This is a genomic window from Streptomyces sp. NPDC059248 (assembly GCF_042753905.1).
In the GTDB taxonomy this organism is placed as follows: Bacteria; Actinomycetota; Actinomycetes; order Streptomycetales; family Streptomycetaceae; genus Streptomyces.
In genome coordinates this window covers 1-57,671 of record NZ_JBHYZV010000005.1, presented here as the reverse complement: position 1 = coordinate 57,671, position 57,671 = coordinate 1, and the positions used below count along the sequence as shown (strand labels likewise).

Here is a 57,671-nt window from a genome sequence, read left to right as displayed (position 1 = left end):
CGGATGGGCCACGACCTGCCCTGGCTCGACCCCGCCGGGTCCGCCTGCGGCAACCAGTGACACCCCATCCGTAACCCCCATCCGTAACCCCGATCCGTAACCCGGCAACACCCATCCCATCCAGTCCCGTCCCGAGGAGAAGCGTGAGCGGCAAGGGCGCACCCGAACTGTCCGTACGGAACTGCGGAGACCTGCGGGTCGCCGTCATCGCGGCCCAGTGGCACGACAAGGTCATGGACGGCCTCGTCGACGGAGCCCTGCGCGCCCTGCGCGAGCTGGGCATCGACGAACCCACCCTGCTGAGGGTCCCCGGCAGCTTCGAGCTGCCCGTGGTCGCCAAGGTCCTCGCGGGCCGCGGCTACGACGCCGTCGTCGCCCTCGGTGTCGTCATCCGCGGCGGCACCCCCCACTTCGACTACGTCTGCCAGGGCGTCACCCAGGGGCTGACCCAGGTCTCCGTCGACACCGGCGTCCCCATCGGCTTCGGCGTGCTGACCTGTGACACCGAGGAGCAGGCACTCGACCGGGCCGGGCTCCCGGGATCGCGCGAGGACAAGGGCCACGAGGCGGTGACCGCCGCCGTCGCCACCGCGGCGACGCTCCGTTCGGTGAGTGAACCCTGGCGCTGAGCGGCGCCCCGGACCCCGTACCCTGGGACCATCATGGCGAACACGACCCGCAAAAGCTTCGAAGAACTCTTCGCCGAGCTCCAGCAGAAGGCGGCGACCGGCGACCCCACGACCTCCCGCACCGCCGAACTGGTCGACAAGGGCGTCCATGCCATCGGCAAGAAGGTCGTCGAGGAGGCCGCCGAGGTGTGGATGGCCGCCGAGTACGAGAGCAAGGAAGCCGCCGCCGAGGAGATCTCCCAGCTGCTCTACCACGTCCAGGTGATGATGGTGGCCCGGGGGATCTCGCTCGACGACGTCTACTCCCATCTCTGAGCCGGGCACCGCCCGGCACCGGGCCGGGGGCCCGCCCCCGGCCCCGCTCCCACCCCCGTAGTCCCCCTCGCAGTCCCCCTCCGTCCAGTTCCCCCGTTCCCGTACGTCGTCACGTAAGGAAGCCGATCCCATGCTGCGCATCGCCGTCCCCAACAAGGGCTCACTGTCCGCACCCGCGGCGGCGATGCTCCATGAGGCGGGCTACCAGCAGCGCAAGGAGTCCAAGGAGCTGGTGCTCGTGGACCCCGTGAACGAGGTGGAGTTCTTCTACCTCCGGCCGCGCGATATCGCGATCTACGTCAGCTCCGGGCGGCTCGACATCGGCATCACCGGCCGGGACCTGCTGCTGGACTCCGGCGCCGACGCCGAGGAGATCCTCGAACTCGGCTTCGCCCGCTCCACCTTCCGCTACGCCACCCGGCCCGGCACCGCGAGCGGCCCGGAGGAGTTCGGCGGGATGACGGTCGCCACCTCCTACGAGGGCATCGTCGCCCGGCACCTCGCCGACAACGGGATCGACGCCTCCGTCGTCCACCTCGACGGCGCCGTGGAGACCGCGGTCGAACTGGGCGTCGCCCAGATCATCGCCGATGTGGTGGAGACCGGTACATCCCTGCGCAACGCCGGTCTGGAGGTCGTCGGCGAGCCGATCATGACCTCCGAGGCCGTCGTCATCCGCCGCCGGGGAGCGGACCCCGAGGACCCCAAGGTCCAGCAGTTCCTCCGCCGCCTCCAGGGCGTCCTGGTGGCGCGGGCGTACGTGATGATGGACTACGACTGCCGGGTCGAGCACCTCGAACAGGCCATCGCCCTCACCCCCGGCCTCGAATCCCCGACGATCTCCCCGCTGCACCACGAGGGCTGGGTCGCCGTCCGCTCGATGGTCGCCGCCAAGGAGGCGCAGCGGATCATGGACGATCTGTACGACCTGGGCGCGCGCGCCATTCTCACCACCGCCATCCACGCCTGCCGGCTCTGAGGGACTCCGTGACCATGTCCGCATCCGCGTCGTCCGCCTCCGCCGCCCCGGACCCCGCCGGACCGGCCGAGCCCCCCGCGCTGCCGGCCACCTTCCGGCCCCACCGCACCCGGATCGTCCTGCTCTCCGTCGGCGCGGTGATGTTCGCCGTGATCGCCGGGACGGGACTCGTCCTGGAACGGCTCAGCCTCGGGGAGCGGATCAGCTTCGTCGTCACCGCCGCTGGCTTCCTCTTCGTCCTGTGGCTGCTGGCCCGGCCGAAGGTGGTCGCCGACGAGGAGGGCGTCACCGTCGTCAACTTCACCCGCAGCCGCAGGCTGGCCTGGGCGGAGATCCTCCGGGTGAATCTGCGCCGGGGCGACCCCTGGGTCTTCCTCGACCTCAGCGACGGCACCAGTCTCCCGGCGCTCGGCATCCAGCCGGGTATCGCCCGTCAGCAGGCCATCACCGACGCCCGCGCCCTGCGGGCCCTCGTCGAAGCGCGGAGCGCCGACCCGGCCTAGGTTCCTTTACGGCGCGGGCGGCTCCCCGGGGCCGCGGTCCAGCGGGCCGCGGCCCGACAGCACCTCGCCGTACGCCTGCATCAGATCCGGCAGCCGCAGCGTCGACAGATCCTCCCGGGTCGGGGTCCCCGGATAGCCGGAGAGCCGCAGATCCCGGTAGGCGCAGCTCTTCTCGTACAGCGTCCGCAGGAACCGGCCGTTGCCCAGCTCGTCGATCCACCGCTGGTCGACCACATGGCCGCAGATGGACCGCAGCTCCTCCACCGCCTCCTCGTCCCAGCCGTCGCCGTTCTCGGCCGCCAGCACCTCACCGATCCTGGTCAGTTCCAGCGGGCGGTACGAGGGGAAGTCGACGCGGGTGGTGAACCGCGACGTCAGCCCCGGGTTGGCGGCCAGCAGCCGGTCCATGCCCTCGGGATAGCCCGCGAGGATGACCACGAGATGGTCCCGGCTGTCCTCGGCCCGCTTCAGCAGCACCTGGAGCGCCTCGTCGCCGTAGGCGTCGCCCTTGGCGTAGCCGGAGTTCGACAGGCTGTACGCCTCGTCCACGAACAGCACTCCGCCGACCGCCGAGTCGATCAGCTCATTGGCCTTCACCGCCGTCTGGCCGAGGAACTCGCCCACCAGGTCGGAGCGCTGGGCCTCCACGAGATGGTCGCCGCCGAGCAGCCCCAGCGCGTAGAAGACCCGGCCCAGTATGCGGGCGACCGTGGTCTTGCCGGTGCCGGAGGGGCCCGAGAAGACGAAGTGCCGCTTCGGCGGCTGGACGGGCAGCCCCTGGCCCGCCCGCAGCCGGGCCATCTCCAGCTGGGCCGAGAGCGCCTTCACCTGCCGTTTCACCGGCTCCATCCCCACCATGCGCTCCAGCTCGGCCAGAGCGTCGGCGAGCAGCGCGGGATCGGTGGGACCCGAGGGGTACGGTCCCCCCGGTGACGCCGACGACGCGGGCGCGGCGGACCCGGTGGGGCGGGTGCCGCCCGCCGCGTCCCGGCCGCGATCCGGCGCCGGGGCGGGGGCCGTGGGCGACACCGTGCCGGACGGCTGGGCGGCCGGGTCGGCGCCCGGGCGGGGACCTTCGGGGCCGGGTCCGTCGGCCTCCGTGTCCTGGCCGGGGCCGTAGCCGGCGAGGGAGACCGCGAGGCCGGCCCCCGACGGGGCGTCGTACCCGGCGGCGACGGCGGCGGCGGTGCCGTCGCCGCCCAGGGTGTCCAGCGGGTCCACGCCGTCGTACTCGGCGATGGCCGCCAGCCGGGCGGAGGTGTCCATGAACCCCGGATCGGCCCGGTGCACGGCCCGGTAGAGCGGCAGGGCCGCCGCGGTCCGCCCGGTGCCCTCATGGGCCCGTGCCAGCCAGTACCGCAACTCCTTGCGCTGCGGTTGCTCGCTGCGACAGCGCATCAGCGCCGCCGACAGCATCGGCTCGGCCTGCCCGTACATCTCCAGACGCACCCGGGCCATCCCGGCGAACAGCCCCGCCTCTATCCCCAGCAGCGCGTCGTTCACCAGCGGTTCGGTGTGCCGGACGAGCTGTTCCCAGTCCTTGACCAGATAGGCCCGGCAGGCGTGCAGGAAGCGCACCTGGGGATCGGTGTCGACCGGCGGCAGTCCGGCGAGGGCGCGGTCCAGTTCGGGTACGTGGCGGCCGTCCAGCCAGTGGGAGGCGTGCGCCAGCAGCAGATCGCGCGGGCTCTCCAGGACCGGCTGCACCCACCAGCCCAGCCAGTACCAGGAGTTGAGCGTACGGCGGTGCCGGGCGCGCTGCTCGCCGAAGCGGTCCCTGGCGCGGTACATCCGCAGCAGGGCGTCGGTGGTCTCGACCCGCAGGGCATGGAGGCCGAGCCAGCCGTCGGCCATGCCGGGGTCGAGCCGGACCGCCGTCCGGAACTCCTCCTCGGCCTGGGGATAGGCGCCCATCGTGTACGCGTCCACTCCGCGTACCCAGGCGAGATCGGCCGGGGCCGGAGCGCCCTGCGTGCCGAGGTCCATCAGGTCCCCCATAAGTACACCGACTGAACCGCCTCGGCGCCGGACGACGCCGACCTACGGGGACGGGAAGCGGTCCCACGCGAGGGAATCGTACCCGCGCGCGGTCGCCGGACTTAAGGGCACGGGAGACGATCCGGCGGCGGTGACCGAGGGTTAGGGCGGGCGGTCGGCGGGGTCCGGGGGACGGCGGCCGAGGGCAGAACGAAGCCCCCGATCACGGGGGAACAACCGGGGGCTTCGCGTCTGCGGCGGCTCTGAAAGCCGCACATTGAGAACGTAAGACCTGTACACCCCCTGGGTCAAGCGGAGTTCAGGCACTCGTGAGGCGGATTCCCGACACCTGTGTGCGACCGGAGGTAATGGTCACTCCATGTGATGAAGTGATGCTTTCACGCGGTCGCAGAGGGTCCTGGAATCACCTTGTATCCCTCCCGGCACTCCCGTATCAGAGTGTCGGCGTGGGGGCGGGAGGGATCGGCCAGGAAATGACGGGTCTCGGCCACGGTCCAGGAGTCCCAGAAGGCCGAAAGGCCGATGCCGTCACGGCTGCGGCCCCGCGGCCAGGACTCGTCGGGCGCCCGTTCCATCCACAGCAGCCGGGCCAGATACGGCCGGAGCGCCGCCCGGCCCGCGCCGACGCCCTCGATCAGGATCACGGGCGTCGGGGGCAGGGCGCGTGGCGCGGTGAAGCGGCGCGCGTTCCAGTCGTACGGCTTGTAGTGCGCGCTCACGCCCCGGGAGAGGGGTTCGATCACCTGGTCGAGCATGCGCCCGGTCCAGCCGAAGTACGCCTCGTGACTGGCGAGGTCGTCGAGGTGGAGGACGCCGACCGGGGAGTCCCCGCCGCCGGGTGCCCGCGCGGCGAGCGCCGTCGCGAACAGCCCGGTGAAGGTGCTCTTGCCGGAACCCGCGTGGCCGTCGACCGCGACCAGCCGTACGGGGCCGCAGGAGGGCGGCGCCGCGTACACCTCAACGGCCAGCCGGTCCAGCTCGTGTTCCATGATCCCAGCGTAAGCGTGCGACGGTCCCGACTCCGGCCGGCCGGGGGCGGGACCGCCAGTGGTCCGACCAATATTGGTGGCGGCGCGGCCTCCGGAACGCTGGCCCCGGGGGCGCCGGCCGGGTGATAGTGGCCCCGTCGCGGTCCGGCGGACCCGCGGCGGCGCCCGCCGCCGTCCCGTGGGAACCGCCGCTCCACCGATGATTTCCGTCCCGCCGTGCTTCTTCGGCGTTCGCCGGCGCCGTGCCGCAGCGGCGCCTCCGACTTGGGGGTCACCATGGCCAGAGCCACCACGCGCAGGACCGTGCTGGGCGCCGCGATCGCGGCGGCCGCGGGAGCGGGGGCGTTCACCGCCGCCACCCGTGCCGCGGCCCTCCCCGGGGCGTCCACCGCCCCCGTAACCCCCTCCGCCCCCGTGAGGACGGCCCGGCTCGTGGACAACCGCTTCTGGGCCTCCTACACCGACTGGCGCTGCGGTGAGACGGACGGGACCCGGGCAGTCGCGGGCCGCCGCCCCGGTGTCGCGATCGGGCGCCCCGCCGGGGTCACGGAGTACACCGATCCGCACACCGGGCGCACCGAACCCTGGGAGTACGCGGTCTGGGTGTCGCCCGAGCACCGCCCCGACGTCCCGGCGACCGAGGTCATCGCCTCCTGGAACGCCCGCACCCCGGAGGGCACCTGGCTCGCGGTCGAACTCCGCGGCACCTACTCCGACGGCGTCGAGACCCCCTGGTTCGTCCTGGGCCGCTGGGCCGCGGGCGACGGCGACATCCGGCGTACCTCCGTCGACGGCCAGACCGACGGCCGGGCGACCGTCTGGACCGACACCCTCTCCCTCGACGACGCGGCGAGCGGGCCGCGTCTGGTGGCGTACCGGCTGCGGCTGACGCTGTACCGCAGGCCGGGCAGCCGGGCCACCCCGACGGTCTGGCGGCTCGGCGCGATGGCCTCGGCCGTGCCGGATCGCTTCACCGTGCCCGCCACGACACCTGGACCGGCGCGTGAGCTGGCCGTGCCGCGCTACTCCCAGAACATCCACATCGGCCGCTATCCCGAGTACGACAACGGCGGCCAGGCGTGGTGCAGCCCCACCTCCGCCCAGATGATCATCGAGTACTGGGGGCGCAAGCCCACGGCCGCCGAACTGTCCTGGGTGAATCCGGCCTACGACGACCCCCAGGTCTGCCACGCGGCCCGGTTCACCTACGACTACCAGTACCGGGGCTGCGGGAACTGGCCTTTCAACACCGCCTACGCCGCCACCTACCCCGGGCTGAACGCCGTGGTCACCCGGCTCGGGTCACTGACCGAACTGGAGCGCCTCGTCCGGGCCGGGATCCCCGCGATCACCTCCCAGTCCTTCCTGAAAGAGGAGCTGACCGGCGCGGGCTACGGCACGGCCGGCCATCTGATGACCGTCATCGGCTTCACCCCGGACGGCGATGTGATCGCCAACGATCCGGCGTCCGACGACAACGCCGCCGTCCGCCGGGTCTACCGGCGGAGGGAGTGGGAGAACATCTGGCTCCGTACGAAGAGGTACGACGCAAATGGCAGGGTCAGAAGCGGTTCGGGAGGCGTCTGCTACCTCATCTGGCCGGTCGACCCGGTGCCGAGCCAGCACCGCGTACTGCGGTCGCTCGGCCTGCTGTGAGCGGGTACGGCCCCGCCCGCCGGTCCGTCACCGTCCCCGCCCGGGTTTCGTCGGGCCGGTAGCCCCGCCTCCGGACGCGTACGTCCGCGTCGGAACCGGCGCCGCGATCGGACCGGAGGCCATGGCGAGCGCGCGGCGATTCCGCAGACCGGGGTGCGGTTCAGGCGGGAGAGGGTTTTGCCGGCGGGGAGACGCGGGTCACTGACGTCCCGGGGTCCGGGTGGCACTGTGGTCGGGACGTTCCGGGGCAGACCGTACCGCCGGCGGGACGCCCGACCGTGCCGACCGACCGAGTGAGACCGCCATGACCGCTGCCGCCGCCGTGCCGTCCCCCGCCCCGTCCGCCGCCCCGGGCTCCCGCGCCCGTACCGGCGGCCCCGAGGACCGGGCCGACCTCCTGGAGCAGATCCTCGGCTGGACCCTGGTGGTGCTCGTCGCCGTCCTGGTCACCCGGCTGGGCCTGCTGTAGCCCGAGCCACAGTCCGAGTGCGCCCCGCCGCGGGCTACGACTTCACCCTCCCCGTCTCCGCCCACACCTGACACCCACCCCGGCTCCCGCACCCGCCCGGTGCGGGAATTCCCCTGGTGACGGCGGTGCGCTGATCGGGCATACTCGACGCGCCGACAGCCGCCATGGAGCCTTTCCGCGATCCGGGGAGGCAGCATCGGCACGGCAGAAACCGGTGGCACGCGCACACCCGTCGACGCGTGGCACCGCAGCGCCCGACAGGGAGGAGAGCGCGCAATGTCCGACCGTGCCCCGCAGCCGGTGGAACGTCAGCTGCCGACCGAGGAGGCCGGGGAGTTGTTCGCCCTGGTCCGTGAGATCGCCCAGCGGGAGATCGTCCCCCGCGCCGCCGAAGAGGAGGACGCCGGGCACTTCCCGCGCGACACCTTCACCCTGCTGTCGGAGTCCGGACTGCTCGGCCTCCCGTACGACACCGGGTACGGCGGTGGGGAGCAGCCGTACGAGGTCTATCTCCAGGTCCTGGAGGAGCTCGCGGCCGCCCGGCTCACCGTCGGCCTCGGGGTCAGCGTCCACTCCCTCGCCTGCCACGCGCTCGCCGGATACGGCACCGAGGAGCAGCGGGCCGAGTGGCTGCCCGGGATGCTGGGAGGCGGCCTGCTGGGCGCGTACTGCCTCTCCGAGCCGTCGTCGGGGTCGGACGCCGCGTCCCTGCGCACCCGGGCCGAGCGCGACGGCGACAGCTGGGTGATCACCGGCACCAAGGCATGGATCACCCACGGCGGGATCGCCGACTTCCACACCGTCTTCGCCAGGACCGGCGGCCCCGGTGCCCGCGGGATCACCGCCTTCCTGGTGCCCGGCGGGGCCGAGGGGCTCGTACCGGCCGCGCCGGAACGAAAGATGGGGATGAAGGGGTCGCCCACCGCCCAGCTCAACTTCGACGGCGTCCGGGTCCCCGACAGCCGCCGGATCGGCGACGAGGGGCAGGGGTTCGGCATCGCGCTGGCCGCGCTGGACGCCGGCCGTCTGGGGATCTCCGCCTGTGCGATCGGGATCGCGCAGGCCGCGCTCGACGAGGCGGTGTCCTACGCCGCCGGGCGCCGCCAGTTCGGCCGTCCCGTCGCGGACTTCCAGGGCATGCGGTTCCTGCTGGCCGACATGGCGACCAAGGTGGAGGCGGGCCGCGCGCTGTATCTGGCCGCCGCCCGGCTGCGGGACGCGGGACGGCCCTACTCCCGGCAGGCGGCGATGGCCAAACTCTTCTGTACGGACGCGGCGATGAGCGTCACGACCGACGCCGTACAGGTACTCGGCGGATACGGCTATACGGCGGACTTCCCCGTCGAGCGGTACATGCGCGAGGCGAAGGCGCTGCAGATCGTGGAGGGCACCAATCAGATCCAGCGGATGGTGATCGCCCGTCATCTCACCGGTCCCGAGACCGGCTGAGGCGGCGGGGGCGGGGGAGGGGCGGGCCGACGGCCTGCCCCTGCCGGGCGGCAGTCCCTTCCGGCCGGGGTCCCGGGTCCGGTGGCCGGAGGTCGAATAAGCGGTGGGGTGTCAGGCGGCTCGGTCGCGCATCGCGGGCAGCTGTCGCAGAGGCCGCGACCCGGGGCCGCCGACGTGCGAGAAGGGCTGCATCCGCCAGTCGAGCCCCTGCGGAAGGGTCAGCAGCAGACCCATCTCCTGCTCCTGGGGCTCCGGGCTCTCGTCGGCCGAGCGCGCCTCGGCCGCCGGCCGGCCGGTGCCCGCGCACACGGTCAGCCCGAAGGGGTTCCAGGGGGTGGGGCAGAGGGCGTGCTCGGGAAGCGCGTCCTCACCGGCGAGCAGCGCGATCGGCTGCGCGCAGTCCGGGCAGACGACCCGGAACATCTCGAAGGTGTCGTACATGTTCAGCTCGTCCGACTCGGCAGACGTCGCGGACTCCGCCGGATCAACGGGCTCCGGTTCGGTACGGGCACTGTTCTTGACACTCTGCATGGAGAATCTCCCCCTCGGGTGGGCCAACCAGGCTCGTGTGGCCTCGACCACAGCAAGCACTTCCCATCCGGAGTGGTGGATAACCATCCGGTCACAGTCAAGACCATTCCCAACCTGTGGCGTTCATCACACCCGGCCGGTAGTGGGGCGGTCGGACCGCCGAGCGGTGTGCCGGAACCCCCGCGGGCAATTAAGTTGATGCGCATGGAGGACCTGGATCGTCAGATCGTCGAGCTGCTCGTCAAAGACGGGCGGATGAGCTACACCGACCTGGGCAAGGCCACCGGCCTGTCGACGTCGGCGGTGCACCAGCGGGTCCGCCGTCTGGAGCAGCGGGGTGTCATCCGCGGGTACGCGGCGGTGGTCGACCCCGAGGCGGTCGGGCTGCCGATGACGGCGTTCATCTCCGTCAAGCCCTTCGACCCCAGCGCCCCCGACGACATCTCCGAACGTCTCGCGGGCGTACCGGAGATCGAGGCGTGCCACAGCGTGGCCGGCGACGAGAACTACATCCTCAAGGTCAGGGTCGCCACCCCGCTCGAGCTGGAGAACCTGCTCACCCGGATCCGGACGCTCGCCGGGGTCTCCACCCGGACGACCGTCGTCCTCTCCACCCCCTACGAGGCCCGCCCGCCGAGTCTCTGAGCCTCCGGAGGGCGCCCGGGGGATGTCCGGACGGCACGGCCTAGGCTGGGCCCATGAGCGTCTCCACCACCCCCGTTCCCGCCGCCGACCGGACCGTTCTGCTGCGCGGCGGCGAGGTCCACAGCCCCGCCGACCCCTTCGCCACCGCGATGGTCGTCGAGCGGGGGCATATCGCCTGGGTGGGCTCCGAGGGGGCGGCCGACGCGTTCGCCGACGGGGTGGACGAGACCGTCGACCTCGACGGGGCGCTCGTCACACCCGCGTTCACCGACGCACATGTGCACACGACGGCCACCGGGCTCGCGCTCACCGGACTCGACCTGTCGGGCGCCTCGTCCCTCGCGGACGCGCTGGCGCTCGTACGACGGCACTCCGCCGCCCACCCGGGGGACGCGGTCCTCCTCGGCGGCGGCTGGGACGCGGCCCGCTGGCCGGAGCGCCGGCCGCCGTCCCGGGCCGAACTGGACGATGCGACCGGCGGACGCCCGCTCTATCTGCCGCGCGTGGACGTCCACTCGGCCGTCGCCACCACCGCCCTGCTCGACCTGGTGCCCGGTGTCACCGGGCTGACCGGCTACCACCCCGAAGCGCCCCTCACCGACGCCGCCCACCACGCCGTACGGGCCGCGGCCCACGGCGCCGTCACCCCCGCCCAGCGGACGGCGGCCCAGAGCGCCGCCCTCGAACGGGCCGCGTCCCTCGGCATCGGCACCCTCCACGAGTGCGCCGGGCCCGAGATCTCCGACGAGGCGGACCTCACCGGACTGCTCGCGCTCGCCGCCGGGCGGCCCGCCCCCCGGGTCGTCGGCTACTGGGCCGAACGGATCGCGGACGCGAAGGGCGCCGAGCGGATCCGGGAGCTGGGCGCCCTGGGCGCCGCGGGCGATCTCTTCGCCGACGGCTCCCTCGGCTCCCACACCGCCTGTCTGCACGCCCCGTACGCCGACGCCGACCACACCGGCACGGCACACCTCGACGCCGACGACATCGCCGCCCATGTCACCGCCTGCACGGAGGCCGGGCTCCAGGCCGGTTTCCACGCCATCGGCGACGCCGCGCTCACCGCCGTCGTGACGGGGGTGCGGACCGCGGCGGAGCGGCTGGGCACCAACCGGATCCGGGCCGCCCGCCACCGTGTGGAGCACGCCGAGATGCTCACCCCCGGACATGTCGCGGCCTTCGCCGAGTTCGGGCTCACCGCCTCCGTCCAGCCCGCCTTCGACGCCGCGTGGGGCGGCGACGAGGGCATGTACGCCGAGCGGCTCGGCGCCGAGCGGGCCCGGACCCTCAACCCGTACGCCGCCCTGCTGCGCGCCGGGGTGCCGCTCGCCCTGGGCTCCGACAGCCCGGTGACCCCGCTGGACCCCTGGGGCACGGTCCGGGCCGCCGCCTTCCACCGCACGCCCGAACACCGGATCTCGGTCCGGGCCGCCTTCGCCGCCCACACCCGGGGCGGCTGGCGGGCCGTCGGCCGGGACGACGCGGGGATCCTGGTCCCCGGCGCACCCGCCGACTACGCCGTCTGGCGGACCGGCGCCCTGGTGGTCCAGGCGCCGGACGACCGGGTGGCCCGCTGGTCCACCGATCCCCGGTCCGGCACCCCGGGACTGCCGGATCTGACCCCCGGCGGTGAACTGCCGCTCTGCCTGCGTACGGTGGTCTCCGGACAAATCATCTTCGATCGTCTGAACGGGTGACGTCCGGACATTTCGCTCCGCGGTCCGGCTTTCCGGGCTCTCCGCCGCTACCTGCGAGTCTGCGGCGCCGGTCGGGCGAATTGGGCAAACCGCGCAGATCGCACGACTGTTGACACGGAGCGCCCAGGGGCGGGTAGGTTCGGCCGGGTCCACCACAGGACGTCCGACCGGACGAGCATCCACACACGTCTCGAACGCCGCTGGGTCATGGGGCAGCGCACCGCACCGGGGCACTGCCACTGGGAGCCAGGCCCAGCACCCGCGCCTCGGGGGCGAGGGAAGGTTTCAGCCGGTCGGCAGGTGCGACCCGGATAGGGGTCCGGCGTTCAGTAGACAACGGCTCTCGGTCGATCCGCAGCCAGCGGGTCCCAGGTCGGCCCGAAGGACGCCGGCCCCCGATCCGTCCGGCGGTCGGCCTCCGGAGCGCCCCGGGGCCCTTTTCCGGCGCCTTCCCGACACCCCATATCCCGAGCCGTCGCTGCCCGCCGCCCCGCGATCGCTAAGGTGGGTCCCTGTGCACGACATGAAGGGGCAGCAGTGAACGAGGGCGCTACGGACCGCGGGGTCCAGAGGCGGTACGGGCCACTCGGCCGAGCCTTGGTGATCATCCCGACCTACAACGAGGCGGCGAACATCAAGAAGATCGTGTCCCGGGTCCGGGCCGCGGTCCCGGACGCGGACGTGCTGGTCGCCGACGACAACAGCCCCGACGGCACCGGAAAGCTGGCCGACGAGGTGGCGGCGGAGGACGAGCAGGTCCATGTGCTGCACCGCAAGGGCAAGGAGGGCCTGGGCGCGGCCTATCTCGCGGGCTTCTCCTGGGGCCTGGAACACGACTACGGCGTACTGATCGAGATGGACGCCGACGGCTCCCACCAGCCGGAGGAGCTGCCCAGACTGCTGACCGCGCTCAAGGGCGCGGATCTCGTCCTCGGCTCGCGCTGGGTCCCCGGCGGCCGGGTGGTGAACTGGCCTAAGTACCGCGAGTTCCTGTCCCGGGGCGGCAGCACGTACTCCCGGCTGCTCCTCGGCATCTCCATCAGGGACGTCACCGGCGGCTACCGCGCCTTCCGGGCCGACACCCTGCGGGGACTCGGGCTCTCCGAGGTCGCGTCCCAGGGCTACTGCTTCCAGGTCGACCTGGCCCGCCGGGCGGTCGCCGCGGGCTATCACGTGGTGGAGGTGCCGATCACCTTCGTCGAGCGGGAGCTGGGCGACTCCAAGATGAACCGCAATATCGCCGTCGAGGCGCTGTGGCGGGTCGCGGGCTGGGGTGTGTCGGACCGGGCGAACCGTTTCCGGGGCCGCTCGACGCCGTGATCCGGCCTCGGCGAAGAGGTCCCGTACCGCCCCGGAACGGCCCGCGGGGCGGTCGATGATCACCCGGCCGTGCCGTCGCGCCCCCGGTCCGGGCACACTGGGGGCATGACGACCGGCCCCGTGCCCCCGACGGCACCACCCCAGCGCTCACGTGCCCGCAGACTCCTCCCGCTCGCCGTGCTCGCCTGGCTGGCGCTGGAGCTCTGGCTGCTGATCCTGGTCGGCGGCGCCATCGGGGTGCTCCCGGTGCTCGCGCTGCTGATCGCCCAGGCCGTCGCGGGCGGGGCGATCGTGAAGCAGGCGGGCCGCAACGCCTTCCGGAACCTCACCGAGACGCTCCAGCGCGCCCAGCAGCCCGGAGCGGGGGCGGAGACGGCGCCGCCGGACTCCTCGGGCAACGGCTTCCTGATGCTGGCCGGAGTGCTGGTCATGGTCCCCGGCTTCGCCTCGGACGTCCTCGGCCTGATCCTGCTGGTACCGCCGGTCCGCAAGGCGCTGAGCCGGTACGCCGAGCGGTCCCTGGAGCGCCGGATGCGGGCCGCCGCGCCGGGCAGTATCGGCGACGCCTTCAACCAGGCCAGGATCCACCGCCCCGACGGCAAGGTCGTCCCGGGCGAGGTCGTCGACCCCAACCCGGCGCCGCCGTCCTCCCGGCCGGGGGACGCCGACCAGCCGCCGAAGATCATCGAGGGACGGGTCATCCGCCCCGACGACCGGCCGTAGCGGGCGCGGGCCCCTTCCCGGCCCGGGGAGGGGCCCGGAAGCCCCGTTCGGGCGTGGGCGGGGCCGTCCCGGGCCCGAACGCGGGCCCGAGCCGCTCGCGGGGGAGCGGGAGGGGAGCCGTACCGTACGCCCCCGGTCGTCATACCGGCGGAAAAGCGGACCGGAACAGACGGGGAGCAGGCGGGAAGCCGGACGGGAACCAGGCGGGAAGCAGACAAAAGCCCGCGGGCCGGATCACATGGTGTGATCCGGCCCGCGGGCGTTTCGCTCGTTGCGGGGGTCGGCCGTGCGCTCCGCCCGTGCCGTCAGACGGCCCGGACGGGGGGACTCACGCGGACTTCCGACTGTCCCGCGGATGCACCGCGATATTCATCGCGCCGGAGCGCAGGACCGCCAGCCGTTCGGCCAGCACCTCCTCCAGCTCCTCGCGGGTGCGCCGCTCCATGAGCATGTCCCAGTGCGTCCTCGCGGGCTTGCCCTTCTTCTCCTCGGGGCCGTCGCCGTCCACCAGGAGTGCCTGGGCGCCGCACGCCTTGCACTCCCACTCCGGCGGAATTTCCGCCTCCACCGAGAACGGCATCTCAAAACGATGTCCGTTCTGGCATGCGTACTCCACCGCCTGGCGCGGGGCCAGATCGATGCCGCGGTCCGTCTCGTAGCTGGTCACCACGAGTCGCGTGCCGCGGAGAGCTCGCTCACTCATGAATCGTGCCTCCCGGGCTTGTCGCCCACAGGACAGGTGTCGCTGTCGTCGTCATCCGGTCAACGTCCGGTCGGCCGTAAAGATTCCCGTTCCGGGTCATGCGTCGCCCGTCGTGCCGCTGCCTTCCCCTGAGTCGGGGTACCCGCCGACGCCCGGTTTGTCACATCTGGCAGAAAGTGTCACCCAGTGACGTCTTTTTCCCCGTGCGCAGTAACGGTCCGCCTGGCAGGCCAAACGCGTACACTACCGGCCTTTCACTTCAAGGTCTAAATCCGGTCCGGTACGGGATTGCCCGCAGCGGCCACCGCACGGCGCAGCGGGACCCTCGCGAGCAGGACGAAACCGAGCGCGAAGAAGCCCACGAGGGACAGGATGGCGTCCCGGTAGCTCCCCGTCAGCTGGTACGCGAGACCGAACACCAGGGGCCCCAGCCAGCTCAGTCCGCGGTCGCTCAGCTCGTACGCCGAGAAGTACTCGGCCTCCTTGCCGCGCGGCACCAGATGGGAGAAGAGCGACCGGGACAGCGCCTGGCTGCCGCCGAGGACCAGACCGATCGCGGCCGCGAGGCCGAAGAACCAGACGGGGGCGCGGGCGGGCAGGAAGTAGCCCGCGGTCAGGATCAGCGTCCAGACGGCGAGCGACGCGAGGATCGTGCGCCGCGCCCCGTACCGCCGGGCCAGCCGTCCCATCCCGAGCGCGCCCGCCACGGCCAGTACCTGCACCAGCAGGACCGCCACGATGAGCGTCGTCTGGCCGAGACCCAGCTCCTCCTTGCCGTAGACGGACGCCTGGGAGATCACGGTCTGGATCCCGTCGTTGTAGACGAGGTACGCCAGCAGGAACGACAGCGTCAGCGGATGCCGCCGCATGTCCTTCAGGGTGGCCGCGAGCTGTCGCAGCCCGCCGCGGCCCGCGGCCCGCTCGCCGGGCGGGAGCCCGCGGTCCCGCAGCCGCCGCAGCGGGATCAGGGTGAACGCGCCCCACCACAGCCCGGCCGAGGCCAGACAGATCCGTACCGCCTCCGACTCCGACAGGCCGAAGCCCTCGTGGTTCCCGTACAGCACCAGGTTGAGCACCAGCACCAGCGCGCCCGAGGTGTAGCCGAAGGCCCACCCCCGGGAGGAGACCGCGTCCCGCTCGGCGGGCTCCGCCAGCTCCGGGAGATAGGCGTTGTAGAGGGCCATCGACACCGCGAGCGCGGCATTGGCGACGATCAGCAGGGCGGCGCCGAGGAGATAGCGGTCCCCGTCGAGGAAGAACATGCCCGTCGTGGCCGCGGCGCCGGTGTAGGCGGCGACCGCGAGCAGCGGTTTCTTCCGGCCCGTACGGTCGGCCCAGGCGCCCGCGAGCGGCATCAGCACCACCGCGAGCACCAGGGACGCGGAGACGGAGTAGGCGAAGAGGGAACCGGCCCGGACGGGGATCCCCAGGGGATGGACATAGCCGTCGTCGCCCGCGGCCGATTTCGCGACCTCGGTCAGATACGGCCCGAGGAAGACCGTGACGACGCTGGTGGAGTAGACCGAGCAGGCGAAGTCGTAGAAGTACCAGCCGTGGCGCTGCCGCGCGCGGTCCCGCTTGTCCGGGCCGTCCCCCGTGCCGTCCCTGCCGTCCTTGTGCTCGTCCCCGCCGCCGTGGCCCGCCGGTTCCGTGATCTCGGCGACCATGCCGCGCCCCCTCGTGGTCTCGTGGCGCGGACGCGGCGGATCAGACCCAGGCTCCCCGCTCGGTCAGTACCGCGCGCAGCGTCTCCAGATGATCGGTCATGATGCCATCCACCCCCAGGTCCAGCAGGGCCCGCATCCGGTCGGGGTCGTTCACCGTCCACACATGGACCTTCAGCCCCCGCCGCCGGGCCGCGCGGACGAACCGGCGGTCCACCACCCGGACCCCGCCCCGGGCCTCCGGGACCTGGACGCAGACCGCTCCGGCGCGCAGCGGCGCCGGAATTCCGAGGGACCGCAGCCGCAGGCCGACGACGCCCCCGACGCCGTACGAGGTCGCCAGCCGGGGCCCCGCGAGCCGGGCGGCCCCGGCGACCCGCGCCTCCGAGAAGGAGCCCGCGCACACCCGGTCCCACAGGTCGGCCCGCCGGACCAGATCCACCAGCGGCTCCACCGCGGACCCGGCCTTGAGGTCCACGTTCCAGCGGGCTCCGGGGAACTCCTCCACCAGATCCTCGAAGAGCACCGGCGGCTCGATTCCGCCGATCCGGGCCCGCCGGACCTCCCGCCACGGCAGCTCGGCGATCCGGCCCCGCGCGTCGGTCACCCGGTCCAGCGTGTCGTCGTGGAAGGCGACCAGCCGTCCGTCGGCGGTGGTGTGGACATCGGTCTCGAACCAGCGGTAGCCGAGGGCGGCGGCGCGGCGGAAGGCGGAGGCGGTGTTCTCCAGTCCGCCGGCCGCGCCGCCGCGGTGCGCGAAGGGCAGCACCGAGGGGTGGTCGAGATACGGATGGATCCGGGGCGGGGGAACGCTGGTCACCGCCGCAGTATCGCCCGGGACGGGGTGCTCCCGGCCACGACCCCGCTCCCGCCGCCCGGCTCCCGGACACCGTGCGACGCGGAGGCGGCGTTCGGCTCGGGGGCGGCGTTCGGCTCGGGGGCGGCGTCCGGCTCGGAGGCGGCGTCCGGCTCGGGGACGGCGAAGACTCGGAGGAAGAACTGGGCCAGCGGGCCGATCGCCAGGGTGTAGGCGATCGTCCCGGCGCCGACCGTGCCGCCGAGCAGGAAACCGGTGGTGACGACGGTCACCTCGACGATGGTCCGCACCAGCCGGATCGACAGGCCGGTGGCCCGGTGCAGCCCCGTCATGATGCCGTCCCGGGGTCCCGGACCGAACCGGGCCGCGATGTACAGACCGGTCGCCACCCCGTTCAGGAGGATCCCGGCCGCCAGCAGCGGGATCCGGACGGCCAGGGCCTCCGGCTCCGGCAGCACGGCCAGCGCCCCGTCCATCACGAACCCGATGACCACGACATTGGAGACCGTGCCCAGGCCCGGCCGCTGCCGGACCGGGATCCACAGCAGCAGCACCAGCGCGCCGACCACGGTCATCACCACGCCCATGGAGAGCCCGGTGCGCTCGGAAAGGCCCTGGTGGAGGACGTTCCACGGTTCGAGGCCGAGCCCGGCGCGGAGGATGAGCGCGCAGCTCACCCCGTACAGCACGAGCCCCGCGTAGAGCTGGGTCAGCCGGCGGGCGAGCCGCCGGCCGCCGGGGGCGGGCGCACTGTCGGCCGGGGCGCCGCCGGCGGGCGGGCCGCCGGCCGGGGAGGGACGGGACGACTGTGGTTCCTCGGGCGCGGACTCGGTCGACACGGGTGGACTCCTCCTGGTGGCAGTGGACTGGCTTATGACACCCTGTGGCCATGGCGTAAATGCCAGCCATGGCCAATTCGCGGAAGGTGGACTGATTTCCTTGTCCCGGTGGACCTCTGCCGTCGGTGCGGCCCAGCTCGCCCGCCAACTCGCCGCCCAGCAGCCCCGCCCGGCCGGGCCCGGTACCCGTAAGCCGCCCGCGTACCGTGCGCTCGCCGACGGCATCCGGGTCCTCGTGCTGGAGGGCCGGGTGCCGGTCGCGGCCCGGCTGCCCGCCGAGCGGGAGCTGGCCCTGGCGCTGGCCGTCAGCCGGACCACCGTCGCCGCCGCGTACGAGGCGCTGCGGACCGAGGGCTTCCTGGAGTCCCGGCGCGGCGCCGGCAGCTGGACCGCCGTCCCGGCCGGGAACCCGCTGCCCGCGCGCGGTCTTGAACCGCTGCCGCCGGAGGCCCTCGGCTCGATGATCGACCTGGGCTGCGCCGCCCTCCCGGCGCCCGAGCCCTGGCTCACCCGGGGGATACAGGGCGCCCTGGAGGAGCTGCCGCCGTACGCCCACACCCACGGCGACTATCCGGCGGGCATCCCCGTCCTGCGGCAGCTCCTCGCCGAGCGCTACACGGCGCGCGGTATCCCCACCATGCCCGAGCAGATCATGGTGACCACCGGTGCGATGGGCGCCATGGACGCGCTCTGCCATCTCTTCGCGGGGCGCGGCGAACGGGTCGCCGTGGAGTCGCCTTCGTACGCGAACATCCTCCAACTGATGCGCGAGGCCGGGGCCCGGCTGGTCCCGGTGGCCATGCTGGAAGGCCTCGGCGGCTGGGACCTGGACCGCTGGCGGCAGGTGCTGCGGGATGCGGCGCCCCGGCTGGCGTACGTCGTCGCCGACTTCCACAACCCCACGGGCGCGCTGGCCGACGAGGAGCGGCGGCGCGGTCTGGTGGAGGCGGCCAAGTCCGCGGGGACCGTGCTCGTGGTGGACGAGACGATGGCCGAACTGCCGCTCGACGAGGACGCGCCACGGCCCCGGCCGGTCTGCGCCTTCGACCCGGCGGGCGGCACGGTGGTGACGGTCGGCTCGGCGAGCAAGGCGTTCTGGGCGGGTATGCGGATCGGCTGGGTCCGGGCCGCGCCCGATGTGATCCGCTCCCTCGTCGCCGCCCGCGCCTACGCGGACCTGGGCACCCCCGTGCTGGAGCAGCTCGGCGTCAACTGGCTGATGCGTACCGGTGGCTGGGAGGAGGCGGTGGCCGTCCGGCGCCACCAGGCGCGGGAGAACCGGGACGCGCTGGTCACCGCGGTCCGCCGCGAGCTGCCCGAATGGGAGTTCACGGTGCCCGGCGGCGGGCTGACGCTGTGGGTGCGCACGGGCGGTCTCTCCGGATCGCGGATCGCGGAGGCGGGCGAGCGGGTGGGCATCCGGGTGCCGTCGGGGCCCCGGTTCGGGGTCGACGGGGCCTTCGAGGGTTTCGTACGACTGCCGTTCACGGTCGCCGGTCCCGTGGCCGACGAGGCCGCCGTCCGGCTGGCGGCGGCGGCCCGGCTGGTGGAGCGCGGCGGGACCACCGGCACCGAGTCCCAGCGGACCTTCGTGGCCTGAGACGGGCCGGGGGGTCGGGGGACCGGGGGACCGGAGCGGGGTACCGGGGCGCCTGGGGCCGTACCGGTGCGACGGAGGGTGGAGGGTCAGCCCTCGGCGGGCACCGGCGCCGGTCCCGCCGTGGGAGCCGTACGGCCGTCGGCGCCGTTCCGGTCGGCCGGACCCGCCGTGGGCTCGGCGGGTTCGGCGGGTTCGGCGGGGATCGGTACCTGCGGCCGGTCCGCCGCGGGCTCGTCCACCAGCTCGTCATGGCGTTCGGGCAGCAGTTCCAGCACCGCTTCGCGGTGGTGCTCGCTCGTCGCTTCGTCGTACGGGTCCGGGGTCGCCGGTACCTGGATCCGCAGCACGGGCCCGGTGCCGAGCCGCGCGTAACCGCGCCCCGGCGGGATGTGCGGTACGGGTGTCGTCGGCGGCCGGCCGCCCAGCACCGCCTCGATCCGCCCGGCCGGCAGCGGCCCGAGCGCCACCCGGGCGCGGGTGTGGTCGCGTACCGCGTCGGTGAGGGAGTCCAGATAGTCGGTCTGCTCGGCGACCACCACGATCACCTGGGCCGCCCGGCCGTGCCGCAACGGGACATGGAGCAGTTCCTGCGGGTCGGGGCGGCCGTCGGCGGCGGCCGGATGCCCCAGGGCCGACGGCCGGTCCACCAGGATCCACAGCGGTCGCCGGGTGTCGGGGGGAGCGGGCAGCCCGGCTTGGCGCGCGTGGTTCGCGGCGATCAGCCGCCGCTCGGTCTCCCGGGCCGCCCAGTCGAGGGCGGCGACCGCGCCGGTGAAGGAGCACTCGACGGCGGCCACACCCACCCGACCGGCCAGGAACGCGTACTCGCCCGTACCGCCGCCCTCCACGATCAGGACGTCCCCGTGCCGCAGCGCCTGCACGGCGATCGACCGCAGCAGGGTCGAGGTGCCGCTGCCGGGGTCGCCCACGACGAGCAGATGCGGTTCGGCCGAGCGGGGGCCGGTCCGCCAGATCACCGGCGGGGCGTCCCGGGTGGTGCCGTCGGAGCCCTCGTCCGTGACGGGCAGGGTCCGCCGGACCGCGCCCGCGTCGGTGAAGCCGAGGACGGTCTCGCCGGGAGCGGTGACGAAGTGCTGGGCGACGACGGTGGTCGGCAGCGCCGGGAGCACACCGAGCACCAGCTCGTTGCCCTCCTCGTCCCAGTCGAAGCGGTACTCGCGGCCACGGCCCGACTTGGCGTGCAGCACCTGCTCGATCCGGGCCCGGGACGCGGCCTCGCCGTCGGTGAAGTACGCCGGGTAGCGGATGCGCAGCGCCGTCAGCCGCCCCGCTTCGTCGAAGGCGGCGTCGGAGAAGGCGCTGTCCCACCGGCCGCCGGGGGTGAACAGCGGGGCGGGGTCGTCGGGGACCGCGAAGTAGGGCACGAGGGCCTCGTAGAGGGCCTGGAGCCGTCCGGCGGCCGCCTCGTCGGGACCCGTGTCCGGGTCGTCGGAGCCGTGCGCCCGCCCCTTCCACGCGGCGGCGGCCATCACCGAGATCAGGGCCGTGAGGGGCCCGTACGGGACGAACGCGACCACCAGCACCCCCGCGCCCGCGAAGAAGAGGGCGGGACCCCGCTTCTCCTTGGGCGTGTCGGCCCATCTCCGCCGGGTCGACACGGTCAGCTCCCGCAGGCCCCGGGAGATGACGATCAGGGGATGGAGCACGTCCGTGGCCCCGTTCGTGGCGGAGCGGGCGAGCTCCCGGCTCCGGGCGAGCCGCGCGGTACCGCTGCTCATGATGCGGGTGAGTGGTCGCGGGGCCACGTCGTACTCCTGAGGGCCGGGGTTCGTGGGTCGGGACGGGGGTGGAGCGCCGGGGCCGGACGCACGGGACGGTGCGGCGGAACCGGCGGCGGAACGGGGGCAGGGGGCGGGACGGGCGGCGGAACGGGGGACAGGGGGCGGGACCGGGGGTGGAACAGGCGGCTGATCAGAACTTGATGCCGCCCAGCAGGCTGGCCAGGCTCTGGCTGCCAGCGGTGATGCTGGGCGCGATGGCGGTACCCGCGAGGAAGAAGCCGAAGAGGGCGCAGACGAGCGCGTGGGACGCCTTGAGGCCGTCCTTCTTGAAGAAGAGGAAGACGATGATCGCGAGCAGGACCACGCCCGAGATGGAGAGGATCATGGTGTTCTCCTGGGTGAGGGGACAGTCACCTTGAGTACTTCCAGCCTCACAGGAAGTGCATATGTGATTAAAGGTGCAAAGAGGTGAAAAGGGGTGAATTTCACCAGATTGGCGGACGCGAAGAGGGGTGCGCGGCCCAGGGGGACGGGAAGGCGCGGACATACGGGCGCGGCACCCGCCCGCCGCCCCGCCCCCGCCGTCGCGCGGTCCGGAGCCGACCCGGCGCCCCGCCGCGGGGCGGTTGCGGCCCGAGCGCGCGGCCCGGCCGTCCGTACGGGCAGTACGCTGTGCGTCGCTCGTACGGCTGTTCCCGCCGTACACCCAGGTCAGCGGAGCCGGAGACGGAACCCCCGACGAACGAGAGGCGGTCCCCGCGATGAGTGAGTCCCCCGACCCGGACGTGGTCGAACTCGCGACCAAGGTCTTCGACCTGGCGCGCCGGGGGGAGACCGAGGCGCTCGCCGCGTACGTCGACGCCGGGGTGCCCGCGAATCTCACCAACGACCGCGGCGACACCCTGGTGATGCTCGCGGCCTACCACGGGCACGCGGCGGCGGTCGAGGCCCTGCTCGCCCGGGACGCCGACCCGGACCGCGCCAACGACCGCGGCCAGACCCCGCTCGCCGGGGCGGTCTTCAAGGGCGAGGACGAGGTCGTCCGCGTCCTGCTCGCCCACGGGGCGGATCCGGCGGCCGGAACCCCCTCCGCCGTGGATACCGCGCGAATGTTTGGGAAGACAGAGCTTCTGGAACTGTTCGGGCACCCCGGCGACCGCTGAGGCGACCGATCGGCCCCACCCCTTCGTCACGGAGAGTTTCCGGCTCCGCCCCGGAAGGCCGCGCGCGCCATGCGCGGGGACCACCGGGGAGGGACGTCGTAAATGTGGTCGCGGTGGCGATATGGGTGGGTCATCATGACGACGGGTCCTGTCCCGGACATCACCGGGAATTCCCCTGGGGCCCACCGACGAGAGGCGAGGAACATGGTCTACAGCAAGCAGAGGGCGCGGACGACGAGCAGGGCGCGGGCCGGTTCCCCGGGCTGCTGCGCGGCCTAGGCATTCCCGTCCCCGGTTGCGTCGAGAGCTTGATGTGAGGCTTTCCCCATGTTCGATCCAGTCATAGCGCCGAGCGGTACGCTGCTCGGTCTGTTGCAGAGGGGCCGCGGCGACGGCACGCTGCACGCCCTCGCCGCGCCACGCGCCGAGGCGCTCGCCGCCCTCAACCACTGTGTGCTGAACGATCCCCGCCACGACTGGCAGGTCGAGAACCGCTCCTTGTACTACGCCCGGCTCTACCTCGACCTCCACGGAGGTCTGGAGGAGATCGGGAGCCATCTCCGCGACACCGACGACGTCCTGGACACCGACGAGGCCCGTACCGGGCTCGCGCTCGCCGTCCTGGGGCATCTCGCGGCCTACGGCCGGCGGGACGCCCTCGCCCTGCTGCGCGAGTACGCGGCCCGCGGGGCGAACTGGGAGTGGGCGCTCGACGAGCTGGCGCTCCGTGACGACGACGCGGGGCTGCGCGCCCTCGCCGAGCCCGTCCTCGCCAGATTCCCCGCCGGACCCGAGGGCGACGCCGAGCTGGCCGTCGCCGTACGCGACGCCTTCGAGCCCCGGCCCTGGCGGCTGTGGGCCGATGATCCGCGCGAGAGCGTCGGCGCCCGGGTGCGCGCCGCCCGGGAGGCCGGGTCCTTCGACCGCTGGCAGCGCCAGATGCGGTCCGGCGGCCCCCGGCCCGGCTGGAGCGTGCAGTCCGTCTTCGACTGGGCCGACCAGGGCCAGGAGCGCGGCACACCCCTCCATGTCCCCGCCGCGCGCTGCCTGGCCGCCGTCGCCTCCGACGCCGACCGGCCCGCCATCCTGGTCGCCGCCCGCGACGGCGCCGACGGCGCCCGCGCCGCGGCGCTCCACTATCTCGCCGAACGCCGGGACCCCGTCGTCCTCGATCTGATCGAGCACGCCGTATCCGCCGGCTCCCGGGCGGTGGCCGACGCCGCCGTCGCCGCGTTCGAGCGCATGTGCGGCGACGAGGCCGTCGACCGGGCCCGCGGCTGGGTCCACCGGCCCGACGCGCTCGGGGCATCCGCCGCCGGGGTGCTCGCCTGCCGGGGCGGGGCGCACGACGCCCGGCTCGTCCTCGGCGCGCTCCGCGAGACCGTCCGCGCCCAGGGCCCGGACGCCCCTTTGCTGTGGACCCTGGTCGACGGCGCGGGCCGGCTCGGGATCGCCTGCGCGGCCCCCGTCCTGCGGCACGTCTACCGCGAGACCGCGTCGTCCTGCCTGCGGGGCCGTGCCGCGCGCGCCCTGGCGGCGACCGATCCGTCGTTCGCCACAGGGTTCGCCGTCGAATGCCTGTGGGACTGCGAGGAGACCACGCGCGAGGTGGCCGCCCGCCACGCCGCGACCGGCGATCTGCGCGTCGCCGAACGGTTCCGCCGCCTCGCCGCCGATCCGGCGGAGGAGGCCGAGGTCCAGACGGCGGTCCGCAGCCGGATGGCCTCGGACGTCCCGCCCCTCTGAGTCCCCGCGCCACCCGGCCGCCCGGCGCTGAGGTCGCCACCCGGCCGCCCGGCACCCCCGGCGCTGAGGTCGCCACCCGGCCGCCCGGCGCCACCCGGTCGCCCGGCGCCCTCAGCGCCGGGCGGCGCCCCCCGGGCTCCCTGGCCCGCGCCCCCGGCTCCCGGCCCGCGCGCCGGGCCCGGGGCTCCGGGGACGTACCGTTGCCGCCCCACGGTCCGGGCGGGGCGTCGCGGGCCGCCGGCCGTGACGCCCCGGAGCCGTCCGGCCTCTCACGGACCACGACGGCCCGGAACCGTCCGGCTTCTCACGGACCTCGACGGCCCGGGGTATACGGCCGCCCACGGCGGCGCCTGCCGGGGCACGCCCCACGGGCAGGCGTTCGCGCGCCGCGCCGCGCCGGCGGGCCGCCGCCGGGTGGGTTGTCGCCATCACCGCGACGCCCCCGGGCCGTCCGGCCGTCCGCGGCGCCCGCGGCGCCCGGCGGGGTCATCATGAGGGCATGACCGGGCGCTGGGAGTTCTGGATCGACCGAGGCGGCACGTTCACCGACATCGTGGGCCGCCGTCCCGACGGCCGGCTCGTCACCCGCAAGCTCCTCTCCCACGACCCCGGGCGCTACCGCGACGCCGCCGTCGCCGGGATCCGGCTGCTCCTCGGCCTCGGCCCCGGTGAGCCGGTGCCCGCCGAGCGGGTCGCCGTCGTCCGGATGGGCACCACCGTCGCCACCAACGCCCTGCTGGAGCGGCGCGGCGAACCCACCGCCCTGCTGATCACCGAGGGGTTCGGCGACGCCCTCGCCATCGCCTACCAGAACCGGCCCCGGATCTTCGAGCGCAGGATCGAGCTTCCGCCGCCCGTGTACGAACGCGTCGTCGAGGTCCCCGAACGGATCGACGCCCGCGGTACGGTCGTCCGCCCCCTCGACCTCGAAGCCGTCACCGAACGGCTCGCCGCCGTCCACGCCGCCGGGGTGCGCTCCGCCGCCGTCGTCCTGCTCCACGGCTACCGCCACCCCGAGCACGAGACCCTTGTCGCGAAGGCCGCCCGCGACCTCGGGTTCACCCAGGTCAGCTGCTCCCACGAGGTCAGCCCCCTGATCAAGCTGGTGCCCCGCGGCGACACCACCGTGGTCGACGCCTATCTCTCCCCGATCCTGCGGCGGTACGTCGACGAGGTCGCCGCCGAACTGCCCGGGATCCGGCTGCTGTTCATGCAGTCCAACGGCGGGCTGCGGGAGGCCGCCCGCTTCCGCGGCAAGGACGCCGTCCTCTCCGGCCCCGCGGGCGGCGTCGTCGGCATGGCCCGTACCGCGGGGCGGGCCGGCTACGACCGCGTCATCGGCTTCGACATGGGCGGTACCTCCACCGACGTCTCCCACTACGCCGGGGAGTTCGAACGCGAACCGGGCACCCTGGTCGCCGGGGTGCGGATGAGCGCCCCCATGATGAGCGTCCACACCGTCGCCGCGGGCGGCGGCTCCGTCCTCCACTTCGACGGCCGCCGCTACCGCGTCGGCCCCGACTCCGCGGGCGCCGACCCCGGACCCGCCTGCTACCGCCGCGGCGGCCCGCTGACCGTCACCGACGCCAATGTGATGCTCGGCCGGATCCAGCCCGCCCACTTCCCCGCCGTCTTCGGCCCCGACGGCGACCGGCCCCTCGACGCCGATCTCGTACGGGAGCGCTTCACCGCCCTCGCCGAACGCGTCCGGCGCGAGACCGGGACCGACCACGGCCCCGAGGAGGTCGCCGCGGGCTTCCTGGAGATCGCCGTGCTCAACATGGCCAACGCGGTCAAGAAGATCTCCGTCCAGCGGGGACACGACATCACCCGCTACGCCCTCACCTCCTTCGGCGGCGCGGGCGGCCAGCACGCCTGCGCGGTCGCCGACGCCCTCGGCATGGGCACCGTGATCGTCCCGCCGCTCGCCGGAGTGCTCTCCGCGTACGGCATCGGACTCGCCGACGCCACCGCGATGCGGGAGCGGTCCGTGGAGACCGCGCTGACCGAGACCGCCGTCGGACGGGTCCGGGACGTCTGCGGACGGCTCGCCGACCGCGCCCGGGACGAACTCCGCGCCGACGGCGTACCGGACGCGTCGATCACCACCCGGGCCCGGGTCGTGATCCGCTACGAGGGCACCGACGCGGGGCTGCCCGTACCCCTGGACACGGCCGACGCCATGCGGGACGCCTTCGAGGCCGCCCACCGCGCCCGGTACGCGTTCACCATGGACAAGCCCCTGGTCGTCGAGTCCGTGTCGGTCGAGGCCACGGGCGCGGCGGGGGAGCGGCACCCGGAGGACGACAAGCCCCAGTCGCCGCCGGGCCCGGGGAGGGAGCCCGGTCCGCGAGCTCTCGTCCCCCTCCACACGGCCGGGGCCCGCCACGACGTACCCCTGCGCCACCGCGCCGATCTGCGCCCCGGCGACACCGTCACCGGCCCCGCGATCCTCGCCGAGGACGACGCCACCACCGTGGTCGACCCCGGCTGGCGCGCCGAGGCCGGCCCCGGCGGGCATCTGCTGCTGACCCGGACCGCGCCCCGGCCGTCCGACGCGGCCGCCGGAACGGCGGTGGACCCCGTCCTCCTGGAGGTCTTCAACAACCTCTTCATGTCCATCGCCGAGCAGATGGGCGTACGCCTGGAGAACACCGCGCACTCCGTCAACATCAAGGAACGCCTCGACTTCTCCTGTGCCCTCTTCGACGCCGAGGGCAATCTCATCGCCAACGCCCCGCACATCCCCGTCCATCTGGGCTCCATGGGCGAGTCCATCAAGGAGGTGCTGCGGCGCGACCGGGACGGCGCGGGCCACGGGATGCGGGCGGGCGACGTGTTCGCCGTCAACGACCCTTACCACGGCGGCACCCATCTGCCCGATGTGACGGTCGTGACCCCGGTCTACGACGACACCGGCGCCGAACTGCTGTTCCTGGTCGCCTCCCGGGGCCACCACGCGGAGATCGGCGGGATCACCCCCGGCTCCATGCCCGCCTTCAGCACCACCATCGAGGAGGAGGGCGTGCTCTTCGACAACTGGCTGCTGGTACGGGACGGCCGGCTGCGGGAGCGGGAGACCCGGGAGCTGCTCACCGGGGCCCGTCATCCGTCCCGCGCCCCCGACACCAACATCGCCGATCTGCGCGCCCAGATCGCGGCCAACGAGAAGGGCATCGCCGAACTGCGCGACATGGTCGACCAGTTCGGCCTCGATGTGGTGCGAGCCTATATGCGGCACGTCCGGGACAACGCCGAGGAGTCCGTCCGCCGGATCGTGGCCCGGCTCGGCGACGGGTCGTACGCCTACGAGACGGACAGTGGCGCGGTCATCCGGGTCGCCGTGCGCGTGGACCGCGCCCGGCGCGGCGCGGTCGTCGACTTCGCCGGTACGTCCCCGCAGCGCTCCGACAACACCAACGCGCCGACCTCCGTGGTCACGGCCGCCGTGCTGTACGTCTTCCGTACCCTCGTCGGCGATGACATCCCCCTCAACAGCGGCTGTCTGGAACCGCTCGACATCCGGGTGCCGCCCGGGTCGATGCTGGCGCCCGAACCGCCCGCGGCGACCGTCGCGGGCAATGTGGAGACCTCCCAGGCGGTGACCGGCGCGCTGTACGCGGCGCTCGGGGTCCAGGCGGAGGGCTCCGGCACCATGAACAACGTGACCTTCGGCAATGACCGGGTGCAGTACTACGAGACCGTGGCCAGCGGCTCCGGCGCGGGCGACGGCTTCGACGGCGCCGACGCCGTCCAGACCCATATGACCAACTCCCGGCTGACCGACCCGGAGATCCTCGAATGGCGCTACCCGGTCCGGGTCGACTCCTTCGCCGTCCGCCGCGGCAGCGGGGGAGCGGGCCACTGGCACGGCGGTGACGGTGTCGTCCGCAGGCTCCGCTTCCTCGAACCCATGACCGTCGCCCTGCTCACCGGGCACCGCAGGATCGCCCCCTACGGCATGGCCGGCGGCGCCCCGGGAGCCCTCGGCGAGAACCGCGTCGAACGCGCCGACGGTACGGTCACCCCTCTCGCCGGAACCGATACGGCACAGGTCGCCCCGGACGACGTCCTGGTCCTGCTGACCCCGGGCGGCGGAGGCTACGGCACCCCGGACGACCCCCGGAACCGCGGGTGATCCGACCGTTCCGCGCGATCCGGCCGCCCCTTGTGGACCGGTCGCCCCGGGTGACCGTGCCGGTCCTGCCGGTCCTGCCGGTCCTGCCGTTCCCCGGGCCTCAGGACAGGTCGACGAAGCGGACCGGGGTGCCGGGAACCGCCTGGGCCGCCGCGGGCAGATCACGGCCGTCGACCACCGCGACGACCGGATAGCCACCCGTCGTCGGATGGTCGGCGAGAAAGACCACCGGACGCCCGTCCGGCGGCACCTGCACCGCGCCCAGCACCATGCCCTCACTCGGCAGCTCCCCGCCCCGCGCCCGCCCCAGCGCCGGGCCCTGTGTCCGGATCCCGATCCGGTTGCTCGCCGGGGACACCCGGTGACCCCCGGAGAACAGGGCCCGCAGCGCGGCCGGGGTGAACCAGTCCGTACGCGGCCCGAGCCGCACCCGGAGCACCAGTTCGACGGGCGGCCCCGGCCACGGCACCGGCCCGCCGGCTCCGGCGGACGGCCCCGCCGGAGCGCCCAGCGGCAGGACCGCGCCGTCGGCGACGACCGGGGGACCCAGCCCCGACAGCAGATCCGTCGACCGGCTCCCGAGCACGGGATCCACGGCGATCCCGCCCGCGAACGCCGCATAGGACCGTACGCCCCGGCTCGCCCGCCCGATGTCCAATACCGCCCCCGCGGGCACCCGCACCGGCGCCCCCCACGCCACCGGGCGCCCGTCCACCCGTATCCCGCAGGGCGCCCCGCCGACGGCCACCGTCACCGCCCGGCGCGGCCGGACCGCGCAGCCGTCGACCGTGGTCTCCAGCACCGCGGCCCCCTCCGCGTTGCCCACCAGCCGGTTCACCAGCCGGGCCGCGGGCGCGTCCAGGGCGCCCGAACGCGGCACCCCGAGATGGGCGTACCCCGGTCTGCCCCGGTCCTGAACCGTGGTCAGCGCCCCCGCCCTGACGACCACCACCGCTTGATCGGTCATGGATCCACCGGCACGAACCGCACCCGGACCCCCGGTGACAGCAGCGCGGCCGGATCCCGGCCCGGATCCCACAGCTCCAGATCCGTCCGCCCGATCAGCCGCCAGCCGCCGGGCGAGGCGCGGGGATAGACGCCCGAGTACGGCCCGGCGAGGCCGAGCGCCCCGGAGGGCACCGCCGTCCGCGGCGTCGCCCGGCGCGGTACCGCGTAGCGCGCGGGCAGCCCGGTCAGATAGCCGAAGCCGGGGGCGAACCCGCAGAACGCGACCCGGAACTCCACCGCGGAGTGGATCGCGGCCACCTCGTCGTCGGCGACCCCCCACAACGCCGCCACCTCCGCCAGATCCGGCCCGTCGTAACGGACCGGCACCTCGACCGCCCCCCGCGCCGTGCCGCCGGCGGGCGCGGGCTCCCAGCCGGCCAGCTCCGCCGCGAGACCCCCGGGATCCGCCACCCCGTCCAGCAGCACGGTCCGGGCGGCGGGCACGATCTCCGTCACCGGCGGAAGCAGCCCGGCCGCCCTCCGGCGCAGCAACTCGGCGTGCAGCGCCCCCACTTCGTCCCCGTCGGCCAGCTCGATCAGCAGACCCCGCTCACCCACCCGGAGCGCCCTCATACGAACGCCTCCACCCGCACGCCCGCCTCCACGAGCCCCCGCCGTATCCGCCGGGCCAGCTCCACCGCGCCCGGGGTGTCCCCGTGGACGCACAGGGACCTGGGCCGGACCGGCACGGTCCGCCCGCAGCGCGCGGTGACCACCCCGGAGCGGGCCATGCCGACGGACCGTTCGACCACGGCCGCCTCGTCCGTCAGCACCGCCCCGTCCTCCCCGCGCGGCACCAGGGTGCCCTCCGCGGTGTAGGCGCGGTCGGCGAATCCCTCCGTGATCACCGGCAGTCCCGCCTTCCGCGCCAGCTCGTGGAGCGCCGACCCGGGCAGGGAGAGCAGCGGCAGCCGCTCGCCCGCCAGCAGCACCCCCTCCACCACGGCCGCCGCCTGCTCCTCGTCCCGTACCACCCGGTTGTACAGGGCGCCGTGCGGCTTCACATACGACACCCGTGAACCGGCCGCCCTGGCGAAGACCTCCAGGGCGCCGATCTGATAGGCGACCTCGGCCGACAGCTCCCGCGCAGGGACGTCCATCGCGCGCCGCCCGAAGCCGGCCAGATCCCGGTAGGACACCTGGGCGCCGATCCGTACCGACCGCTCGGCCGCGAGCCCGCACACCTCCCGCATGGTCACCGCGTCCCCCGCGTGGAAGCCGCAGGCGACATTGGCGCTGGTGACCACCGACAGCAGTGCCCGGTCGTCGGTGAGCCGCCAACGGCCGAACCCCTCGCCCAGATCGGCGTTGAGATCGATGGAAGCCCGGGTCATCCGGTGTCTCCTCTCTTTCCGCGGGAGTCGTCACAGGAGATCGCGGCGCTCTGCCCGCCGGAGTGCGTCACGATGCGCCACAGCCACAGCCACAGCCACAGCCACAGCCACAGCCACAGCCACAGCCACAGCCACAGCCACGGCACGACACCGGGCCGCGTCCCTGTCACAGCAGTTCCCGGCCACGGGTCTCGGGCAGGCCGAACAGCGCGACGAAAGCCAGACCGTAGCCCACGGCGCCCAGGACCAGAGCCCCGCCGACGCCCCAGCTGTCGGAGAGATAGCCGACCAGGGTCGGCAGGAAGGCCCCCACGGCGCGACCGCTGTTGTAGGTGAATCCCTGGCCCGTGCCGCGGATCTCGGTGGGATACAACTCGCTCAGGAAGGAGCCGAATCCGCTGAAGATCGCCGACATGCAGAACCCGAGGGGGAAGCCGAGGACCAGCAGCAGCCCGTTCTCCCCCGCGGGCAGCTGGGAGTAGGCCAGCACGCCCACCGCCGAGAGCACCGCGAACAGCCGGATGTTGTTCTTGCGGCCTATTCGGTCGGTGAGATAGCCCCCGGTGAGATAGCCGAGGAACGCGCCGGTGATCAGGAACGCCAGATAGCCGCCGGTACCGACCACGGTGAGCCCGCGTTCGTTCTTGAGATAGGTCGGCACCCAGGTCGCCAGGGTGTAGTAGCCGCCCTGGACACCCGTGGAGAGCAGGGTGGCGAAGAGGGTGACCCGCAGCAGATCCTTGTGGAAGATCGCCCGGAAGGAGCCGCGCCGGGCGCTGCCGTCGCGCTGTGCCTCCACCCGGGGCGCGTCCTGGACATGGCGCCGTACATAGATCACCAGCAGCGCGGGGGCGGCGCCGGTGAAGAACATGACCCGCCAGGCGGTGTCCGGGTCGAGCAGATAGAAGACCAGGGTGTAGACGACGACCGCGAGCCCCCAGCCGACGGCCCACGCGCTCTGCACGAATCCGAGGGTGCGCCCGCGGTGCTTCGCCGTCGCGTACTCGGCGACCAGGATCGCCCCGACCGCCCACTCACCGCCGAAACCGAGCCCCTGAAGGGCGCGGAACACCAGCAGCGTCTCGTAGTTGGGGGCGAAACCGCAGGCCACGGTGAACACGGCATAGGTGATCACGGTGGCCATCAGGGCCTTCACCCGGCCGATCCGGTCGGCCAGGATCCCGGCGAGCGCGCCGCCCACCGCCGACACCACCAGCGTGACCGTGGTCAGCAGCCCCGTCTGCCCGTTGTCCAGGGAGAAGTAGGCCGCGATGGCCATCATGCTCAGCGGCAGGGTGAAGTAGTCGTACGAATCGAGGGCGTAGCCCCCGAACGCGCCGCCGAAGGCGCGGCGCCCGCGCGGGCCGAGCGCCCGCAGCCAGGCGAACGCGCCGCCGTCCGCGCCGTCTTCGGCGGGGCGGCCCTTCTTCGGCTGTACCCGAACCGTACTCATCTGCACCTCGCAGGAGGAAAGGAGCGCGAAGGACATCAGGAAGGAGCACGGGCGACACCACCCCCGGGGCGGCAACGACCCTGTTCCGCCAAGCTAGAGGATCGTTGAACGATCCGACAAGGGGCGCGTTGGGACGTCATGCCCTTCTACGATGGCTACCGCGCGCCGGGTTGAAACGGGCCCGTGCCGGAAAGGGTGGGGTGTTGTGGGGACGACACGGCGGGAAACGGACGGAGTCGGCGCGGCCACGGGCGGACTGGCGGACGACCGGGCACTGCTCGGCCGCACCAGCACCGCCGAACGGGTCGCGGACATCCTGCGCACCCGGATCGCCGAGGGCTACTTCCGCCCGGGCGAGCGGCTGTCCGAGGACGGCATCGGCAAGGCCCTCAACGTCTCGCGCAACACCCTGCGCGAGGCGTTCCGGCTGCTGACCCGCGAGCGGCTGCTGGTCCACCAGCTCAACCGGGGGGTCTTCGTCCGCAGGCTCGCGGTCCGCGACGTGGCCGACATCTACCGCACCCGCCGGCTCGTCGAATGCGCCGTCGTCCACGACCTCGGCGAGCCCCCGTATCCGCTCGACGGTCTCGAGGAGGCCGTCGCCGCGGGCGAGCGCCACGAGCACGACGAGGAGTGGACCGGCGTCGCCACCGCCAATATCCACTTCCACCGCGAACTCGTCGCCCTCGCCGGCAGCGCCCGTACGGACGAGCTGATGCGCGGCGTCCTGGCCGAGCTGCGCCTCGTCTTCCACGTCGTCGACGACCCCCGCGGCCTCCACCGCCCCTACCTCCTCCGCAACCGGGAGATCCTCGAAGTCCTCCGCGACGGCGACCGCACCGCCGCCGAGCGGCTCCTCGCCGACTATCTGGAGGACTCCCGCGCCCAGCTGACCGAGGTCTACGCCCGAGCCGTCGCCGACGAGGACACCGACGCCTTCTGACCGCCGTGGCCGGGCTCCGGGGCCCGGCGGATCCCTGCCCGGCACCGCCCCGGGACGCCATCCGGACAAGTTTCGCGTTTCGCCGTTTCGACCGTTGTCGGTGCGAGGACCTAATCTGTGCACCGTGACTTCGCCCGCCTCGACGGAAACCGTTCCGCCCCAGCTCAGCACGGGGCCGCGGCCCGCGCAGGGTCCGGCCGCCGACGAAGGTCTCGCGCGCCGCCTGCGCGCGCTCGCCTGCACCGCCCCGCTGCACGACCTCGACGTCCGCAAGGCGAATCTCGCCGGTGAGTACTCGGTCTACGCGATGGCGGAGGTCGCCCTCTCCGCCATCGACCTGGTCACCCTGAACATGGACTTCGACACCGGCGCCGACCACGACCAGATCATCGCCAGGCTGCTGCCCCGGGTCGCCGCCCAGGCCCCGGCCCGCCCCGCCGCCGAACACGAACGCGTCGCCCGCTGGGTCCTGGAGAACCTGATCAATGTCGGCAGTGTCGACCGGGGCTTCCGCGCCGTCTACGGCACCTTCGGCACCGACGGCGTCTACACCCGCCGGGACTACGACTTCAAACTCCTCGAAGAGGTCCCCGGCTACGGCGGCGCCGTCTATCTGCGCACCACGGACGAGGCGGTGAACGTCCTCGTCGGCGCCCTCGACACCGACGTCACCAGCGCCCAGATCGCCGCCGAGGTCAAGCTGGAGGTCCTCATCAGCCGCGGCCGGCTCGCCGACGCCCAGCTCGCCGCCGAACAGGCCCGTTACCGCACCGTGCAGTACTCGGAGACCCTCCGCCGCACCCTGGAGGCCACCCGGCGCAACGTCCGCGCCGTGGACTGGCTCAACACGGTCCCCGACATGATCGCCGAAGCCCTCGACCACGTCGCCGACCGCTACCGCCACGAGAACGCCATCCTCACCAACATCCGCAAGGCACGCGACGAAGCCGAGGACCCCGAGCACAAGCGGCGCGCCGCCGAGCTGGTCGACATCGTCAAGGACTGCATCCGCCGCCACACCCAGCTCCAGTCCCGGCTGCTGGAGGCCGGCCCCCTCTTCCGCGCCGAACAGGACCGCCAGGCCTTCGCCCGCCCCACCACCCGTACCGGACTCGACCTGTACGGACAGCTCCTCGCCCCGGTCCTGCCGCTGCCCCTGGAATCGGCGATCAAGGTGACGGACGCCTTCTTCGCCCGGGGCACCGGGCTGCGCACCCCCTCCAGCGTCCGCGTGGGCGACCTGGTCGAGCTGCTGCTCGCACCCCCGGTCGAGCGGGAGCACCTGGGCGCCGAGATGCCCGAGCCCGATCTGATCGCCACCCCCGACGACAGCCGCTTCACCGAGGAGCAGCTCGCCCTGGCGACGGAGCTGCTCGATCTGGAGCACGACGCGCCGCGCCGGCTCTCCGGGCTGCTCGCCGACGCCCGGCGCCGCGACCCGGACCTGCCGTATCTCGTCGCTCTGCTGGCCGTCCACGCCGCCAGCCCCCCGGTCGGCACCGCCTACCGCCAGGGCGAGGAGCGTCTGCTGTTCGCCGTCGACGACGGCACCCCGCTGGACGACCCCGAATTCGGCGGCGCCGACCTCATCGTGGGGACCGCCCTGCTCGACGCGGCCGGGATGGCCGCCGACCGTACGGAAGCCGCATGACCCCCGCCCGCCCCGCCGGACCGCGTCCGGGCGGCCCCGCCCCGGGTACCCCGGCCCCGGGCGGCGACGCCCCCGGCGCCGTACGCGAGCACACCGTCCCGTACCACCGCAGCCCGCAGCCGCACGAGGAGCCCGTCCAGTGACCGAACCGCACGCCGAGCGCGAACCCCGGCGCGACCCCGCCGCCGACGCGCCCGCCCCCGCGGGACCGCCGGGCCCGGGCACCGCCGCGATCACCCCGGCCGACGCCGCCGACGCCGCGCGCCTCGTCTCCTTCGGCCTCCAGCCCAAACTCGTCCCCGCCCGCGACGCCGAGTACGCCGAACTCCTCCGCCGCTACCGCGAGGACACCGCCTTCGCCCGGCTCGCCGACGCCGTCGCCACCGGACTCGGACTCGTCGTCCTCGAAGTCTCCCCGCGCGCCGGAATGGCCGTCACCGCGGGCGAGGACTCCGTCTTCGCCGTCCGGATGGGCGACTACGCCCGCCGGGCCTCCGCCGAATCCGCCGACCGCTTCCTGCACGGACTGGCCCATCTCGCCGTCGCCGCCATGGCCTTCCCCCGGCCCGAGGACCTCGCCGACGACGGCTACATCGGCCGGGTCACTGTCAACGGCGTGGACACCTTCGTCCGCCAGGCGTGCCGCAGACTGGAGGAGCGCGCCGGGGAACAGGGCGAGAACACCGACCCGGCCACCGGGGCCCCCGGCCTCGAATCCGCCTGGCGGATCTACGCCCGGCGCAGCGCCACCGGAGCCACCAAGGACGCCCGCCGCCTCGCCGGATCCACCACCGGCATCGTCGGCAAGGCCGTCGCCTTCCTCACCGACTCCGGATTCCTCCAGCGGACCGGCGACGACTCCGGCGGCACCTACCGGACCACCGCCCGCTACCAGCTCCAGGTCCGCGATCTCGCGGGCACCGCCGCTATGGCCGAACTGCTCGACCTGGGCGTCGTCCCCGTCAGCGACGGCGCCGCCACCCTGCTGCCGCCACCCGACGGCGACGACCTCGAACTGGCCGCCGACGCCGGCCTCCCCTTCCACGCCTGACCACCGGCCGAACGCCCCCGCCCCGCCGTTGCGGGCGCCCCGACCAGTCGACACCTGAGAGTCCGCCGCCATGTACGAGCTGTCCCGCGTCCGCCTCTACTCCATCGGGCCCGCGGGTGCGCGCTACGCCGACACCGTGCTGGACCTGCGCGGAGTCGGCGATCCCGTACCCGACCCCGCACCCGCCCAGGCGGACTTCTTCGAGGACGAGCCGGTCGGCCCGCCCCGCCGCCCCGCCCCCGCGGGCGTGCTGTTCCTGGAGAACGGCGGCGGCAAGTCCGTACTCCTCAAGCTGATCTTCTCCGTGATGCTGCCCGGCCACCGCAACACCCTGGGCGGCGCCAGCTCCGGCGTGCTCCGCAAGTTCCTCCTTGCCGACGACTGCGGCCATGTCGCCCTCGAATGGCAGCACACCCTCACCGGCGAACCGGTCGTCGTCGGCAAGGTCAGCGAATGGCGGGGCCGCCAGGTCTCCAACGACCCCCGCAAGTTCGCCGAGGCCTGGTACTCCTTCCGGCCGGGCCCCGGACTCGGCCTCGACTCCCTCCCGGTCGCCGAGTCCACCGCCGTACGCCGCCCCGTCGACGGCGCGGGCGCGGGCGCTTCCGGGGCCCGCGGCCGCCGCCGCACGATGAAGGGCTTCCGCGACGCGCTGACCGACGCGGGCAAGGCGTACCCCCATCTCGACGTCCACTGGGAGGAGATCCACGACCGCTGGAACGAGCACCTCGGCGACCTCGGACTCGACCCCGAACTCTTCCGCTACCAGCGGGAGATGAACGCCGACGAGGGCGAGGCCGCCGGACTCTTCGCGGTCAAGAAGGACTCCGACTTCACCGATCTGCTGCTGCGGGCCGTCACCGACACCCGGGACACCGACGGCCTCGCCGACCTCGTCAGCGGCTTCGGCAGCAAACTCGGCCGCCGCGCCGAACTGACCGCCGAACGCGACTTCACCGCGGGCTCCGTCGACCTCCTCCACCGCATCGTGGACGCCGCCGGACGCCGCGGCCGGGCCCGGGAGATCCACACCGCCGCCGAACGCCGCACCCGGACCCTCACCCGCCGGCTGCTGGCCCGCGCGACGACCGAACGCGCCCGCGCCGCCGACCTCGCCCAGCAGGTCACCGCCGCCGCCCACACCGTCACCGAGGCCGACCGGGCCCGCGGCCGCAGCGCCCTCGTCGCCGCCGAACTGGCCTACCGGCACGCGTCCCTGGCCCTCGCCGCGGCCGAGAAGGGCGCCGCCGCACAGCGCCGCGAACTGACCGACGCCCGCACCCTGCACTCCGCCTGGCAGGCCGCCGAGGCCGTGCTGCGCCACCGCGCCGCCACCGACCGCTCCACCCGGGTCGCCGCCGCCATCCGCGAGGCCGAACGCGACGCGGCACCCGCCCTCGCCGCGCGCGCCCTCGCCGCCACCGATCTCGTACGCGCCCTCCACGCCGCCGCCGCACAGGGCGAAGGGCTCGCCAACGAACAGGAAGAACGGTCCGCCGTCCTCCAGGAGGCGGGCGAGGCCGCCCACCGCGACGCCACCGCCGCGGCCACCGAGGCCCAGCGCGCCCGGAGCGAGATCGGTCACCTCCGGCAGCGGCTCGCCGAGGTGGAACAGGAGACCGCGGAGGCGGTACGGGCCGGCTGGCTCGACGACACCGCGCCCGACGCCGACCCGGCCAGGGCCGCCCTCGCCGCCAGCGACGCCGAGAAGACCGCCGTCGCGGCCTGGGACACCGCCCGCGAGACCGGCCGGACCGCCGCCGAGCGCGCCAAGGAGGCCGCAGCCGCCGAATCCCGCGCCGAACTGGCCGCGGCCCGCGCCGCCGACGCCGCGGCGGCGGCCGAGAACGCCCACACGGCCGAGGACCGGGCCGCCGCCTCCATCGCCGAGGACCCCCGGCTGGCGGAACTGCTCAGCCTGCCCGCCCCGGCCACCGACACCCCCGGCAGCTCCGGGACATCGCGACCGGGGCCCGCCACCCGCACCGACGGCGGTCCGCTGACCGCCGCCGAACTCGACCGCTGGGCCGACGATCTGCGCGCCCTGCTCGACCAGTACGTGACAGCGGCCGAGCGCCAGCTGTTCGACCTGCGGACCGCCGCCGCCGACGACGCGCGCATCCTCGGCGCGCTCGGCGACGGCGGACTGCTGCCGCCGGGACCCGACGTCCTCGCCACCGTCGAATACCTGGCGGAACACGGCATCCCCGCCCTGCCCGGCTGGCGCTATCTGGCCCAGGCCGTCGACCCGGCCGACCACGCCGCAGTCCTCGCCGCCCGGCCCGAACTCGTCGACGGCGTCGTCATCACCGACCCCGCCTCCCACGACCGGGCCCGGGAGGTACTGGGCGGCGCGGCGCTGCTGCCCCGCTCCGCCGTCGCCGTCGGCACCGCGGCGGCCCTCCTCGCCCCCGTCCCGCACCCCGGGGCCGGCCCGGCGGCCGACTCCGGCGTCTTCCTCGTCCCGCCCAACCCCGCCATGCACGACGAGGGCGCCGCCGACGAGGAACGGCAGGCCCTGCGCGCCCGCGCCACCGCCCGCGACGAGGAGATCAGGGCCCTCGCCGCCCGGCTGGCCGGGGACCGCGCGCTCGCCGCCCGGCTCGCCTCCTGGCGCGCCGACTGCCCGCCCGGCATGCTCGCCGAACTCGCCGCGGGCGCCGCCGCGGCCCGGGAGACGGCGGAGACCGCCCGGGCGGAACTGGCGTCCGCGGGCGTCGCCCGCGCGGAGGCCGACGAAGCCGCCGCCGAGACCGCCCGGATCCGCGAGGAGCGCCAGGAAACCGCCCAGCGTGCCCGCCGCGCCGCCGACGCGCTCGCCGGCCTCGCCTACCGGCTCAGGGAGCGCGCCGGCTGGCAGCTCAAGCTGCGGGAACTCGCCGACGACGCGGTCGAGGCCGAGGCCCGCGCCACCACCTGCCTGGAGCGCGCCAGGGCCGCCGACGAGGACCGCCGCGCCGCCCAGCGCGCCGCCGACGACGCCCGCCGTACCGCCCGCGCCCTGCGCGCCGAACGCGCCGAGATCGCCGGCGCCCCCGAACACCCCGAGCCGCACGGCGGCGCCGGAGGACCGGACGCCGCCGGGGACACGGAAGCACCGCGCGCGTCCCTGCCCGCCCTGCGCGAGGCGTACCGCGCCGCGTCCGGACTGTACGAGAAGGTCGGCGTCGGCGCCGATCTCCGGGCCGAACAGGCCCGCGCCGAGAGCGACGAGAGCGCCGCCCTCGCCGAACTCGACCGGCTCACCAACAAGGTCCGCACCCGCGCAGCTCAGCTCCTGGAGAGCCCCGACGGCGCCGACGGACCGTCCCGGCAGGCCGCCGCCGCCCGCGCCGAATCCCTCGTACAGATGCTGGAGTCCCGGGCATCGGAGGCGAGCGAGAAGCTCGGCCGGCTGCGCGGCGAGGCCGAACGCCTCGCCCCCGCCGACGGCACCGCCCACACGGAGCTGCCCGCCGAACTCGTCCCCGCCGACGCCGGGCACGCCCAGAGCCGGCTGCGTACCGCCACCGGCGAACTGGCCGCCCGCACCGACGCGCTGGACACCGCCCGCGAGGCCCACAGCGCCCTGCTCGCCGCCCACCGCACCGCCGAGGACGGCGCGGGCGGCTTCGACGAGACCGCGGTCCAGCTCCGCGATCTGCTCCGAGACCACCAGGAGGACGATCCCGCCGAGGCCGCCGAGCCGTACCCGGACGCGCTCGCCGAAGCCCGCCTGTCCGCCGCCGATGCCCGCCGGTCCCTCCGGGGCTGCGCCGCCGATCTGTCCGCGGCGGAAGCGGCCGTACGGGAAGCCTCCGACGTCCTCGTCCGGCACGCCAACTCGACCCGCTACGAACAGGTCCGCACCCCCGCCCGCCAGCAGATCCGGGAACTCCCCGCCGCGGCCCTGCCGGAGCACGCCGCCGCCTGGGCCGAGGCGTTCGCGCCCCGGCTGCGCGTCCTCACCGACGAACTGGCCCAGCTGGAGCGCAACCGCGACACCATCGTCGACCGGCTGCGCGGACTGGTCGAGTCGGCACTGGCCACCCTCCGCTCCGCCCAGCGGCTGTCCCGGCTGCCCGAAGGACTGGGGGAGTGGTCGGGGCAGGAGTTCCTCCGGATCCGGTTCGAGGAGCCCGACCAGGCGACCCTCGCCGAACGGCTCGGCGAGGTCGTCGACGAGGCCACCCGGGCCGCGCTGCGCAAGAACGCATCCGGCGCCTACGGCGAGGGCCGCAGGGACGGCATGTCCCTGCTGCTGCGCGGGGTGCAGGCGGCGCTCCAGCCCAAGGGCATCGCGGTGGAGATCCTCAAGCCGGACGCGGTGCTGCGCGCCGAACGCGTCCCCGTCGGACAGATGGGCGACGTCTTCTCCGGCGGCCAGCTGCTGACCGCGGCCATCGCCCTCTACTGCACGATGGCGGCCCTCCGCAGCAACGACCGGGGACGTGACCGGCACCGCCACGCGGGCACGCTCTTCCTCGACAACCCCATCGGCCGGGCCAACGCCACCTATCTGCTGGAGCTGCAGCGCGCGGTGTCCGACGCCCTCGGCGTCCAGCTGCTGTACACCACCGGCCTGTTCGACACCACGGCGCTGGCGGAGTTCCCCCTGGTGATCCGGTTGCGCAACGACGCGGATCTGCGGGCGGGACTGAAGTACATCAGTGTGGAGGAGCATCTGCGGCCCGGACTGCCCCAGCCCGACCCGTCGGGAGAGCAGATCCACGGCGAGATCACCGCGACCCGGATGTTCCGCCGCACCGCGGCCGCCGCGCCGTCCGAGCCGCCCGCCGTACCCGCAGTGCCCGCAGGGCCTGCCGTGCCCGCTCAGGCGACCCCGGCCGCCGACCGCCCCGTACCCACGATCCCGGCCCCGGCCGGGGGGACCGCGCCTTCCGGCGACCGTCCTGCCGGGGACGACACGTAAAGCACCGGCCGACCCGGGCCGCCGACCCGACGGCCGACCCGACTGTTGGCCCTGCGGCTGGTCCTGCGGCTGATCCGGTCGCCTCCTCGGGGACATCCGAGGAGCCGACCGGACCCTTCTAGACCTCCGCCTCGGCCACCCGGCGGCCGCCCTGCTCCCGGCGCTCCCGGCGGCGTATCCGCGCGTCCTCACGGGCGGCCGACCGCGCCGCGCGCCGCGCCCGGCGGCGCTCCCGCCGCAACTGGCGCGCACTGCTGCTGGGCTCGGACACCACACCGTTCCGCTGCTTCCACACCTGGCGGGTGATCCAGACGTCGAGCACCGACCAGGTCGCCACGACGGTGCTCGCGACACTGCTGAGCACCATGGGGAAGGCGAGCCAGGATCCGGCGAGAGTGCACAGGAAGGCGACCATCGCCTGAATGAGGGTCACCGACACGATCAGCACCGCGCGGACCGCCGCCCTGCGTACGGGATCGGCCATCCGCACCCGCGGCTCCGGCTCGTCGACCCAGAGCTGCCGCGGCCCGTGGACCCCCTCCACCGAGACCTCCGCCCCATCGCGACGCCCGCCCGTCTCCATGGTCCTGGTCACTCCCCACGTCCCCCATGTCCGCTCCGGTCACCGGCTCGGGTGCCCGGAATCCCTCGTCCCTACGCGCGACCGGCAGCCGCCCGGCCATTCCCTGTCCGGATGCGACGACCCCGGAGCCGTACGGCACCGCGCCGCGCCGGCCATCCGGAAAAGGAGTTCACATCCGGCGCGCACGATACCGACAGTGCGGGCGAACATCGCACTACCGGTCACTATCGGCTGGGTTCCCAACAGCCTCGTACATAAGGACGCGTCGACCCTCCGTTTTGTTCCACCCCCGCGCCGCCGGTTCGTAGGAATCCGGCCATCTCCCGCGACCCCCGCCGCGACACCGCGCGCCGTGCACTCCGACACGCCGGGAATCCCAACACCTTGAATGCCGCGACGGACCGTGAACCAGGGCCCTCCGGTCGGCCGAAAATCGCCCGGTCCGCCCTTCGAGTTGATTGTCCGACAGTAGTAGGCTCGCGCCGTTTGCTGACCGAGGAGTACGGAGGAGCGCCGTCCGCGGGGCGGGTTCGGCAGGGGGAGGCCATGCGCTTTCGCGGGAAGTCCATCCGTCGGAAGATCGTGGCGCTGCTCCTCGTCCCCCTGCTCTCGCTCACCGCACTCTGGAGCTTCACGACCGTGCTCACCGGCCGGGAGGCCGGCAGGCTCCTGGACGTCAACGAGGCCGTCGACGCCGTCGGCGCCCCCGTGACCGACGCCGTCGGAGCCCTTCAGCAGGAGCGCCGTCACACCCTCGTCTATCTCGCCGACCGCCGTTCGTCCGGCGCGCTGACGGCGTTACGGGACCAGCGCGCCGCCGTGGACCGTACGGTCGCCGCCGTCCGCTCCGAGGCGGCGGGCGGCGACGTCCGCGACACCCTGCGGTCCGACGGCGAACGGAAGCTGGCCGCGCTCCTCAAGGGGTTCGACGGGCTCGTCGGGCTGCGCCGCTCCGTCGAGGCGGGCACCGTGTCCCGGCCCGCGGCCATGGAGTACTACAACGGGGTCATCGATCCCGCCTTCCCCTTCCTCAACTCCCTCCACACCCTCAGCGATATCGGGATGGAGCGGGAGGGCCGGGCCGTCGTCGGCCTCCTCCGCGCCGTCGAGGCACTCGCCCGCGAGGACGCCCTGATCGCGTCCGCCCTCACGGCGGGCCGGGTGACCCCGGACGAACGGCGCGCCCTCACCGGGCTGGTCGCCCGGCGCCAGCTCCTCTACGAGACCAGCCTCGAATCACTCCCCGGCAAGGAACGCGAGATCTACCACGCGCTCTGGAACGGCCCCAAGACCCTGCCCCTGCGCGATACCGAACAGCGGCTCACCGGCGCCGGGACGGCGCCGGACGCCACCCCGTCCGAGGCCGTGGAGTGGCGCGAGGCGGTCGCCCCGGTACTCGGCGAACTCCGCCGCGAGGCCGTGGCTTCCGAGGCCCGCCACGAGGACCAGGTGGAACCGGCCGCGTACAACGTCTTCCTCAAGGCGGGCATCGCCGCCGTCCTCGGCTTCCTCGCCCTGCTGGTCTCCGTCGTGGTCTCCGTGCGCATCGGCCGCGACCTGGTCCGTGACCTCTCACGGCTGCGGCGCGAGGCCCACGAGGTGTCCGGCGTACGACTCCCCGGGGTGATGCGCAGGCTCGCCGCGGGCGAACCGGTCGACGTGGAGACCGAGGCCCCCCGCCTCGACTACCCGGAGGACGAGATCGGCCAGGCGGGCCGGGCCCTCAACACGCTCCAGCGCGCCGCCGTCGAAGCCGCCGTCCGGCAGGCCGAGATGCGGCGCGGCGTCTCCGAGGTCTTCGTCAATCTCGCCCGTCGCAACCAGGTCCTCCTCCACCGTCAGCTCACCCTCCTCGACGCCATGGAACGCCGCACCGAGGACGCCGACGAACTCGCCGACCTGTTCCGGATCGACCATCTGACCACCAGGATGCGGCGCCACGCGGAGGGCCTGGTGATCCTCTCCGGCGCCGCGCCCTCCCGCCAGTGGCGCAAGCCGGTCCAGCTGATGGACGTGGTACGGGCGGCGGTCGCCGAGGTCGAGGACTACGAGCGCATCGAGGTACGGCGGCTGCCCCGGATCGGCGTCGGCGGCCAGTCCGTCGCCGACCTGACGCATCTGATCGCCGAACTGCTGGAGAACGCCACGGTGTTCTCACCCCCGGACACGGCCGTCCAGGTCCACGGCGAGCGGGTGGCCAACGGCTTCACCCTGGAGATCCACGACAGGGGTCTCGGCATGACGGCCGAGGCCCTGCTGGAAGCCAACCTCCGGCTCGCCGAGACCCCGGAGTTCGAACTGTCGGACACCGACCGCCTCGGTCTCTTCGTCATCAGCCGACTCGCCCAGCGGCAGCATGTCCGGGTGTCGCTCCAGGCATCCCCCTACGGAGGGACGACGGCGGTGGTCTTCCTCCCCGCCGCCCTGCTGACGGACGCGCCGGAGGAAGGGGAGTCCGGATTCCGGCTCGACCGTACGTCCCAGGGCGTGCCCGGCCGCCGTACGCCCCCGGCCCCGCCCGGGTCCCCCGGCGGCATCGCGGACCGGGCGCGGTCGGCCCTGCCCCGTGGCCCCGGGAGCCCCGGCGACCGGTTCACCGACCCGTACGGGACCCACCAGGACGACACCGACCCGTACGGGCCCGACCTGGACGACACCGACCCGTACGACATCCGTTCGTACGACGGCTACGGACCCGCCCGCCTGCCGGATCCCTACCGGTCCCCGTCCGGAGATCCCGGCGTTTACCGGGTCCGGCCCGGCGACTTCGAGCCGTACCGCGAGCCGTGGCCGACGGGCGACGAGGAGCACCAGCAGGCGGGGGAGCCCGCCGCCGACAGCGCCCCGGCCCCGCTGCCGCGCCGCCCGCGGTCGCCCGAGCGCGGCGGCCGGGAGATCCCCGGACCGTCCGCCGGTGGTCCGGAGATCCCCGGACCGTCCGGGGACGGCCGGGCGCGCCGGGGCCCGGTCCTCCCCGGCGGCGGCTCCGAGCCTCCCACCGGGGGGCATCGCCGGGCCGACGAGCCGGCCGGCGGCCCGCTCTCCCCGGGCGCCCCGCCCGCGTTCGTCGACGGGCTGCCCCGCCGGGTGCGCCAGGCCAGCCTCGCCCCGCAACTGCGCGACACCCCGGGCCCGGCCGGGACCCGGGGCCGGGCCGCGGACCCGTACGACGCCCCGGCCGTACCGGGCCGCCAGGCCCGCCGCCCCGACGCGGAGCGCGACGCGGACGCCGTACGCGCCCGGATGGCGTCCATGCAGCGGGGCTGGCAGCGGGGCCGCCGCGAGAACGCCGACGACGCCGACGACGACACCGCCGTCCGGACCACCGCCACCAGCCGTCCGGCACCACGAACGACATCGGAGGGGAACGGTCCATGACCGCATCGCACGCCACGGCCGATACCGCAGGGGGCCATCCACGGACCCGGAACGGTACGGGCCCGCTCGACTGGCTGCTCGACGAACTGGTCGACCGGGTCGGCAGCATCCGCCGAGCCCTCGTCCTCTCCGGCGACGGACTGGCCACCGGCGCCTCCCGCGAGCTGAGCCGGGAGGACGGCGAGCACCTCGCCGCCGTCGCCTCCGGCTTCCACAGCCTTGCCAAGGGGGTCGGCCGGCAGTTCGACGCCGGTGCGGTCCGGCAGACCGTGGTGGAACTGGACGACGCCTTCCTCTTCGTCACGGCCGCCGGTGACGGCAGCTGCCTCGCCGTGCTCGCCGACGCCGAATCCGACGTCGGCCAGGTGGCGTACGAGATGACGCTCATGGTCAAGCGGGTCGGAGCCCATCTCTCCACCGCTCCACGGACCGGTCACGAGGCCGCCGGAGGGTGAGGTCCGGTATGAGCGACGGCAGGGACGTCGGGGGCGACGGCACCGGAGACGCGGCCCATCACCCCCACGAACCCCGGCGCTTCCATCCCTCCCAGTACTCCCACGGACCTCCTGCACCACATCACCCTCGTACGCCCCCGACTCCGCCACCGTCCCCGCCGCCACCGCGGTCACCGGGGCCACCGGGGCCCGCCCCGGCAGCTCCGTCGCGGCCGGACCACCCGGACCACCCGGACCACCCGGACCACGCGGCCCCCTCGGAGCACTCGGAGCACCCGGATCTGGAGCCCCCGCGGTCCCGGCAGCCGGACAAGCCCCGTCAGTCCCGCCCGCCGCGTCATTTCGTGGACGCCGAGGCGGGCCCGGTGGTCCGTCCCTACGCGATGACGCGCGGCCGGACCAGCAGCACCGCGCACCACCACCGGCTCGATCTGATCGCCCTCGTCATCGCGGAGGCCGAGGCCGACCGCCCCGGTCACCATCTCTCCCCGGAACATGTCGACATCGTCGAGCGGTGCGGGCACAGCCCCCAGTCGATCGCCGAACTCGCGGCCGGTCTCGACCTCCCCGTCGGGGTGATCCGGGTCCTGGTCGGCGATCTCGTCGAGGACGCGCTCGTCCACGTATCCCGCCCCGTTCCGCCGGCCGAGCTGCCGGACGTGAACATCCTCCACGAGGTGATCCATGGTCTTCGGGCGCTCTGAACGGGAGCGGCGCCGTCCGCCGGTGGCTCTGAAGATCCTGGTCGCCGGGGGCTTCGGGGTCGGGAAGACGACCCTCGTCGGCGCGGTGAGCGAGATCCGCCCGCTGCGCACCGAGGAGGAGCTGACCGAGGCGGGCCGCCCCTTCGACGACACGGGCGGCGTCGAGGCCAAGACGACGACCACCGTCGCCATGGACTTCGGGCGGATCACCCTCCGCGAGGATCTCGTCCTCTATCTCTTCGGCACCCCCGGGCAGGATCGTTTCTGGTTCCTCTGGGACGAGCTGGCCCAGGGGTCACTCGGGGCCGTGGTGCTGGCGGACACCCGGCGGCTCGCGGACTCGTTCGCCGCCGTCGACTACTTCGAGCGCCGGGGGATCCCGTTCACCGTCGCCGTCAACTGCTTCGAGGGGGCCGAGCGGTTCGCCGTCCCGTCCGTGCGGGCCGCCCTCGACCTCGACGCCGGGGTCCCCCTGCTGCTGTGCGACGCGCGGGAACGCGAGTCGGTGAAGACGGTGCTGGTCACGGTGGTCGAACACGCCCTCGCCCGGGTGGACCCGGCCCACCGGCACGCCACCACCTGACGCGCCGTACCCCGCCCGGGCCAGGACGCCGCCCCACCCCGGTCGCCGCTCACCGCACCACGACCACCGCCGACCCATGGCCGAACAGCCCCTGGTTCGCGGTGATCCCCACCCGCGCCCCGGCCACCTGCCGCGCCCCCGCCCGCCCCCTCAGCTGCCGTGTCAGCTCGCAGACCTGGGCCAGGGCCTGCGCGGGCACGGCCTCCCCGAAGGAGGCGAGCCCACCGCTCGTATTGACCGGTATCCGTCCGCCGAGCGCCGTCGCCCCCGACCGGACCAGCTGCGCGCCGTCGCCCGGCGCGCACAGCCCGATGTCCTCGTACCACTCCAGCTCCAGGGCGGTGGACAGGTCGTACACCTCGGCCAGTGAGAGATCGTCCGGCCCGATCCCCGCCTCCTCGTAGGCCGCGCGGGCGATGGACGCCCGGAAGGGCACCGGTGACGGCGCGACGACGGCGGCCGAGTCCGTCGCGATGTCCGGCAGATCGAGGACGGTCCGCGGATAGGTGGGGGTGACGGTCGAGACGGCGCGGATCCGCACCGGGCCGTCCGTTCCGTGCCGCCGCGCGAACTCCATACTGGAGAGCACCAGTGCCGCGCCGCCGTCCGAGGTGGCGCAGACGTCCAGCAGTCGCAGCGGATCGGCGACCACGGCGGACGCGGCCACGTCGGCGGCGGTGACGGCGGTCCGGTAGCGGGCGTCGGGATTGAGCGCGCCCGCCGCCGCGTTCTTCACCTTGACCAGGGCGAAGTCCTCCGGTGTTTCCCCGTACAGGGCCATCCGGCGCCGGGCGTGGAGCCCGAAGTACGCGGGGTTGGTCGCCCCGAGGAGCCGGAACCTGAGCCAGTCCGGATCGTCCGGCCGGTCGCCGCCCGCGGGCGCGAAGAAGCCCTTGGGCGCGGCGTCCGCGCCGACGACCAGCACCACATCGGCCAGCCCGGCGAGGATCTGGGCCCGGGCGGTGGCGATCGCCTGCGCCCCCGAGGCGCAGGCGGCGTACACACTGCTGACCCGGGCGCCCTGCCAGCCCAGCGCGCGGGCGAAGGTGGCTCCGGCCACATAGCCGGGATAGCCGCCGCGTACGGTGTCCGCGCCGACCACGGAGTCGATCCGCCGCCAGTCGACCCCGGCGTCGGCGAGTGCGGCCCGCGCGGCGGCCGTACCGTAACGGACGAAACCATGGCCCCACTTGCCCCACGGGTGCATGCCCGCCCCGAGGACCGCGATATCGCCTCCCGCCCCGCGCTCTGCCCGGCCTCCCGCCCCGCCTTCCGCCCGGCCCCCCGCCCCCGTCATCGGAGCGCCCCCACCGGCCGCCAGTTCCAGGTGGCCGACCCGTCGCCGAGGACGCCGGGTACCACCTCGGCCTCCGCGCCGACCGCGAGATCCGCGACCGTCACCCCCGGCGCGGCCTGCCCGAGCACCACCATCCGTTCGGCGGCCAGCTCCACCGCGACCAGGACGTACGGCTCGAAGGGGGTGTCCGGGTCGGAGACGTACGGCGGCGGCGGGCGGTAGCGCCCGTCCGTGTACGACCAGATCGTGCCCCGCCGGGAGAGCGCGACCTCGGCCAACTCCCCGCCCCCGCACCCCGGATTGCGGCAGTGGACGTCCTCGCGGGGGAAGAAGACCGCGGCGCACTCCGCGCAGCGCGTGCCGAGCAGCCGGAACCCCCCGTCGCCTTCGCCTTCGCCGTTGTTGTCCGTGAACCAGCCCGTCACCACGGGTGTACGCGCCAAGGGTCCTCCCCGCTACCGCGATCCGATGCCCCGCGTCCGTCCGCCCCGCGGCTCGAAGCTGACGGAGTGTCAGAAGTCTGCCACGGGCCGCCGCTCCCCGGCGAGCCATGCGGCGGCGGTATCGGCCAGTTCACGGTCCCGCCCCGCCAGCATCGTCCGGATCATCCGCATATCCCCGCGCAACGACCACAACGGATGCCCGAACGTCGCCGGATTGTTCCCCTCGATCAGAAAATGCGCGGGCCACGCCGTCCCGTAGCCGATCAACGGCAGCGCCACCACCATGCGCGGCCGGCCCCGCGCCAGCCCGTACGCCGCGACCGCCGCCCCCGTCAGCGTCCCCGCCAGATGGATCCAGCGAGTCGCCGCCCTGGAATGCATCGCCACGTAGTACGGCCAGAACTCCTCGTACGACTCGTACTCATCGCGTGAACGCCCCATGGCCCCGCACCGTAGCCCGAACCCCGGCGACCGGCCAGACACCCGCGACCGCCGCACACCCCGATCGGCCGGACACCCCGCGCCGGCCCTCCGCTACAGTCCGCGGATGCCCGACAACTCCCACTGCGGCAGCTGCGGAACCCCTTACGGACCCACCGCCGACTGGCCCCGCACCTGCCCCGCCTGCGGTACCACCGCCTACCGCAACCCCCTCCCGGTCGCCGTCGCCCTCCAGCCCGTCCACGACGACCACGGCACCGGACTCGTCGTCATCACCCGCGCCGTCGAGCCGCAGACCGGCGGCGTCGCCCTCCCCGGCGGCTTCGTCGACCACCGCGAGACCTGGCAGGAAGCCGCCGTACGGGAGCTGTACGAGGAGACCGGCATCGCCGCCGGCGCCGACACCGTCCGGCTCGCCGACGCCCTCAGCGCCCCCACCGGCCACCTCCTCCTCTTCGCCCTGCTCCCGGCCCTCCCCGCCGAGAGCCTGCCCGCCCCGGCACCCACCCCGGAGACCACAGGACGGCACCTCCTCCACGCCCCCGCGGAACTCGCCTTCCCCCTCCACACCGAAGCCGTACGCAACTGGTTCGCGGGCCGCTACGCCTGACCCCGCACCCGCACCGGGCGCTCCGGCCGTACCGCCCCGTCCCCTCTGACCTGCCGCACCACCACCCGGCCCGCCGACCACCGCACCGCGTACCGCTCCACCGCCGCCCGCTCCCAGCCGTCCCCCGGATCCGGCACCACCAGACCACCCCCCTTGCGGCCCTGGGCCGGAGCCCACACCTCCAGCTCCACCCCGCCGTCCGCGCCCCGGACCGGAATCACCGACCCCGCCCGCGCCAGTACCGGGATCCGCGACAGCGGCGCGTCCAGCACGACCCGGCCAGGACCCTCGTACACCCGCCCCGACACCGTGTCGTACCACCGGCCGCGCGGCAGCCGCACCGCCCGCCGTACCGCCCCCGGCTCCAGCACCGGCGCCACCAGCAGCGCGTCACCCAGCAGGAACGCGTCCTCGCAGTCGCGCAGCGCCCGGTCCTCCGGCGCCTCCCACCACACCGGCCGCACATACGGCGCCCCCGTCAGCCGTGCCAGCTGCGCCAGCGTCACCAGATACGGCCGCAGCCGCTCCCGCTCCAGCAGCGCCGCCCGGGCGTGCTCCAGCACCGCGGGCCCGAACTCCCACGGCTCCCGGCGGCCCGCGCCGATCGCCGCGTGCGTCCGGAACAGCGGCAGATACGCCCCCAGCTGGAACCAGCGCAGATACAGCTCAGGCGTCGGGAACCCGTCGAAACCCCCCACATCGGGACCCGAGTACGGCACCCCGCACAACCCCAGCCCCAGCACCAGGGCGAGCGACGCCCGCAGCCCCGCCCAACTGCTCGCCACATCACCCGACCAGGTACCGCCGTACCGCTGCAAACCGGCCCAGCCCGACCGCGAGAACAGGAAAGGACGCTCCCCGGGGCGCAGCCGCCGCAACCCCTCGTACCCCGCGCGCGCCATCGCCAGGCCGTACACATTGTGCGCCTCGCGATGATCACCACCCCGCCCCTCCAGGACATGCCGCGCCGACCTCGGCAGGGTCGTCTCCCCGAACGGCGAGAACGCCACCGGCTCGTTCATGTCGTGCCACACCCCCGCGAACCCGAGCGCGAGCCGCTCCGCGTACAGCTCACCCCACCAGCGCCGGACCACCGGATCCGTGAAGTCCGGATAGACACACGTCCCCGGCCACACCTCGCCCCGCACCTCCCGGCCCCGCCCGTCGCTGACGAACGCCCCGATCCGCCGCCCCTCGTCGTAGACCGCGTCCCCGCGCCGCGCCCGTACCGCCGGATCCACGATCGACACCAGCCGGACCCCCTCACCCCGCAACTCCGCCGCGAGACCCGGCAGATCCGGGAACCGCCCCCGGTCCACCGTGAACACCCGGTGCTCCTCCAGATGGTCGATGTCCAGATGCACAGCCGACAGCGGAAGCCCCCGCTCCCGATAGCCCGCGACGATCCGCCGCACCTCCCGCTGCGTACCGAAACCCCAGCGGGCGTGCTGCGGACCCAGCGCCCACGACGGCGGCACCGCCGCCGGACCCGTCAGCCGCGACCAGCGCGCCAGCACCCGCGCCGGCGTCCCCACCACCACCCAGCAGCGCGGCGGACCCCCGGCCATCCGCAGCTCCGCCGTCCCCGGCCGGTCATGCCCCGAACCGTCCCCCTCCCGGCCCTCCCGCAGCGTCAACCGCCCGTCCCACGTCGAATCGTGGAACACCAGATGCGTCCCCGCGTCGGCCACCACCAGCTGCACCGGCATCGTCACCGACAGTGGATCGTCCCCCGGACCGAACGAGCCCCCCGGATCGGTGTTCCACAGCCGATACGTCCCGTCCCGCAGCCGCGGCCCCGAAGCCCGCCCGCCGAGACCGAAGAACCGCGCGTCCGCCGCCACCTCCGTCCGCTGCGACCAGCTCCCCGCACCACCGTCCACCGGCTCCCACCACCGCGGCGGCAGATCACGCCGCAGCACCACCCCGCCCGGCGTCCGCACCTCCACCGCGCCCAGCCGTGAGACCGCCACCGTCACCCGCTGCGACACCACCCGCCAGCCGCCGTCCGTGTCCGGTTCCAGAACCGCCCGCGGGTCCGGCTCAGGCACCGGCGCCGCCAGCGCGTACGACGGCTCGGGACCGGCACCGTCCCACCCCCAGAACACCGCGCCGCCCGCCGCCACCAGAATCCGCAGCTCCGAACGGGCGAACCGGACCACCCCGCCGCCCGGCGACGCCTCGGCCCCCACCACCGCACCCGGCACCCGAGCACGACCGGCCCCCCGCCCCCCGGTCAGCGCCGCGTCCGCCCGCCGGCGACCCCACGCCCGGCGCACCGCCCGCAGCCCCCGCCGTACCCCCATAGCGCGCAGCCGCCCCACCACGCGCACCAGCTCACCACCGTCCATACGAGCCACCCTCCCACCGGACCCGGCGCGAAACCGCCGCGTTCAACCCCCGTTCACCCCCTGAAGGACCGGCCGCGGGAGCCCGCGGCGGTCCACCCGACCCCGCCCCGGATGCCCTGGTGCGAAAGACGATCACATGGCATCGTCCGTAAAGCCGTGCGACGGGCACACACCGGCCCGCCCACGGCCACCGCAGACACCGCGCACCGCCCCACGAGCCCGGCCAGGGCTCCCGGGGCGAGACCACAGCCTTCCGGAGCCGCACTGTGACCCCAGTGAATCCAGCGACCCCCGCGAACCCGGCCGCCGACCCGGCCCCCCTGTGGCGGCCGGACGCCGAGCGGATCGCCGCCGCGCGGATCACCCACTTCCAGCGCTGGGCCGCCGAACACCACGGAGCCCCCGCCGACGGCGGATACCCCGCCCTGCACGCCTGGTCGGTCGACTCCCTCGAAACCTTCTGGCGCGCGATCGCCGCATACTTCGACGTCCGCTTCACCACCCCCTACGAGGACGTCCTGCCCCGGCCCGCCATGCCCGGCGCCCAATGGTTCACCGGCGCCACCCTCAACTACGCCGAACACGCCCTGCGCGCCGCCGACACCCGCCCCGACGACGCGGCCCTCGTCCACGTCGACGAGACCCACGCACCCGCCGAGACCACCTGGGCCGAACTCCGCAGCCGGGTCGCCGTCCTCGCCGCCCACCTCCGCGACCTCGGCGTCACCCCCGGCGACCGCGTCTGCGCCTACCTCCCCAACATCCCCGAGGCCGTCGTCGCCTTCCTCGCGAGCGCCGCCGTGGGCGCCGTCTGGACCTCCTGCGCCCCCGACTTCGGCGCCCGAGCCGTCCTCGACCGCTTCCAGCAGGTCGAGCCCGTCGTCCTGTTCACCGTCGACGGCTACCGCTACGGCGGCAAGGAACACGACCGGGCCGACACCGTCGCCGAACTGCGCGCCGGACTCCCCACCCTGCGCGGCGTGGTCCACGTCCCCCTCCTCGGCACCCCGGCCCCCGACGGCGCCCACGACTGGTCGGCCGTCACCGAGGGCGACGCGCCCGCCGCGTACGCCCCGCTCCCCTTCGGACACCCCCTCTGGATCCTCTACTCCTCCGGCACCACAGGACTGCCCAAGGCCATCGTCCAGTCCCAGGGCGGCATCCTCCTCGAACACCTCAAACAGCTCGGCCTCCACTGCGACCTGGGCCCCGGTGACCGGTTCTTCTGGTACACCTCCACCGGCTGGATGATGTGGAACTTCCTCGTCTCCGGCCTGCTCACCGGCACTACGGTGGTGCTGTACGACGGCAGCCCCGGCCACCCCGACACCGGCGCCCAGTGGGGCATCGCCGAACGCACCGGAGCCACCTTCTTCGGCACCTCCGCCGCCTACGTCATGGCCTGCCGCAAGGCCGGCGTCCACCCGGCGCGCGACCACGACCTCTCCCGCGTCGGCTGCGTCGCCACCACCGGCTCCCCGCTCCCGCCCGACGGCTTCCGCTGGCTCCACGACGAGTTCGCCGCCGCCGGGGCCGATCAGTGGATCGCCTCCGTCAGCGGGGGAACCGACGTCTGCAGCTGCTTCGCCGGCGCCGTCCCCACTCTCCCCGTCCATATCGGCGAACTCCAGGCCCCCTGCCTCGGCACCGATCTCCGCGCCTGGGACGAACAGGGTCACGACCTGGTCGACGAGGTCGGCGAACTCGTCGTCACCCGGCCCATGCCCTCCATGCCGACCGGCTTCTGGAACGACCCCGACACCGCCCGCTACCGCGCCGCCTACTTCGATACGTATCCCGGCGTCTGGCGCCACGGCGACTGGATCACCCTCACCCGCCGCGGCACCGTCGTCGTCCACGGCCGCTCCGACTCCACCCTGAACCGGCAGGGCGTCCGCATGGGCTCCGCCGATATCTACGAGGCCGTCGAACGCCTCCCCGAGATCCGCGAATCCCTCGTCATCGGCATCGAGGAACCCGAAGGCGGCTACTGGATGCCCCTCTTCGTCCACCTCGCCGACGGCGCCGTACTCGACGACGAACTGCGGGGCAGGATCAAAACCACCATCCGCGCCAGGCTCTCGCCCCGGCACGTCCCCGACGACATCGTCGAGATCCCCGCCGTCCCCCACACCCTCACCGGCAAACGACTCGAAGTCCCCGTCAAACGCCTCCTCCAGGGCGAATCCCCCGCCAAGGCCGTCAACCCCGGCTCCGTCGACCGCCCCGAGCTGCTCACCTACTACAGCCGGCTCGGCGAGGAACGGCGGACCCACCGCGACGACTGACCGGTCCCCGCGCGTTGTCAGTGGCGACGGCTACGGTGAGTAATCATCGATCGATCGTACGCCACCCAGGGGGAACCATGACGCGCGACACCACACCCACCGGCGGCAACCGCCCGCGCGCCCGCCGCCGCGGCACGGACCGCCCACGGAGCGGCACGGCCGTCCGGCGCACCCTGCGCCGCGAGGTCCCCGGCACCGTGGGCGTCCTCGCCGACACCCACGACTTCGACGCCATGCGGGGCTACCGCACCTTCGCCTTCGACGACCACCCCGCCTATCTCCGGCACGTCGACGACCTCCTCGGCGCCCTTTCCGGCGACCATCTCCACACCACCGTCGTCCTCTTCGACCCCGAGGAGTACGCGGCCTACTGCGCCGACGAGGGCATCGACCCCGACACCCCGCTCAGCCGCAGCCGCTACACCGCCGTCGCCGCCGCCCGCGGCGGCGCCGTCCCCTATACCGGCCAGCCACTCGACACCCTCCTGCCCCAGCTCGTCGACCACGCCGTCCGCGAAGCCACCTGGGAGTACGCGGCCACCCTGCTCGCCTCCATCGGCACCTGCGCCGACTGCGGCCAGGACATCGGCAAGGCCGCCTTCGACCGGGCCTCCCACCTCCTGGTCCGCCTCCTCGAAGCGGCCGGACCCGGCACCCACCACCTGGTGTGCAGCGTCGCCGCCCCCGAGGAGAAGATCCTCGCCACCCTCACCGCCGACGGGGACACCACATCCGCCCGGCTCGACGCCCTCGCGTGCACCGAGTTCGTGACCGTGCTCGCCGTCGCCGTCGCCCTCGGCCGACCCGGGGGAGTGGTCCTGCGCACCCGCACCCCCGACGCCCCCGACCGGCTCCACGGCTGGACCGTCCACGAGAGCCGGTTCGTCCCCCTCACCGAGGCCGAGGTCTTCAGCGCCTACTGCACCGACGCCACCGACGGCGGCCCCGTCCCGCCCGAACCCGGCGCCGACTACCGCGCGGGCTTCGACATCCCCACCGACCCGCCCGACACCCACCACTGAAGCGGCCCCCGGAACGGCGGAAGGGCCCCGCCACCGCGAGGCCCTCCCGTCGACCACTTCCGACTACTCGCCGGAGAGCACCGCCCGCGCGGCGAGCCGCGCCTCCTCGGCACCGTCCGCGGCCCGCGCCGCCGCCGCGGCCCGCTCGCACTGGGCCAGCGTGTGCTTCGCCAGCGTCGCCCGGACATAGGGGATCGAGGCCGCCCCCATCGACAGGGACGTCACCCCGAGACCCGTCAGCACACAGGCCAGCAGCGGATCGGAGGCCGCCTCACCGCACACCCCGCAGCTCTTGCCCTCGGCCCTCGCCGCGTCCGCCGACAGCGCCACCAGGTCCAGCAGCGCGGGCTGCCACGGATCCTGCAACCGCGACACCGCCCCGACCTGCCGGTCGGCGGCGAAGGTGTACTGCGCCAGATCGTTGGTGCCCAAGGAGAGGAACTCGACCTCCTGGAGAATCGAACGCGCCCGCAGCGCGGCGGACGGGATCTCCACCATCGCACCGAACCTCGCCCGCAGCCCGGCCTCCCGGCACGCGTCGGCGAACGCCTTCGCGTCCGCGCGGTCCGCCACCATCGGGGCCATGACGTCCAGATGGACCGGCAGCCCCTCCGCCGCCTTCGCCAGCGCCGTCAGCTGGGTCCGCAGCACCTCGGGGTGGTCCAGCAGCGTCCGCAGACCCCGCACGCCCAGCGCCGGATTCGGCTCGTCGGCCGGAGTCAGGAACGCCAGCGGCTTGTCCGCGCCCGCGTCCAGCACCCGTACGACGACCCGGCCCTCCGGGAACGCCTCCAGCACCTTGCGGTACGCCTCGATCTGCTTCTCCTCCGACGGCGCCCGCTCACTGTCGTCGAGGAAGAGGAACTCGGTACGGAACAGCCCCACGCCCTCGGCGCCGGCCTCCAACGCCGCCGGTACGTCGGCGGGCCCGCCCACGTTGGCCAGCAGCGGCACCTTGTGCCCGTCCGACGTGGCACCCGGCCCGCTCGCCGCGGACAGCGCCGCCTTCCGCTCGGCCGCCGCCCGCGTCAGCTCCGCCCGCCGCTCGTCGGTCGGCCGTACGAAGATCTCCCCCGTACTGCCGTCCACCGCGACGAGCGTCCCCTCGGCCAGATCCCCGGCCCCCGGGAGCGCCACCACGGCCGGCACGCCCAGCGCCCGCGCCAGGATCGCGCTGTGGCTGGTCGGCCCGCCCTCCTCGGTCACGAACCCCAGGACCAGCGCCGGGTCCAGCAGCGCGGTGTCCGCCGGGGCCAGGTCCCGGGCGATCAGTACATACGGCTCGTCGCTGTCCGGCACCCCCGGCATCGGCACACCGAGCAGCCGGGCCACGATCCGGTTCCGTACGTCGTCCAGGTCCGCGACCCGCCCGGCCAGATACTCACCGGCACCCGCGAGCAGCGCGCGATAGGCGGCGAACGCGTCGTACACGGCGCGCTCGGCCGTGCTGCCGACCGTGACCCTGCGGTCCACGTCGGCCATCAGCTCGGGGTCCTGCGCCATCAGCGCCTGGGCCTCCAGCACGGCCTGGGCCTCACCGCCGGCCAGATTGCCGCGGGCGATCAGGTCGGCGGCCACGGCGTCCACCGCCTGACGGGCGCGCCCCTGTTCGCGCTCCGCGTCCTGCGCGGGATTCTGCTTGGCCGGCGGCTCCAGTACCGCCGTGCCCATGTGCCGCACCTCGCCGATCGCCACCCCGTGGCTCACGCCGACGCCTCGCAGCGTTGTCTCCATGTCACCCGTTCCCGGTCGAGCGGCGGGCCGGGCCGCCGCGATGGTTGTCGAACCGCTGTCGCCGCTGCGGCGTCACTGCCAGGAGAAGAGCGTGTCCCCGGACTTCACGTCGCCGTCCTCACGGACGTCGCCGAGCGCGTCGGGCGTCGCCTCCAGCGCGACGACGGGGCAGATCGCGGACTTGCCCGCCTCCTCGACGGCGACGGGGTTCCAGCGCACGACGGCCTGGCCGCGGGTGACGGTGTCGCCCTTGTTGACGAGCAGCTCGAAGCCCTCGCCGTTGAGCTGCACGGTGTCGATACCGAGGTGCACCAGCACCCCGTGTCCCTCGGCGTCCACCACGACGAAGGCGTGGGGATGCAGGGAGACGATCACCCCGTCGACGGGGGAGACGGCGTCGGAGGGCTCGCGCACGGGGTCGATGGCGGTACCGGGGCCGACCATGGCACCGGAGAAGACCGGGTCCGGTACGGCCGCGAGTCCGATGGCACGGCCGGCCAGCGGCGACGAAACTGTGGTCATGGAAGCCTCCCAGGGGCGGAGAGTCGTCGCCCCGTCGTCGGGGGTGGCGCGGGGCGACGCACTGTTCAGAGCTGTATCAGAGCGTATGTCAGGTGAAGTCCCGGTTCCGCCCGAAAGCAACCGGTTGACGGACCTAGGGACGCACCGGAAACGATTTGCCTCGCACTCCGGTGACCTGTACTGTCATACCCCTGCCTGAGCCCAACACGACGTAGCGTCGGGGTTCGGCAGCGACCTATCAAACCGAGATCCTAACTGGTCTACACCTCTGCCTGTCTGTAGGGGGAAGGACCGGGGGTGGTCACCGGGCCGGAAAAAGCCTGATAAGGTTTGAAACGTCGAAGGGAAAGCCCGGAGGGCCTGGTGAAAAGGGCCTGAAGGAAGCGTCCGTTCCTTGAGAACTCAACAGCGTGCCAAAAGTCAACGCCAGATATGTTGATACCCCGTCCCGGCCACCTGAGTGTGGTGGGGATGAGGTTCCTTTGAAGAAACACACAATACAGCGAGGACGCTGTGGACCATTCGGATTATTCCTCCGTCTGGTTCCGCTCTCGTGTGTGTCGACCCGATTACGGGTAAGCATTCACGGAGAG

Annotated in this window: 49 protein-coding genes (1 of these 49 running past the window's edge); 28 read left to right on the top strand and 21 right to left on the bottom strand. The window is 74.0% G+C overall.

Annotation, left to right across the window (positions count from 1 at the left end; genetic code table 11):
* The 5 genes from ACFXG1_RS03740 to ACFXG1_RS03720 form a co-directional block, all read left to right on the top strand.
* On the top strand, positions 1–60 hold the final stretch of the coding sequence (locus ACFXG1_RS03740; RefSeq protein WP_384740681.1) for a bifunctional 3,4-dihydroxy-2-butanone-4-phosphate synthase/GTP cyclohydrolase II. 1,230 nt of this gene lie to the left of the window's left edge; 60 of the gene's 1,290 nt are visible here — the last part of the coding sequence; its start codon lies off the left edge, out of view; the stop codon is at positions 58–60.
* A gap of 83 nt (positions 61–143) precedes the next feature.
* Positions 144–629 carry a 6,7-dimethyl-8-ribityllumazine synthase gene (gene ribH / locus ACFXG1_RS03735; RefSeq protein WP_384719433.1) on the top strand — a complete coding sequence of 162 codons (486 nt, stop codon included), beginning with the start codon at positions 144–146 and terminating at the stop codon, positions 627–629.
* 33 nt (positions 630–662) lie between these two features.
* Positions 663–944 (top strand): phosphoribosyl-ATP diphosphatase, encoded by a 282-nt coding sequence (locus ACFXG1_RS03730; RefSeq protein WP_384719435.1) that lies wholly within the window; start codon positions 663–665, stop codon positions 942–944.
* A 130-nt stretch (positions 945–1,074) separates the two neighbouring features.
* Positions 1,075–1,923, top strand: a complete 849-nt coding sequence (hisG, locus tag ACFXG1_RS03725) for an ATP phosphoribosyltransferase (RefSeq protein ID WP_384719437.1) — start codon at positions 1,075–1,077, stop codon at positions 1,921–1,923.
* A gap of 14 nt (positions 1,924–1,937) precedes the next feature.
* Positions 1,938–2,426: a PH domain-containing protein gene (locus tag ACFXG1_RS03720; protein WP_384740676.1), complete on the top strand. Its 489-nt coding sequence runs from the start codon at positions 1,938–1,940 to the stop codon at positions 2,424–2,426.
* Positions 2,427–2,432: 6 nt separating this feature from the next.
* On the opposite strand, the gene ACFXG1_RS03715 is transcribed toward ACFXG1_RS03720, so the two are convergent.
* Positions 2,433–4,412, bottom strand: coding sequence for an AAA family ATPase (locus tag ACFXG1_RS03715; protein ID WP_384740673.1), 1,980 nt, complete (start codon positions 4,410–4,412; stop codon positions 2,433–2,435).
* Positions 4,413–4,801: 389 nt separating this feature from the next.
* Entirely contained in the window at positions 4,802–5,413 is a 612-nt protein-coding gene (locus tag ACFXG1_RS03710; RefSeq protein ID WP_384740670.1) for a uridine kinase, read from the bottom strand.
* A gap of 276 nt (positions 5,414–5,689) precedes the next feature.
* Between ACFXG1_RS03710 and ACFXG1_RS03705 the strand changes: the two genes are divergently transcribed.
* From ACFXG1_RS03705 to ACFXG1_RS03695, 3 genes are all read left to right on the top strand, one after another.
* A complete protein-coding gene (locus tag ACFXG1_RS03705; protein ID WP_384717343.1) occupies positions 5,690–7,069 on the top strand; it encodes a C39 family peptidase in 1,380 nt (459 codons plus the stop codon).
* Positions 7,070–7,373: 304 nt separating this feature from the next.
* A complete protein-coding gene (locus tag ACFXG1_RS03700; protein WP_384717340.1) occupies positions 7,374–7,538 on the top strand; it encodes an SCO1431 family membrane protein in 165 nt (54 codons plus the stop codon).
* A 276-nt stretch (positions 7,539–7,814) separates the two neighbouring features.
* Positions 7,815–8,987 (top strand): acyl-CoA dehydrogenase family protein, encoded by a 1,173-nt coding sequence (locus tag ACFXG1_RS03695; protein WP_384717337.1) that lies wholly within the window; start codon positions 7,815–7,817, stop codon positions 8,985–8,987.
* 111 nt (positions 8,988–9,098) lie between these two features.
* Here ACFXG1_RS03695 and ACFXG1_RS03690 read toward each other — a convergent pair whose 3' ends face one another.
* The gene (locus tag ACFXG1_RS03690) at positions 9,099–9,518 is read right to left on the bottom strand and encodes a hypothetical protein (protein ID WP_384717334.1); all 420 of its coding nucleotides are present in this window, start codon (positions 9,516–9,518) and stop codon (positions 9,099–9,101) included.
* A gap of 204 nt (positions 9,519–9,722) precedes the next feature.
* Between ACFXG1_RS03690 and ACFXG1_RS03685 the strand changes: the two genes are divergently transcribed.
* The 4 genes from ACFXG1_RS03685 to fxsA all read left to right on the top strand — a co-directional run bounded on the left by ACFXG1_RS03685 (position 9,723) and on the right by fxsA (position 13,903).
* The gene (locus ACFXG1_RS03685; protein ID WP_384717331.1) at positions 9,723–10,163 is read left to right on the top strand and encodes an Lrp/AsnC family transcriptional regulator; all 441 of its coding nucleotides are present in this window, start codon (positions 9,723–9,725) and stop codon (positions 10,161–10,163) included.
* 53 nt (positions 10,164–10,216) lie between these two features.
* Positions 10,217–11,860 carry an amidohydrolase gene (locus ACFXG1_RS03680; RefSeq protein WP_384740665.1) on the top strand — a complete coding sequence of 548 codons (1,644 nt, stop codon included), beginning with the start codon at positions 10,217–10,219 and terminating at the stop codon, positions 11,858–11,860.
* 537 nt (positions 11,861–12,397) lie between these two features.
* On the top strand, positions 12,398–13,180 hold the full coding sequence (locus ACFXG1_RS03675) for a polyprenol monophosphomannose synthase (protein WP_384722864.1): 783 nt from the start codon (positions 12,398–12,400) through the stop codon (positions 13,178–13,180).
* A 105-nt stretch (positions 13,181–13,285) separates the two neighbouring features.
* Complete coding sequence (fxsA, locus tag ACFXG1_RS03670) at positions 13,286–13,903, top strand: FxsA family membrane protein (protein ID WP_384740662.1); 618 nt, start codon at positions 13,286–13,288, stop codon at positions 13,901–13,903.
* 328 nt (positions 13,904–14,231) lie between these two features.
* Here fxsA and ACFXG1_RS03665 read toward each other — a convergent pair whose 3' ends face one another.
* From ACFXG1_RS03665 to ACFXG1_RS03650, 4 genes are all read right to left on the bottom strand, one after another.
* A complete protein-coding gene (locus ACFXG1_RS03665; protein WP_003959706.1) occupies positions 14,232–14,606 on the bottom strand; it encodes an RNA polymerase-binding protein RbpA in 375 nt (124 codons plus the stop codon).
* A gap of 266 nt (positions 14,607–14,872) precedes the next feature.
* Positions 14,873–16,273: an MFS transporter gene (locus ACFXG1_RS03660; protein WP_384715507.1), complete on the bottom strand. Its 1,401-nt coding sequence runs from the start codon at positions 16,271–16,273 to the stop codon at positions 14,873–14,875.
* Between the two features lie 40 nt (positions 16,274–16,313).
* Positions 16,314–17,090, bottom strand: coding sequence for a glycerophosphodiester phosphodiesterase (locus tag ACFXG1_RS03655; RefSeq protein ID WP_384715510.1), 777 nt, complete (start codon positions 17,088–17,090; stop codon positions 16,314–16,316).
* Positions 17,087–17,800 carry a YitT family protein gene (locus ACFXG1_RS03650; RefSeq protein ID WP_384740834.1) on the bottom strand — a complete coding sequence of 238 codons (714 nt, stop codon included), beginning with the start codon at positions 17,798–17,800 and terminating at the stop codon, positions 17,087–17,089. Before ACFXG1_RS03650 ends, ACFXG1_RS03655 begins: the two co-directional genes overlap by 4 nt.
* 226 nt (positions 17,801–18,026) lie before the next feature.
* On the opposite strand from ACFXG1_RS03650, the gene ACFXG1_RS03645 reads away from it, so the two are divergent.
* Positions 18,027–19,526, top strand: coding sequence for a PLP-dependent aminotransferase family protein (locus ACFXG1_RS03645; protein WP_384715513.1), 1,500 nt, complete (start codon positions 18,027–18,029; stop codon positions 19,524–19,526).
* 86 nt (positions 19,527–19,612) lie between these two features.
* On the opposite strand, the gene ACFXG1_RS03640 is transcribed toward ACFXG1_RS03645, so the two are convergent.
* The gene (locus tag ACFXG1_RS03640; protein ID WP_384715516.1) at positions 19,613–21,292 is read right to left on the bottom strand and encodes an ATP-binding protein; all 1,680 of its coding nucleotides are present in this window, start codon (positions 21,290–21,292) and stop codon (positions 19,613–19,615) included.
* Positions 21,293–21,458: 166 nt separating this feature from the next.
* Positions 21,459–21,653 carry a hypothetical protein gene (locus ACFXG1_RS03635; protein ID WP_358824785.1) on the bottom strand — a complete coding sequence of 65 codons (195 nt, stop codon included), beginning with the start codon at positions 21,651–21,653 and terminating at the stop codon, positions 21,459–21,461.
* A gap of 376 nt (positions 21,654–22,029) precedes the next feature.
* Here ACFXG1_RS03635 and ACFXG1_RS03630 point away from each other — a divergent pair, with 376 nt between their 5' ends.
* From ACFXG1_RS03630 to ACFXG1_RS03620, 3 genes are all read left to right on the top strand, one after another.
* Positions 22,030–22,431: an ankyrin repeat domain-containing protein gene (locus ACFXG1_RS03630; protein ID WP_384740656.1), complete on the top strand. Its 402-nt coding sequence runs from the start codon at positions 22,030–22,032 to the stop codon at positions 22,429–22,431.
* Between the two features lie 327 nt (positions 22,432–22,758).
* Entirely contained in the window at positions 22,759–24,177 is a 1,419-nt protein-coding gene (locus tag ACFXG1_RS03625; RefSeq protein ID WP_384723178.1) for a HEAT repeat domain-containing protein, read from the top strand.
* 499 nt (positions 24,178–24,676) lie between these two features.
* Positions 24,677–28,315 carry a hydantoinase B/oxoprolinase family protein gene (locus ACFXG1_RS03620; RefSeq protein WP_384740652.1) on the top strand — a complete coding sequence of 1,213 codons (3,639 nt, stop codon included), beginning with the start codon at positions 24,677–24,679 and terminating at the stop codon, positions 28,313–28,315.
* Positions 28,316–28,415: 100 nt separating this feature from the next.
* Here ACFXG1_RS03620 and ACFXG1_RS03615 read toward each other — a convergent pair whose 3' ends face one another.
* The 5 genes from ACFXG1_RS03615 to ACFXG1_RS03595 are packed head-to-tail and all read right to left on the bottom strand — an operon-like array spanning position 28,416 to position 32,110.
* Positions 28,416–29,282, bottom strand: coding sequence for a biotin-dependent carboxyltransferase family protein (locus ACFXG1_RS03615; protein WP_384715744.1), 867 nt, complete (start codon positions 29,280–29,282; stop codon positions 28,416–28,418).
* A complete protein-coding gene (locus ACFXG1_RS03610) occupies positions 29,279–29,896 on the bottom strand; it encodes an allophanate hydrolase subunit 1 (RefSeq protein ID WP_384715741.1) in 618 nt (205 codons plus the stop codon). The genes ACFXG1_RS03615 and ACFXG1_RS03610 overlap by 4 nt, the downstream gene beginning before the upstream one ends.
* Entirely contained in the window at positions 29,893–30,657 is a 765-nt protein-coding gene (locus ACFXG1_RS03605; RefSeq protein ID WP_384715738.1) for a LamB/YcsF family protein, read from the bottom strand. The genes ACFXG1_RS03610 and ACFXG1_RS03605 overlap by 4 nt, the downstream gene beginning before the upstream one ends.
* Positions 30,654–30,827, bottom strand: coding sequence for a hypothetical protein (locus ACFXG1_RS03600; protein ID WP_384715735.1), 174 nt, complete (start codon positions 30,825–30,827; stop codon positions 30,654–30,656). Before ACFXG1_RS03600 ends, ACFXG1_RS03605 begins: the two co-directional genes overlap by 4 nt.
* Entirely contained in the window at positions 30,824–32,110 is a 1,287-nt protein-coding gene (locus tag ACFXG1_RS03595) for an MFS transporter (RefSeq protein ID WP_384715732.1), read from the bottom strand. The genes ACFXG1_RS03600 and ACFXG1_RS03595 overlap by 4 nt, the downstream gene beginning before the upstream one ends.
* Before the next feature lie 205 nt (positions 32,111–32,315).
* On the opposite strand from ACFXG1_RS03595, the gene ACFXG1_RS03590 reads away from it, so the two are divergent.
* From ACFXG1_RS03590 to ACFXG1_RS03570, 5 genes are all read left to right on the top strand, one after another.
* Complete coding sequence (locus ACFXG1_RS03590; RefSeq protein ID WP_384740647.1) at positions 32,316–33,053, top strand: GntR family transcriptional regulator; 738 nt, start codon at positions 32,316–32,318, stop codon at positions 33,051–33,053.
* Between the two features lie 124 nt (positions 33,054–33,177).
* Complete coding sequence (locus ACFXG1_RS03585) at positions 33,178–34,704, top strand: hypothetical protein (RefSeq protein WP_384740644.1); 1,527 nt, start codon at positions 33,178–33,180, stop codon at positions 34,702–34,704.
* Complete coding sequence (locus ACFXG1_RS03580) at positions 34,701–34,847, top strand: hypothetical protein (RefSeq protein WP_384724420.1); 147 nt, start codon at positions 34,701–34,703, stop codon at positions 34,845–34,847. Before ACFXG1_RS03585 ends, ACFXG1_RS03580 begins: the two co-directional genes overlap by 4 nt.
* Entirely contained in the window at positions 34,844–35,755 is a 912-nt protein-coding gene (locus tag ACFXG1_RS03575; protein WP_384740639.1) for a hypothetical protein, read from the top strand. The genes ACFXG1_RS03580 and ACFXG1_RS03575 overlap by 4 nt, the downstream gene beginning before the upstream one ends.
* 70 nt (positions 35,756–35,825) lie before the next feature.
* A complete protein-coding gene (locus tag ACFXG1_RS03570; protein WP_384740636.1) occupies positions 35,826–40,667 on the top strand; it encodes a hypothetical protein in 4,842 nt (1,613 codons plus the stop codon).
* A gap of 118 nt (positions 40,668–40,785) precedes the next feature.
* Here ACFXG1_RS03570 and ACFXG1_RS03565 read toward each other — a convergent pair whose 3' ends face one another.
* On the bottom strand, positions 40,786–41,250 hold the full coding sequence (locus tag ACFXG1_RS03565) for a hypothetical protein (protein ID WP_384740831.1): 465 nt from the start codon (positions 41,248–41,250) through the stop codon (positions 40,786–40,788).
* A gap of 546 nt (positions 41,251–41,796) precedes the next feature.
* Between ACFXG1_RS03565 and ACFXG1_RS03560 the strand changes: the two genes are divergently transcribed.
* The 4 genes from ACFXG1_RS03560 (at position 41,797) to ACFXG1_RS03545 (ending at position 46,370) form a co-directional block, all read left to right on the top strand.
* Positions 41,797–44,628, top strand: coding sequence for a nitrate- and nitrite sensing domain-containing protein (locus ACFXG1_RS03560; RefSeq protein WP_384740633.1), 2,832 nt, complete (start codon positions 41,797–41,799; stop codon positions 44,626–44,628).
* A complete protein-coding gene (locus ACFXG1_RS03555; protein ID WP_384712045.1) occupies positions 44,625–45,083 on the top strand; it encodes a roadblock/LC7 domain-containing protein in 459 nt (152 codons plus the stop codon). The genes ACFXG1_RS03560 and ACFXG1_RS03555 overlap by 4 nt, the downstream gene beginning before the upstream one ends.
* 344 nt (positions 45,084–45,427) lie before the next feature.
* Positions 45,428–45,787: a DUF742 domain-containing protein gene (locus ACFXG1_RS03550; protein WP_384712048.1), complete on the top strand. Its 360-nt coding sequence runs from the start codon at positions 45,428–45,430 to the stop codon at positions 45,785–45,787.
* Positions 45,768–46,370, top strand: a complete 603-nt coding sequence (locus ACFXG1_RS03545) for an ATP/GTP-binding protein (protein ID WP_384712051.1) — start codon at positions 45,768–45,770, stop codon at positions 46,368–46,370. Before ACFXG1_RS03550 ends, ACFXG1_RS03545 begins: the two co-directional genes overlap by 20 nt.
* 49 nt (positions 46,371–46,419) lie before the next feature.
* On the opposite strand, the gene ACFXG1_RS03540 is transcribed toward ACFXG1_RS03545, so the two are convergent.
* The 3 genes from ACFXG1_RS03540 to ACFXG1_RS03530 all read right to left on the bottom strand — a co-directional run bounded on the left by ACFXG1_RS03540 (position 46,420) and on the right by ACFXG1_RS03530 (position 48,551).
* A complete protein-coding gene (locus ACFXG1_RS03540) occupies positions 46,420–47,667 on the bottom strand; it encodes a lipid-transfer protein (protein WP_384740628.1) in 1,248 nt (415 codons plus the stop codon).
* Positions 47,664–48,095 carry a Zn-ribbon domain-containing OB-fold protein gene (locus ACFXG1_RS03535; RefSeq protein WP_384710046.1) on the bottom strand — a complete coding sequence of 144 codons (432 nt, stop codon included), beginning with the start codon at positions 48,093–48,095 and terminating at the stop codon, positions 47,664–47,666. Before ACFXG1_RS03535 ends, ACFXG1_RS03540 begins: the two co-directional genes overlap by 4 nt.
* An 84-nt stretch (positions 48,096–48,179) precedes the next feature.
* Entirely contained in the window at positions 48,180–48,551 is a 372-nt protein-coding gene (locus ACFXG1_RS03530) for an Mpo1-like protein (protein WP_384710021.1), read from the bottom strand.
* 106 nt (positions 48,552–48,657) lie between these two features.
* On the opposite strand from ACFXG1_RS03530, the gene ACFXG1_RS03525 reads away from it, so the two are divergent.
* On the top strand, positions 48,658–49,161 hold the full coding sequence (locus ACFXG1_RS03525) for an NUDIX domain-containing protein (RefSeq protein ID WP_384740624.1): 504 nt from the start codon (positions 48,658–48,660) through the stop codon (positions 49,159–49,161).
* On the opposite strand, the gene ACFXG1_RS03520 is transcribed toward ACFXG1_RS03525, so the two are convergent.
* Positions 49,152–51,512 carry a glycoside hydrolase family 31 protein gene (locus ACFXG1_RS03520; RefSeq protein WP_384710015.1) on the bottom strand — a complete coding sequence of 787 codons (2,361 nt, stop codon included), beginning with the start codon at positions 51,510–51,512 and terminating at the stop codon, positions 49,152–49,154. The two genes, ACFXG1_RS03525 and ACFXG1_RS03520, sit on opposite strands and share 10 nt — an antisense overlap.
* Positions 51,513–51,787: 275 nt before the next feature.
* Here ACFXG1_RS03520 and ACFXG1_RS03515 point away from each other — a divergent pair, with 275 nt between their 5' ends.
* Complete coding sequence (locus ACFXG1_RS03515) at positions 51,788–53,800, top strand: acetoacetate--CoA ligase (protein ID WP_384710012.1); 2,013 nt, start codon at positions 51,788–51,790, stop codon at positions 53,798–53,800.
* A gap of 77 nt (positions 53,801–53,877) precedes the next feature.
* Positions 53,878–54,822, top strand: coding sequence for a hypothetical protein (locus tag ACFXG1_RS03510; protein ID WP_384740620.1), 945 nt, complete (start codon positions 53,878–53,880; stop codon positions 54,820–54,822).
* A 63-nt stretch (positions 54,823–54,885) separates the two neighbouring features.
* On the opposite strand, the gene ptsP is transcribed toward ACFXG1_RS03510, so the two are convergent.
* Positions 54,886–56,556, bottom strand: coding sequence for a phosphoenolpyruvate--protein phosphotransferase (gene ptsP / locus ACFXG1_RS03505; RefSeq protein ID WP_384740617.1), 1,671 nt, complete (start codon positions 56,554–56,556; stop codon positions 54,886–54,888).
* 72 nt (positions 56,557–56,628) lie between these two features.
* Positions 56,629–57,078, bottom strand: a complete 450-nt coding sequence (locus ACFXG1_RS03500; protein WP_384723962.1) for a PTS glucose transporter subunit IIA — start codon at positions 57,076–57,078, stop codon at positions 56,629–56,631.
* Positions 57,079–57,671 lie beyond the last annotated feature (593 nt).

Coding starts and splice junctions, on each gene's coding strand:
- ACFXG1_RS03730 (WP_384719435.1), top strand. CDS start 663: ATGGCGAACACGACCCGCAAAAGCTTCGAAGAACTCTTCGCCGAGCTC.
- hisG (WP_384719437.1), top strand. CDS start 1,075: ATGCTGCGCATCGCCGTCCCCAACAAGGGCTCACTGTCCGCACCCGCG.
- ACFXG1_RS03720 (WP_384740676.1), top strand. CDS start 1,938: ATGTCCGCATCCGCGTCGTCCGCCTCCGCCGCCCCGGACCCCGCCGGA.
- ACFXG1_RS03715 (WP_384740673.1), bottom strand. CDS start 4,412: ATGGACCTCGGCACGCAGGGCGCTCCGGCCCCGGCCGATCTCGCCTGG.
- ACFXG1_RS03710 (WP_384740670.1), bottom strand. CDS start 5,413: ATGGAACACGAGCTGGACCGGCTGGCCGTTGAGGTGTACGCGGCGCCG.
- ACFXG1_RS03705 (WP_384717343.1), top strand. CDS start 5,690: ATGGCCAGAGCCACCACGCGCAGGACCGTGCTGGGCGCCGCGATCGCG.
- ACFXG1_RS03700 (WP_384717340.1), top strand. CDS start 7,374: ATGACCGCTGCCGCCGCCGTGCCGTCCCCCGCCCCGTCCGCCGCCCCG.
- ACFXG1_RS03695 (WP_384717337.1), top strand. CDS start 7,815: ATGTCCGACCGTGCCCCGCAGCCGGTGGAACGTCAGCTGCCGACCGAG.
- ACFXG1_RS03690 (WP_384717334.1), bottom strand. CDS start 9,518: ATGCAGAGTGTCAAGAACAGTGCCCGTACCGAACCGGAGCCCGTTGAT.
- ACFXG1_RS03685 (WP_384717331.1), top strand. CDS start 9,723: ATGGAGGACCTGGATCGTCAGATCGTCGAGCTGCTCGTCAAAGACGGG.
- ACFXG1_RS03680 (WP_384740665.1), top strand. CDS start 10,217: ATGAGCGTCTCCACCACCCCCGTTCCCGCCGCCGACCGGACCGTTCTG.
- fxsA (WP_384740662.1), top strand. CDS start 13,286: ATGACGACCGGCCCCGTGCCCCCGACGGCACCACCCCAGCGCTCACGT.
- ACFXG1_RS03665 (WP_003959706.1), bottom strand. CDS start 14,606: ATGAGTGAGCGAGCTCTCCGCGGCACGCGACTCGTGGTGACCAGCTAC.
- ACFXG1_RS03660 (WP_384715507.1), bottom strand. CDS start 16,273: ATGGTCGCCGAGATCACGGAACCGGCGGGCCACGGCGGCGGGGACGAG.
- ACFXG1_RS03635 (WP_358824785.1), bottom strand. CDS start 21,653: ATGATCCTCTCCATCTCGGGCGTGGTCCTGCTCGCGATCATCGTCTTC.
- ACFXG1_RS03630 (WP_384740656.1), top strand. CDS start 22,030: ATGAGTGAGTCCCCCGACCCGGACGTGGTCGAACTCGCGACCAAGGTC.
- ACFXG1_RS03625 (WP_384723178.1), top strand. CDS start 22,759: ATGTTCGATCCAGTCATAGCGCCGAGCGGTACGCTGCTCGGTCTGTTG.
- ACFXG1_RS03620 (WP_384740652.1), top strand. CDS start 24,677: ATGACCGGGCGCTGGGAGTTCTGGATCGACCGAGGCGGCACGTTCACC.
- ACFXG1_RS03615 (WP_384715744.1), bottom strand. CDS start 29,282: ATGACCGATCAAGCGGTGGTGGTCGTCAGGGCGGGGGCGCTGACCACG.
- ACFXG1_RS03610 (WP_384715741.1), bottom strand. CDS start 29,896: ATGAGGGCGCTCCGGGTGGGTGAGCGGGGTCTGCTGATCGAGCTGGCC.
- ACFXG1_RS03605 (WP_384715738.1), bottom strand. CDS start 30,657: ATGACCCGGGCTTCCATCGATCTCAACGCCGATCTGGGCGAGGGGTTC.
- ACFXG1_RS03595 (WP_384715732.1), bottom strand. CDS start 32,110: ATGAGTACGGTTCGGGTACAGCCGAAGAAGGGCCGCCCCGCCGAAGAC.
- ACFXG1_RS03580 (WP_384724420.1), top strand. CDS start 34,701: ATGACCCCCGCCCGCCCCGCCGGACCGCGTCCGGGCGGCCCCGCCCCG.
- ACFXG1_RS03570 (WP_384740636.1), top strand. CDS start 35,826: ATGTACGAGCTGTCCCGCGTCCGCCTCTACTCCATCGGGCCCGCGGGT.
- ACFXG1_RS03565 (WP_384740831.1), bottom strand. CDS start 41,250: ATGGAGACGGGCGGGCGTCGCGATGGGGCGGAGGTCTCGGTGGAGGGG.
- ACFXG1_RS03560 (WP_384740633.1), top strand. CDS start 41,797: ATGCGCTTTCGCGGGAAGTCCATCCGTCGGAAGATCGTGGCGCTGCTC.
- ACFXG1_RS03555 (WP_384712045.1), top strand. CDS start 44,625: ATGACCGCATCGCACGCCACGGCCGATACCGCAGGGGGCCATCCACGG.
- ACFXG1_RS03545 (WP_384712051.1), top strand. CDS start 45,768: ATGGTCTTCGGGCGCTCTGAACGGGAGCGGCGCCGTCCGCCGGTGGCT.
- ACFXG1_RS03540 (WP_384740628.1), bottom strand. CDS start 47,667: ATGACGGGGGCGGGGGGCCGGGCGGAAGGCGGGGCGGGAGGCCGGGCA.
- ACFXG1_RS03530 (WP_384710021.1), bottom strand. CDS start 48,551: ATGGGGCGTTCACGCGATGAGTACGAGTCGTACGAGGAGTTCTGGCCG.
- ACFXG1_RS03525 (WP_384740624.1), top strand. CDS start 48,658: ATGCCCGACAACTCCCACTGCGGCAGCTGCGGAACCCCTTACGGACCC.
- ACFXG1_RS03520 (WP_384710015.1), bottom strand. CDS start 51,512: ATGGACGGTGGTGAGCTGGTGCGCGTGGTGGGGCGGCTGCGCGCTATG.
- ACFXG1_RS03510 (WP_384740620.1), top strand. CDS start 53,878: ATGACGCGCGACACCACACCCACCGGCGGCAACCGCCCGCGCGCCCGC.
- ptsP (WP_384740617.1), bottom strand. CDS start 56,556: ATGGAGACAACGCTGCGAGGCGTCGGCGTGAGCCACGGGGTGGCGATC.
- ACFXG1_RS03500 (WP_384723962.1), bottom strand. CDS start 57,078: ATGACCACAGTTTCGTCGCCGCTGGCCGGCCGTGCCATCGGACTCGCG.